This window comes from Clostridioides sp. ZZV14-6009 (assembly GCF_020658095.1).
GTDB lineage: Bacteria > Bacillota > Clostridia > Peptostreptococcales > Peptostreptococcaceae > Clostridioides.
In genome coordinates this window covers 115344-173014 of the sequence record NZ_JAGWDG010000006.1, presented here as the reverse complement: position 1 = coordinate 173014, position 57671 = coordinate 115344, and the positions used below count along the sequence as shown (strand labels likewise).

Below are 57671 nucleotides of genomic sequence, written 5' to 3'. Positions count from 1 at the left end.
TACTATAGAAAAGTTTAAGTTGGATGCAGAGCAGTATATTTATAAGTATAAAGATAAGAAATTTGCTATATTTTATATCGATTTTGAAAATTTTAAGTATATCAATGATATATTTGGATACGATTATGGTGACATGATATTAAAACGCTATTCTAATATCATGATGGATGATATTGGAAAATACGAAGTATTTGCAAGAGAGATTGCAGATAGATTTGTTGCATTAAGATGTTATGTAGATAAGGAGACTTTGCTAAGAAGACAACAAGTTGTAGATGATAAGTTGATTAACATTACAGATGAAATTAAAAATAAATATAGTATTACTATTGTTAGTGGAATTTGTTGTATTGAAGATGTGAATGAGAAATTAAATATAGATGATTTGATAAATCGTGCAAACTTTGCACAAAAGACTGTCAAAAATAAACCAGGTACTAAGTATGCTTTTTATAATGAAAATATTCGTAAAAAAATGATTGAAGAAAATACAATTAAGAGTAGAATACATGAAGCACTCAATAGAAGAGAATTTGTTGTTTATTTTCAACCTAAAGTTAACTTACATAATCAAAAAATAGATTGTGCAGAAGCCTTAGTACGTTGGATGACACCAGACAAATGTGTGATATCTCCAGCGATATTTATTCCAATACTGGAAAAGGAGTTTTTTATTAGTTTGGTAGACCAATATGTGTTTGAAGAGGTATGTAGATGGGTTAGAAAGAGATTAGATGAAAATAAAACAATTGTTCCTATCTCAGTTAATGTTTCTAAGATTCAATTTTATAATGCTAAGTTTGTAGAAACTTATTCGCACATACAAAATAAATATAATATACCTAAAAATACTATAGAAATTGAATTTACAGAAAGTGTTGCTTTTGAAAATCAAGAGCATCTTTTAGAAATTGTACATGACCTACATGAAAGTGGCTTTACTTGTTCTTTGGATGATTTTGGAAAGGGATACTCGTCTCTAAGTGTTTTGAAGGATTTACCATTTGATGTTTTAAAGCTTGACTCGATGTTTTTTAAAGAGAGTTTAAACAAAGAAAAAGAGAAGATAGTAATAAAAAATATTATACAGATGATAAAAGAGTTAAATATTATAACTGTTGCTGAGGGTATTGAATATAAAGAACAGGTTGAGTTTCTTAAAGAGATTGGGTGTGATTTGGTTCAAGGGTTTGTCTTTTATAAACCAATGCCAATGTTAGAGTTTGAAAAAATATTAGATAAAGAAATTGTTTATAGTTTATAATAGTTAAAGTATATTTTAATATATAATAATCTAATAAAGTACTTATATTATAAGTACTTTATTAGATTTTGTTAACTATTTAAAAACGTATAGTGGTATAAGTACTGAGAATAACATCAATATATATGATATACGATTTTAAATAAATAATTATATGAAAACTATAAATTCTTATAAAGTTTTATGTGAGGTGTAAATAATATGAAGTTATGTTTTGGATAAGATGAACCTTCTTAAACATTATTATTTTTTCCCTGCAACCCATTTTAAGCCCCAGTTAAACTCATTATCCATTTCTCTATGTCCTTTAAAGTATTTAACTACTTTTTCAACGCTAAATGTTTCATCATTTACATTTTCTATTAATGCTATTGAACACATATTATAGCCATTTTTATGCTCATCAAGCTTAACCACTAAATCAGAATCTTGTTTTTGTTTAATAGTTACAATTCCATCAGCTTCTGACCAATTAGCCACACCTTCATAAATAAAAGCATAAATCAATATTCTTTTTATTTCTTTTATCTTGTTACCGTTGATTCTTATATTTTCGCCTTGTGTATTGCTTCCTGTTCGGTCATCTCCATCTAGTTGAGCAAAAGGAGGATGTTCTAAATTACCAAAGGAATTGCCCAATGCTTGAACAGCACCTTTTGCACCATTTTTCATTTCAAACAAGCAGCCTAAATCTAAATCTATATTACTACTTCTTAGAGCTCCAAAAAAGCCCTTTTTTTGTACTTTTTGATTCCAATTTAAATTAACTAAAATCTCACCTAAATCGGTATTTTCTTTTTTTGTAAGATTTATTTTTTGTCCTTTTTTCAATTCTATAGCCATAGTAATCTTCCTCCACAAACATAGATTTATTTAAATGGTAGCACTTAATAAGTCAATATTCAACAAGATTACAATAATAATGTTCAAATTATACTAATTCTACTAAAAAACAGGAATTACAATTCCTTTATATTTTTCTTCAATTAAGTTTCTTGCTTTATCTGATGTAAGAACTTCTTGTAGAACTTTAATTTTTTCACTATCTTTATCTTCAGTTCTAAATGCTAAAAGATTAGCATACTCATCATTCACTGGTGCTGTGTAGATTCCATTTTTCTTAGCATTAAGACCAGCAGGTACTGCGTAAGTAGTGTCTATAAATGCAGCAGTTACATCTGGAAGAGAAGATGGTATTTGAGCAATATCTAATTCTTTGAATTGTATGCCCTTTGGATTTTCAATTATATCTTTAGGACTAACTAAATTATTTTCTTTAGGTAAAGTTAAAAGTCCCATACTTTCAAGATATCTAAGGTCTTTAGAACAAGAAGATGGATTGTTGCTTATTGCAATTGTATCTCCCTTTTTAAATTCATCAACAGATTTTATTTTGTAAGAGTAAAGTATGGCTGGGCATACATATAGTTTAGTTCCTGCCATTATTTTATAGCCTTTAGCTTTAACAGCTTCTTTTAGATAAGGTTCATGTTGAAATAGATTTGCATCAATTTCGCCATTATTTAAAGCTTCATTTGGAAGTATGTAATCGTCAAAGTTTTTAACTTCTAAAGTATAACCTTTTTCTTCAATAAGTGGTTTTAGTTCTTCTAACAACTCTCCACCTGGAACTAAAGTAGAACCAACAACAATTTTTTTATCGTCTTTAGATTTTGAACATCCAACTACAGATAAAGTAAATACTAGACATAATAACAAACTTAATAATTTTTTGAATTTCATAAAAATTCCCTCCTGAATATAATTGATTAGTTAAAAATAAAATACCCTCTTTTTATCACATTGTGAAAATAAAATAAGCCTGAGTATAAACTCAGGCTTTAAAAGCTAATTTAAACTCATCTTTCAGTACAATACTGCAGGATTTAGCACCAATGTATATTAAAATATACTGGTTGCTGGGTTTCATAGGGCCAGTCCCTTCACCACTCTGGATAAGAAGTATTAATTTTTAATTATGTTATACATATTAGCATGATTTCTTGTATCTGTAAACATAATTTTATAAATATTTTAAAATTTTTGTTATTTTTACTTAACACCTAAAATTCCAGAGACTAAAATATTAGTATCAGCACCCAAGAAATAGTCATTTATTTCAATAGTATCTAAAATAGTTCTCAATGAATTTTCCTCATGTTTTGTACCGATAAGTTTATCTTCTACAAAAGATACATCGCACTTCCCAAAGAAATCTCCAAAAAACTTTATACTAGTTATTATACCTTTATCAACATTTAAATTAAATTCTACATTTCCACCAACATATTTTAATTCATTTGAAAGAGAGTATTTCGGTGAATTACCAAAGTTCCAATCCCAAGTTTCATATTTTGATTTAGTAAGTTTTTCTATTTCCTCTATGTCATGTTTACTTAGAGAATAATTTGTATTATCAGCATTTGTCGCAGAAAGATAATTCATTATAGCATCTTTAAACTCAAGTATATCCATATCAGACTGTAAATGTTCACTTATATTGGTTACACGAGACTTTACAGATTTTATACCTTTACCCTCAAATTTTATGGGTTTTACTTTTAGTGCATTTGAAAGGTCATTTATCTCAGATGAAAATAAAAGTGTCCCATGATGCATTACTTTATTTTTATAGTTATGTTGAGCATTTCCAGAGAATTTTTTGCCATCTATAAGAAGGTCATTTCTTCCAGAAAACTCAGCACTGACATCTAAGGTTTTAAGTAAGTCTATTATTGGTTGAGTGAATCTTCTGAAATCACTAAAACTATTATTATTACAAGCTATAAATGTAAAGTTTATATTTCCTAAATCATGAAATACAGCTCCTCCACCAGATTGTCTTCTAACAACTGGGATTGAATGTTCTCTTATATATTCTAAGTTTATTTCAGAAAGTGTATTTTGATTTTTTCCAACAATTATAGATGGTTCATTCCTCCATAAAATAAATAAATCTTCGTCAAAATTTTTAAGTAGATATTCTTCCATTGCTAAATTGAAATAAGGGTTTGTTTTTTCATTGTAAATTAATAACATTAAAGTAATTCCTCCATATAATTGATAAAATTTTTTTAGCTGATTTTAGTACAATTAATTTTATAATTCGACAATGATATAAAAAATCCTTTAAAGTAAAATTTTTAAAACTTCCTTGCAAAGTTTAAATAAATAATATATACTCAAAATATATTTAATAAAAGTGAATAAAAGGGTAGAGGCGCAATAATCTATCAGTACTAATAAGGAGTTAAGCACAAAGAATTATTGGGAAAGGGGATATTGCCGAAGTTTTATAATCGATGCTTTAAGATTATATTGCTGGGGGTACATAAAATATATGTACAACTGTCACAGGTTTATTTGTGGTGAGCTATCATTTAAGGAATTATATTATATTTGTTTTTTAGTATTATCAATGTATGTAATGTTTAAGCCTTGAGTGTTTACCACTCAAGGCTTTTTTATTTTATCATAACCCATAATACCCTATATAATTCACAAAATTAAAAAGAGAGGGAGATTTATATGAGAAATAAAAAATTTAACATTATTTTTCTGACGACAATTATGTTTATAATGTCAACTGTAATGGTATTTGCAGAGGAAGATATAGATACTATTGCATTAGCTAACGCAGAAAAATTTGGAATCTTAACTTTAATACCACCATTAGTTGCTATAATACTTGCATTTATAACTAAAAATGTAATAATTTCTTTGTTGCTAGGAATTCTTTCTGGGAGTTTTATAATTCAAGTCAGTGGCGTTAATGTATTTGCTGCATTTATACAAGCATTTTTAGACTTAGTAGATAGAGCTTTAGTATCTCTATCAGACCCGTGGAATGCGGGGATAATACTACAAGTCTTAGCAATTGGGGGAGTAATAAATCTTGTTGCCAAGATGGGTGGTGCCAAGGCTATAGCTGAAGCACTTGCAAAGAGAGCAAAATCAGCTAAAGGGACACAGATTATAACTTGGTTTTTAGGTCTTTTAGTTTTCTTTGATGATTATGCTAATTCATTAATTGTAGGGCCTATGATGAGACCTGTTGCAGATAAAATGAAAATATCAAGAGAAAAATTAGCATTTATAATAGATGCTACAGCAGCACCAGTTGCTGGGCTTGCCATAATATCTACATGGATAGGTCTTGAAGTTGGTTTAATACATGATGCTTTTGAAAGTATAAGTGTAGATGTTGATGCGTTTGGCATATTTTTAAATACAATACCATTTAGATTTTATAACATATTAATATTAGCATTTATTGTAATTTCAGCGTTATTATTAAAAGAATTTGGACCAATGAGAAAAGCTGAAATAAAATCTAGAAGTAGAAAAATTGGCACAGACCTTGATGAAGGCGTTGAAGAATTGGATGATTTAGCTCCAAAAGATGGAGTAAAATTAAGTGTATGGAATGCTATAATTCCAATAGGTACATTGATAGTAGTTGCACTAGCATCATTCTATTATAGTGGATATACATCTATAATGGGAGGTGAAGATAAGACTTTAATACAATTATTTACAAATTCACCATATTCTTTTGAAGCAATAAAAGAAGCATTTAGTGCATCTGATGCATCTAGAGCATTATTCCAATCTGCATTAGTTGCAAGTTTAGTTGCTATTATAATGGCTGTAGTTAAAAAGATTTTTACAGTATCAGAAGCAATTGATGTTTGGATAGATGGAATGAAAAGTTTAGTAATCACTGGTGTAATATTAATACTTGCTTGGTCATTAAGTTCAGTAATAAAAGAGTTAGGTACAGCTAAATTCTTGATACATTTATTATCTGGTTCATTGCCTCCATTCTTGCTACCAAGCTTAATATTTGGATTAGGAGCAATAATATCTTTTGCTACTGGAACAGCTTATGGAACAATGGGTATACTTATGCCACTTGCAATACCACTTGCATATTCACTAAATCCTGATATGTCTTATGTAATAGTAAGTACAAGCGCAGTTTTAACAGGTGCAATATTTGGAGACCATTGTTCCCCAATTTCAGATACAACAATACTTTCTTCAATGGGAGCTGGATGTAATCATATAGACCATGTTAATACTCAAATGCCATATGCCATATTTACAGCAGTAATTACTATTGTATTTGGATATATACCAGCTGGATTTGGATTGCCAATATATATAGTATTGCCAGTTGCTATAGTAGCTGTATTTGTAGGTCTTCAAATTATAGGTAAGAAAGTAGATGAAGTAGAAGTAGAACTTGCAGAATAAGGCTGTAAATGAATTTCACCTTCTATTATCATTATTTTATTTATTTTTAGATAATTTAAAAAAATTATTGAAAATAATAGCGAAATATAGTAAAATAAAAGAGTGATATAAGCGGATGTGGCGGAATTGGCAGACGCACTAGACTTAGGATCTAGCGCCATTGGCGTGGGGGTTCGACTCCCTTCATCCGCACTTTACAGTACTTAGTTGTGCTGAAAAAAACTGGGGTTGCTGGCTTTCGGAGTGGGCTATCCCGTTTTTATTTTTTGATAAATAACTATCTTAAAACATAATGCAAACATTTCTACTTTGTTTTTTAATCGAAAAAATAACTAAAAGTTAGATTATCCACAGAAAAATTGAAATTATAAGCAGTTACAAAGGATTTAAGAAGTTATTTTACCATTAATTTACTACTTATGAATGAGTCTTGATACGATGAAAAATACTAGAAAAATCAATATATGATAGATTGGCACTTTAATATGAGGTGCTTTTTTTAAATGACTAAAATTTTAAAAATATTCAAATCACATAACCATTCAATAGTTGTAATTCTATTAAAAATATTCTATTTTAAAAATCTTATTTTTCACAAGTTTAAAATTGTAAACGATTTCATCAAGTGTATGAATATACTTTTAACATGTTATAGTAAATCTCAATACAAATTTACATTTGGTTATTTGTGTGTTATTTTAATAATAAATTAAGTGAAAATGTTATTTTGCATTAATATATAATATCTTTGCAGAAGAGTGAATAATATAAAAGAGAAATGATTGATAATAAAAACTTAACAAAAAAATTAATACATAAAAAAAAATAAATATAATGTGTTGACATTTGATTTAAATATTCATAAAATAAAATTGAAAATAAATATTTCCAAGTGAGATTAGCGAGAGAGACCTTTATACAAAAAGGCGCCGAAGAAGAAATTTAAGAAATGCCAATCCTTAGAGAAGCTTTCAGGCAAAAATATCGCTAATTGATGGGACTCTGGAGAGACTTAAGTTAAATACTATAAGTCACCGAAGAAGCAGAATAATATTAAATTATTAAATCTTTCAGGTATACAAACAGGGATATATAGGCTAGGATTATTTTCTATGCTTATATATTTTTTTTATGAGAAAATACAGGACATAGTGGTGAAGTTGCTTAAATATAATAGGTTTAATTTTATGGGGAGGGTTATATATGAATGAATTAAAAAGAGTGCCTTTGTATAATACACACAAAGAGCTTGGTGCAAAGCTTGTTGAATTTGCTGGCTGGGAGATGCCTTTGGAATATGAAGGAATAAACAAAGAGCATAAAATGGTTAGAAAAAGTGCAGGTATATTTGATGTATCTCACATGGGAGAAGTAGAAGTAAAAGGAGTAGAATCAGAAAAATTTATACAAAACCTAGTTACGAATGATATAAGTGGATTAAAAGTCAATGACATCATATATACACCTATGTGCTATGAAAATGGTGGAGTTGTTGATGATTTATTAATATATAAGTTTGGGGAAGAAGATTATTTGTTAGTAATAAATGCAGGAAATATAGACAAAGATGTTGCCTGGATAATCAAGCAAAGTGAAGGATATAAAGTAAATATAAAAAATATATCTAATGAAGTTTATCAATTAGCAGTTCAAGGACCTAAAGCAGAAAAAATTCTTCAAAAAATCACAGACATAAATTTAGAATCAATAAAATTTTATAAGTCAATGCCAGAAGTAAAAGTATCTGGATACTCTTGTTTAGTTTCAAGAACAGGATATACTGGAGAAGATGGTTTTGAAATATATTGCAAAAATGAACATGTAAAAGCAATTTGGGATGAAGTCCTAAAAGTTGGAGGAGAAGATATATGTCCAGCTGGTCTAGGTTGTAGAGATACTTTAAGATTTGAAGCAGCCTTACCTCTATATGGACATGAAATAAATGAACACATATCTCCACTTGAAGGAGGATTATCTATTTTTGTAAAAGTAAATAAGGAATCATTTATTGGCAAATCAATCTTAGCAGAAGAAAAAGAAAATGGGATTAAAAGAAAATTAGTAGGATTTGAAATGCAAGGCAAAGGGATGCCTAGAAATGGATATGATATAAAAGTTGGAGATAAAACAGTTGGTTTTGTAACTACTGGGTGTGCATCTCCAACAACAGGGAAAATCTTAGGTATGGGAATTATAGATGCTGAATATGCAAAAGCAGGAACTGAAATAGGTATAGCCATTAGAAAAAAAGTTGTTCCTGCTATAACAGTTAAGAAGCCTTTTTATAAAAAACAATATAAAAAAGATAATGTTGTAGTAAATAAAGAAAATAAATTTTCATATATACCTGCTACAAATGAAGATAAGATAAAAATGTTAAAAGTAGTTGGATTAAACTCAGTTGATGAATTATTTTCAGATGTACCAGATGAACTAAAATTAAAAAGAGATTTAAATCTAGACAGTGGAAAATCTGAATTAGAAGTTAGTAAAATAGTAAAAAGATTGTCAGAGGAAAATTTAAGTCTAGAAGATTTAACTTGTTTTCTTGGAGCTGGTGCGTATGACCATTATATTCCATCAATTATAAAACATATAACTTCAAGGTCAGAATTTTATACAGCATATACTCCATATCAAGCAGAAATAAGTCAAGGAACTTTGCAAGTAGTGTTTGAGTTTCAATCCATGATTGCAGAAATTACTGGTATGGAAATTGCAAATGCATCAATGTATGATGGAGCTACTGCTGCAATAGAAGCATGTATAATGGCAATGAATCAAACTAGAAAAAGTAAAATAGTAGTATCAAAGACTACACATCCAGAAACTTTATCAGTACTAAGAACTTATTTACAATATAAAGATTGTGAAATAGTAGAAATTGATTTTTGTAGTGAATATGGAACTACAGATATAGAAAAATTAAGAGCTTCTGTAGATAAAGATACAGCATGTGTCCTTATACAAACTCCTAATTTCTTTGGGATTATTGAAGAAATGGAAGAAATAGAAAAGATAACTCATGAAAATAAAGCCATGTTAATTATGAGTGTTGACCCAATATCATTAGGTGTTTTAAAAACACCAGGTGAAATAGGAGCAGATATTGTTGTTGGAGAAGCTCAATCACTAGGAAATCCTCTTAATTTTGGAGGTCCTTATGTAGGATTTTTGGCTAGTAAATCTAAATATACAAGAAAAATGCCAGGAAGAATAGTTGGGCAAAGTTTAGATACAGAAGGGAAAATTGCATATGTATTAACTTTACAAACTAGAGAGCAACATGTAAGAAGAGAAAAAGCAACTTCTAATATATGTTCCAATCAAGCTCTAAATGCTCTTGTAGCATCAATATACATGGCTACTATGGGTAAAGAAGGATTTAAAGAAGTTGGTATGCAATCAATGAAAAAAGCACACTATGCTTATAATAAACTTGTGCAAACAGGAAAATACAGACCTATATTTAAAGGCCGATTTTTTAAAGAATTTTCAGTACAAGGAAATCATAATATAGATACTATAAACGATAAACTTTTAGAAGAAAATATATTAGGTGGTTATAATTTAGAACACAATTATCCAGAATTAAAAAATTCAACTTTACTTTGTGTAACTGAAAAAAGAAGTAAAAATGAAATAGATAAGTTAGTTGGAATAATGGAGGGGTTATAATGAAAGAATATAATAGTTTGTTGATAGATATATCTAAAAAAGGCAGAAAAGCATACTCAATTCCAGAGTTAGATATAGATGATATAAAAATAGAAGATATGATTGACCCAAGTATGGCTAGACAAAATGAATTAAACTTACCAGAAGTTGGTGAATTAGAATTAGTTAGACATTATACTTTATTGTCAAATAAGAATTTTGGTGTTGATACTGGTTTTTATCCCTTAGGTTCTTGTACAATGAAATATAACCCTAAAATTAATGAAGATATGGCAGCACTTCCAAACTTTACTGGAATGCATCCATATCAATCTCCAGATACAGCACAAGGGTCTCTTGCTCTTATGTATGATTTATCAAATAAGCTTGCAGAAATTACAGGTATGGATGAAGTGACACTTCAACCTTCAGCAGGTTCACATGGTGAATTTACAGGTCTTATGCTGATAAAGGCGTATCATGAAAATAGAGGAGACTATAAAAGAACTAAAGTAATAATTCCAGATTCTGCACATGGAACAAATCCAGCAAGTGCAGCTATGGCGAATTTTGATGTAATTCAAATAACATCTGATAAAAATGGTGCTGTAGATATAGATGCGTTAAAAGAAGTTTTAAATGATGAAGTAGCAGCCCTTATGCTTACAAATCCAAGCACTCTTGGGCTATTTGAAAAAAATATAAAAGAAATAGCTGACCTTGTACATGAAGCAGGTGGTCTTTTGTATTATGATGGTGCAAACATGAATGCTATTATGGGAATAACAAGACCAGGAGATATGGGATTTGATGTAGTCCATCTTAATCTTCATAAGACATTTTCAACTCCTCATGGTGGCGGTGGTCCAGGGGCTGGACCTGTTGGAGCAAAAAAAGAGTTAGTGTCTTTTTTACCAATTCCAGTAATTGAAAAACAAGAAGATAAATATGTATTAAATTATGACAGACCAAAATCTATCGGAAAAATTAAAAATTTTTATGGAAACTTTGGTGTCCTTGTAAGAGCTTACACATATATATTAACAATGGGAAGAGATGGACTTAAAGAAACTAGTGAAATGGCAGTTCTAAATGCTAATTATATAAAAGAAAGTATAAAAGATGATTATATTTTACCAATAGATATTTTATGTAAACATGAGTTTGTATTAGGCGGATTACCAAGAGGAGAAGCAAATATAAAAACTATTGACATAGCAAAGCGATTGTTGGATTATGGATATCATCCTCCAACAATGTATTTCCCTCTTATTATAAATGAGGCGCTTATGATAGAGCCTACAGAAAGTGAGAGTATAGAAACATTAGATAGTTTTATTGAAGCTATGAAGAATGTCGCAAAAGAAGCTAAGGAAGAACCAGAATTACTAAAAACTGCTCCACATAATACTTTAGTTAAAAGAGTTGATGATGCAAGAGCAGTGAAAAAGCCTATATTAACATGGTCACAAAGATAAATAATAAAAATAATAAATAATTTAAATATACAAAAATTTTATATTTGTATTAAAAAGCTATCTAAACTATCTTAAATTAGATAGCTTTTTTGTGTATATGTTGACATACATGGTATGTACTGTTAAAGTTTTTTATATATTATTAGAAAATGTGAGGATGTTAAATTTATGAACAAGGTAAGTGATGTAACAAAAGGTTATACTTTAGGGGTATTGGCAAATATTCTATTTGGTTTTTCTTTTTATTTTACTAAGACAGTATTAAATTTGGTTGACAATAAGGTTTTTACAGTATTATCATTAAGATTTACAATTGGATTGATAGCAGTAATAGCATTATATAAGTTTAAATTTATAAGCTTAAACTTTAAAGGTAAAGATATTAAATCACTTTTGATTTTATGTATGTTTCAACCATTTCTATATTTTATGCTTGAGACACTTGGAGTTAAGTATACATCTACATCAGAAGTTGGTGTTATGATATCTATGATACCAGTAGTTACAGGAATTATGGGAATTATATTTTTAAATGAAAAAATGAACTTGAAACAAGTAGTGTGCATCGAAATTGCAGTTTTTGGAGTTATAATAGTAAACTTACAAAATACAGGGAATCAAACAAGTAGCATGCTTGGAAGAATAATGATACTTGGGGCAGTAATTTGTGCTGGTGCATATGGTGTATATGTAAGAAAATTATCTAAAAGCGAATTTACACCAATTGAAATAACAGCAGCAATGCAACTAATTGGAACAATATCATTTACATCAATATCTGTTGGTGGTGAATTGATATCAGGGAGTCTAATAGAATATGCAAAAGGATTATTTAATATGGAGATTGTATTTCCAATAGTTTATTTGGGTATGGGGTGTTCTTTGTTAGCTATGTTTTTAAATAACTACTCAAGGTCTAAACTAGAGGCTGTAAAATCATCAATATTATCAAACATAGCTACAGTGGTATCTATATTTGCAGGAGTATTTCTACTGAATGAAGAGTTCAATCTTTATAGTATTGTAGGAAGTGTGCTTATAATAATTTCAATTATAGGAATGGTTATATATGGTAAAGAAAAATGTGAAGATTTGGAAACTGAATATACAGAGTAGTTTTATTTTATAGGATATAATAAATCTACTTATTCTTTTAACTTAATTTAAACTTAATAAAAATATATCGAAATTCATAAAAAATTTAGGAAATCTTAAGAATTATGATATTTAAATCTTTAGATTTATGTTTTATTATATAAACTATAATAAGATATATTAAACTAAATTAGAATTTTACAATATATTTATAGATATTAATGTTAAAGAAAAAGTTAAGTTGAAAGGAGTATAATATGGATAAAGTTAACCTAAAAAGATATAATTGTGATATAAATGTTGGATTAAACAGTGAACAACTTCAAAGTAGAATAGATGATAATTTAATTAATGTATTTGACAATGGAAAAACTAAAACATACAAGCAAATTTTTAAAGATAATATATTTACACTTTTTAATCTTATAAATATTGTTTTAGTTTGTTTGCTAGTTTCAGTTGGCTCTTTTAAAAATACCTTATTTATATTTATTGCTGTAATTAATACTATTATTGGTGTTATTCAAGAAATAAGAGCAAAAAGATTGTTGGACAATCTATCTGTTATAGTATCAAGCAAAGTATCTGTTATAAGGGAAAAAGAGAAAAGAGAGATTGATGTTCAGGAATTAGTGCTAGATGATATTATGATTTTAAAAACAGGAAATCAAATCTGTGCAGATTCAAAAGTTTTAGAAGGAAAGTTAGAGATAAATGAATCTCTAATCACAGGAGAATCTGATATTATTGTAAAAAACAAAGGCGATTTTTTATATTCTGGTAGTTTTGTAGTTTCTGGAGAGGCATTTGTAAAAGTTGAAAACATAGGAAAAGATAACTATGCAAATAAGATAGCTAATGATGCTAAAATTTCCAAGAAACACAATTCTCAACTTAGAAATTCATTAAATGCAATATTAAAAGTTGTTGGTGTAATAATTATTCCTTTAGGAATTATATTGTTTGTAAAACAACATTTTGGAAATGGAGATTCTATAGCAACATCTGTAGTAGGTACTGTGGCAGCTGTAAATGGAATGATACCAGAAGGATTAACGCTACTTACAAGTATTGCTTTAGCTGTTGGGACAATAAAGCTTGCAAGTCACAAGACTTTAGTTCAAGAATTATATTGTGTAGAGACTCTTGCTAGAGTTGACACATTATGTCTTGATAAAACAGGTACAATTACAGAGGGTAAAATGCAAGTTGATGATGTAGTAATGCTTGAAAAAGTTGATATAAACGAGATAATGGGAAATTTGTGTAATTCTCTTAAAGATGACAATGCAACATTAAATGCTATAAGAGATAAATATGATATTTCAGATACATATAAAGTAAAAAATTTAATTCCATTCTCATCAGCAAGAAAATACAGTGGTGTTGTTTTTGAAAATGAAGGTACATACTTAATAGGAGCTTTTGAGTTTATTTTTAAAGATAGATATAAAGACTTAAAAATAGAGATTGAAAAATATTCTAAAGCAGGAAATAGAGTAATAGCTTTAGCTCATAGTAACTCTTATATGGAAGAGCATAATATACCTGAAGATATAAAACCGCTTGCTTTTATACTGATATTAGATAAAATTAGGGATGAGGCCAAGGAAACTTTAGAATTTTTTTATAATGAAGGTGTAGATATAAAAATTATATCTGGAGATAATCCTATAACAGTAAGTGAAGTAGCAAGAAAAGCAGGTCTTAAAACAGCTAATAGATTTATTGATGCAACAACATTTAAAAATGATAAAGACATATATGATGCTGTTGATAAATATAGTGTTTTTGGAAGAGTAAGCCCACAACAAAAGAAACAAATGATTATAGCATTAAAACAACAAAATCGTACAGTAGCAATGACAGGAGATGGTGTAAATGATGTGTTAGCACTTAAAGAAGCTGACTGTAGTATTGCTATGGCATCTGGAAGTGATGCTACCAAAAATGTTTCTAATTTAGTTTTATTAGATTCAAACTTTGCATCCATGCCAAAGGTTGTTATGGAAGGAAGAAAGGTAATCAATAATATTCAAAGAGCATCTTCTTTGTTTTTAGTAAAGACAATATTTTCATTCTTCTTGTCATTATTAACATTATTTTTCTTTAGTAGACAATATCCATTTGTACCAATTCAATTATCCTTGATTGGAGCTGTAACAGTAGGTATACCATCATTCTTTTTAGCTCTTGAGGCAAATAGAAGTAGAATTTCAGGAAATTTCTTGCTTAATATATTAAAAAATGCTTTACCAGGAGCACTATGTGTAACATTAAATGTAATTATTGTTTACAATATAGTCGAATATTTAGGTTATAGTTCAAGTGTATTTTCTACAATGTGTGCTATATTAACTGGTATATGTGGTCTTTTGATATTAAGACAGCAATGCTTGCCATTTAATAAAGAAAGATTATTTTTAATTGTAAGCATGACTATATCATTTGTTATTGGTATTCTATTTTTAGGTGGACTATTCTCCTTTGTAGCTCTAAGTAAAGAGCTAATCCTTATAACTATGGTATTAGCGGTATTAATGCCAATTATGATAAAAGTTATGTTATTTGTATTAGATGAGATACTAGACACAATAGCTCCAGATTTAAACTGACTTGAATAATATAAAAAAGAGCAACTTAATATTAAATAGAGTTGTTCTTTTTTTATTTACATTAAATTTTATATAAGAATATCATGTATATTTATTAATCAGCTATGTATGAACAGCAATAGTCAACAACTTCAGTTACTTTTAAATCAAAGCTTGAATCAGAAGGAACATTAAATTTTTGACCTTCTGTATATGTTACAAACTCATTGCTTCCAGGCAGTTTTACATCCATGCTTCCAGCAAGCATTTCCATTATTTCTTCTTCTCTAGTAGAAAAAGTGTACTCTCCAGGTAACATCAATCCTAAAGTTTTTCTTTCGCCATTAGGAAATATTAGTACTCTACTACTTACCTTACCATCAAAATAAACGTTTGCTTTTTTCACTGCATTAACATTTTTAAATTCACTCATTAGACAAGTCCTCCAAAATTATTTATTCATATATATTATATAAGAATAATGTAAAAATTACTATATATTTACAAATAAAATTTAGTATTTCTAAAAAAAATTAATAAAAATAAAATAAGGAAATATTTTTAAAATAATAAATGGTAAAAATTTCATAGAAATATTATATTGAACTGACAATTTTACCAATATATAATAGGAGAGGAGTTTATGAGAATTGCCTTATGCTACACATTAAAAACATAAAGATAATGTATAATCTAAATATATATAAATATACAACCTAAAGTTTATAGTTATAGAAAGAGGGGATAAACTTGTCAAAGAGAATATTGGTCATAGAAGACGATATAGATATCCAAAATATAATAAAAACATTTTTAGAAAATGCAGGTTATATCATTATAACAGCAAATGATGGTCTTGATGGGATTGAGAAGTTTAAAAGACAACAATTTGATTTGATTTTATTGGATATTTTGATGCCAAAGATAGACGGTTTTGTAGTTTGTGAAATGATAAGAAATGAATCTAATATTCCAATTATTATACTTACAGCATTGGATGAAGAAACAGACCAAGTAAAAGGATTTGAATTAAAAGTGGATGATTATATTACAAAGCCCTTTTCTACAATTGTTCTTCTAAAAAGAGTAGAGGCAGTATTAAGAAGAATCGGTGACAAAGAAGAAAATCATGAAGATAGGGAATTTTTATTATATAGAGATATCAATATTGATGTTGAAGGATATAAAGTTTTTGTTAATGGTAAAAAGATTGAATTGACTGCTAGAGAATTTGAAGTTCTAAAAGAATTAATAGAACACAAGGGTCGTGTACTTACTAGAGAAAATTTAATAAATAGTCTGTGGAAGTATGATTTTTTAGGAGATGAAAGGGTTGTAGATACACATATAAAAAATCTTAGAAAAAAACTTGATGTGGATTACATAGAAACAATAAGAGGGGTAGGATATAGGATTGATGTATTGGATTAAGAAAAGTCTAAATAGAAAAGTTTTTTTAAGTACAACCTTGATACTTATTTTGTCCTGTACGCTAATTTATATATTTATCATGATGTCAATGCCCAAAACATATAAATCATACCTAACCGATGATATCAAAAAAAATCTTGATGAATTTGTTAAAGTTATTGAGAATACTAAATATGAGGATTCAGCACCTAAATTTTATGATTTTATAATTGAAAATAATGTGTCTATTGATTTAGTGAAAAATGGAAAATTAGTAGAAATACCATCTAATATAAAGTATGGTAAATTAGGTGATGAAAATATTATATCAAATAAGAAGCAAAAAGCTATATTCAATGAAGATAATTTTTTATATAAGTACTTAAATAATAATCAAATTTCGGGAAGTAGCTATGTAAGTGCTATATCCACTGAGATTACATTTAAAGATAGTTCAGATAAATATATTCTCTCTGTTGTACCAAAATTGATGGTAGTTGATGAAGCTTCTATAATTTTATTAAAATTGATACCAGTAGTCGCAATAATGATTTTGATAATATCACTAGTTACTGCATTTATTTATTCCAGAGTAATTACAAAACCTGTTGTCAAGATAAGTAACACCTCAAAAAAAATTGCACAGATGAATTTAGATGTTAGATGTGATGTAGAAAGTCACGATGAAATAGGTTCTCTTGCTTTAAGTTTAAATGAACTTGCACATAATTTATCAATTACACTTAATAATCTTGAACATGCAAATTCAAAGCTTCAAGAAGATATTGAAAAGGAAAGAAAGAACGAAATAAGTAGAAGAGCTTTTTTTGCAGCGGTATCTCATGAGCTAAAAACGCCAATTACGATTATAAAAGGTCAACTTGAAGGCATGATATATAATATTGGCATGTATAAGGATAGAGATACTTATTTAAGACATTCACTTAAGGTAATGGAAAGCATGGAAGAAATGGTACGTGAAATTCTTGATATTTCTCGTATGGAGTCATCTGGATTTAAATTAAATACAGTAGAAATCAATATGAGTTCATTAATACAAAAATCAATACAAAATTACTTAATATTAGCAGAAAATAAGAATATAGATATTCTTAGTGATATAGAAAAAAATTTATACTCTTTTGTAGATATAAAATTGATGAAAAAAGCTATTTCTAATATTATTAACAATTCAATTAAGCACTCAAAAAACGGTGCTTTGGTAAATATAAAATTGTATAAGAATAATGAATGTGGAGTTTTTGAGGTTGAGAATTCAAATACATTTATAGAAGAATCTGAGATAGAAAATATTTTTAATCCTTTTTATCGTGTAGATAAGTCACGAAGTAGACAATCTGGCGGAAGTGGTTTAGGATTGTATATTATTAAAATTATATTTGATATGCACAAGGTTAAATATAAAATTGAAAATACATCAGTGGGTGTAAAATTTACAGCTATATTTCCTATCGCATTAAAAAATACATTGCAGTAAATATTTTATAAATAAAATAACCCTATACTAAAATTTTAAAGTTAAATTTTAGTATAGGGTTATTTTGAGTATAAACATGTATTTAAAAAGTATTTAGGTGCCATATAAAAAACAAGGTAAGAACATATTAACTACATACTTCATTTATATAATAAAAAATGTAATAAGAAACTAAAAATATGAAAGGTGAGTGAAATATGAAAATCGATGTTAAAAATTTAAATATGACTTATAAAGCAGGGAAGGAAGCGCTAAAAAATATAAATATGAGTCTTGAAAGTCCAAATTTTATAGGCTTATTGGGTCCAAATGGAGCAGGAAAAAGCACTTTAATGAAGCTACTAACTTCAAGAATATTACAAACTTCAGGTCAGATTTTAGTAAATGGGAAACCTCTTCAACAGTGTGAGACAGAGTTAAAAAGTAAATTAGGATATTTACCACAAGAATTTGGATTATATGATGAATTGACAGTGTATCAATTCCTCGAATATATGTCAATTTTAAAAGGTATTAATAAAAACACAAAAAAGATAATAGAAGAAGTTATTAATCAGACCAATTTATTAGAAAAAAGAAACTCAAAAATTAAAACCCTGTCAGGGGGACAAAAACAGAGAGTAGGTATAGCCCAAGCAATAATGGGAAATCCAGGACTATTAATACTGGATGAACCTACAGTTGGATTAGACCCTGAGGAGAGAATAAACTTCCGTAACTTATTTTCAAAAAATTCAAGAGATAAAATTGTAATATTGTCGACACATATTATAGAGGATGTTCAGTCAGTATGTAATAGACTAATCGTGATAAATAAAGGAAATGTACTGTTTGATGGAAGCTCAGAAGAGTTAATTAAAAAAGCACAAGGACATGTTGGTATTTATGAAGATAAAAATGGAGAAATACATAAAAATGGAAAAAGCAAATTTAAAGTTACATCAAGTATTCTTACCACAACAGGAACTTCATATCGTATTGTAAGTCATAAACTTCCAGATTTTGCAATATCTGTAGAACCATCCCTAGAGGATGCATATATGTTTTTAATATCTGAGGAGGAGATAAAGTAATGCAATCAATTAAATTTATCAAAGATGAGATAAAGAGGCTTTTTAGTTCAAAGATTACATGGACTTTCATATTAGTAATAGCATTGATACCAGGTTTATCAATAATAATGTATGAAATGCCTGAATTATTACTACAAAGTAATTTAGGACAAGAGCTTAGTTTGAGTGTACCTGTTTTACTTAATCCAGCAAAACTAGGGGCTTTAATAGGCACAGTCTTATTTTCGATGTTTACAATATATGAGATGGATAATGTCTACAGAAACAAAACTAATGGGATTATAGAAACTATCATGGATGCCAAAAGTTTAAATCTAGCTAAGGTAATTTCTATTCTTGTATCAGCTATAGTATCTGTAATAATTTCAATGATTATCTGTCTACCATACTCTATCATTAAGATGAGTGAGGATTTTAGTTTAAATATTTATCTGATAAATTACTTAGTTTTAATGTTACCAGCTATATTATTTGGTATTTTACTTTCAGCTGGATTTTACTCTATAACAAGACGCATTGATTTAAGTATAATTATGTTACTTATACTAATATTTTTATCTATAAATGTAAAAGATAGTTATCTTATTGATTGGGTACAGACAAAGGTAACTATTTACTCTTCTAGTTTTGGAAATGCCTTGCAATTAAGAGCTTTATATTGGAATAGACTGCTTTGGAGTTTCGTGTCAATATCAACTTATTTAATGGGTGTAATATGCACAAGAAAATATGAAAAAAATATCTTTTCATCTATGATGTTTAATATGAAGAAAGTATCAATATCAATTTTAACTGTAGTGTTAATTGCTAGTTCTTATAGTATATATGCATTAGAACCGTATTATGATGATAGTCCTCCAACTAAAATGGAGAATGTAGTAGATAAGAAATCTGGTTCAGGTGTAGTTATGGCTACTAAAGAGGATGAAAAGTTAAATAAGGATATAAAATTAATTGATTCAAATCTTGATATAAAAATAAATCCTAAGAAGGCAAGCTTGGATGGGAAAATAGAATATACTATGGAAAATAATAGTGGTAAAGAACAAAAATTGAAATTTGATTTAAATCCTGGATACAATGTTAAAGATATCAAGATAAATGGTAAAAAAGCTAAATTTGATATCTCTAAAAAGAAGCAACCAGAAGGACGAATTAGTTTAGATACAACTAAAGAAAAAAATCTTAAAATTGAAATTGAGTATGGAGGTAAATTAATAAATAATCAATTGCTAGAAGAAATTCTTTCAGGATATATAATAAGTGAAGAGAATATTAAGATAGTTGGTAGCTCAATATACCCAGAACCTAAAATTGATGTTATGAATACAATGGAATCAATGATTCACGGTAACATCACTTTACCTACAGGTATAACACCTGTAATAAGTGGAATAAGTACAGAAAAGCTAAAAGTTGATAAAAAGAATAATGAATGTACATGGAAATTCAATACACAAGGAACTAAATTAACTATAATAGCTGCGGACTATGTAAAAAAAGATATACAAGCAGGTGGGATTAAGGTACAGTTTTATTATAATAGAAAGAATGAAGACAAGATAAACAAAATGAATGCAGAGAAAATTATAAAAGATTCTATTGCTTTTTATATGAAGCAATATGGAGAATTAGAGCGTTATAAAGTTATTCCACTTAAGTTAGTAGAAGGAGGAGCTACATCAAGCATTGGGACTGGAGGAAAAGCATATGAGAATATAAGTTATATGGATGAAAGTATTTTCAACCCAGGTGTATTTGAAAATAGTATAGGAGAAGGTAGTAATGGGGCTGAAGTTTTGGCACATGAAATATGTCATCAATGGTGGGGAATTATAGTACAAGTTGATCCAATGGTATCACCTTGGTCAGCAGAAGGTATAACAAATTATGCGACTAATAAGTTTATGGAGTATGAATATGGAAAAGAGTATAGTAAAAAAACTATAGATAATTGGAAAAAAGAAAATGATAAACTTAATAGGAATTTCTATATGAATAATCCACAATATCTAGAAAAGTTACCTGAGAACTATGTATTCAATATTTTATCACCTAATTCTATGAGACTTCTTTACAACAAAATGCCACTACAACTTTTAAAGGCGGAAGAGATTTTAGGTCAAGATAAATTTGAAACTATTCTCAAAAGTTTATATGATAAATACAAGTACAATATATTAAAATATGATGATTTCTTAAAAGCTTGTAATCTTACAGGGGAGGAATTGAATCTTGAATAATTTAAAAATAATGAAATATGAAATGAAGAGACTATTATTTTCTAAGGTGTATTTAGTTTTACTATTAATAACAGGATGGTTCTCCTACAATGTTCTTAAGACAAAAACAATCTATGGTTTAAATGATACAGCACCATTTTCAGAGTGGAGCTATTCAAGTTTTTTACTTGATGTAAATCCATTTTTACTAGTTATAGTTCTTATGTTTTGTACATATATATTTTCAAAAAAAGAAGAAGCAGTAAGGACAATTACTATGACAACTAAGATAAAGCCTACAACATATTTTTGCTTAAAAAGTATTACAATAGCAGTTGGATATCTTCTAACAGTTGCAATTGTAATTGCGATAAGTTTTATTTTTTACAATAGAGTATTTCAATTCAATAACTTTGGTCAGTTTGTACAGCCTATATTTCTTATTTTAATACCATCTGTATTATTTGTATTAGGGATGGGTATGTTTATTGGTAATATAAATGGAAATTTACTATATATTTTTATTCCAATAATATTTCTTATAACAAATTCTGGTGCACTATCTATTATATCTGGTAAGAGTCTAGTAAACTCTATACTGGAGAGTAAAGTTGCAGATATGATGGGGAATCTTGCATTTAATATTCCACAGGGATTTGTAATCAGTAGAATATCACTTGGAGTTATAGGTATACTCTTAATAGTTAGTGTATGTAAAGCATACAACAAAAGTAAAAATAAAGTTTAAAAATGCTTACAAAGAAAAAATTGATTAGTTCTATAAAATCATAATTATTTTTTTAATATTTGGATGTATATAGATAATCTAAGATGTGAATAGGGGATTATATTAAGGGAAATATGATATAATTACTAAAGTTATAAATAGATTAAAGAAAAAGAGTATATTTTAACCTATAGTTTTTTAGGTTCAAAATATACTCTTTTACTAGTTATATAAATTAAACAAATTCTATATAATCAAAATTTTTATTATAATTCTATATTAGGTTCTTCAATTAATTTTCCACATACATATCTATGAATGATATTTCTGTCATCACCAACATATATAAATCTTTCAAGTCTTTCAGGTATAGAATAATTGTCATGATTTAAATCTGAATCATCAATAATTAATGCATCAAAATCGTAGTCTTCTTCAAAACTACCAACATTTCCAAAAAAACTTCCTCCACCTTTAGTTGCAATATAAAAGGCTTCAGATAAAGATAGAAAATTGCATTTCTTATTAGAATTTACCCAGTATAATTTTGATAACTGTATTGCAGATACTATTGCCTTAAATATTGATAGTGTATGGCCACCACTTATATCAGAACCAAGGGCTAGTTTAATATTATTATCAAGTAATTTTCTAATAGGCATAGCTCCACTACCAACATTAAAATTAGAAGCAGGACAATGAACAGCCATAACCTCATTTTCTTTCATTAAATCTATTTCTTCTTGAGAGCAGTGAATACAATGAGCCATTAATGTAGGGGTTTGACCAAATAAATTGTATCTATTATAGGCATCTCCATAAAATTTAGATTCAGGTTCTAAACTTTTAACCCATTCAATTTCATCATGATTTTCAGATAAATGTGATTGTATAGGAACATTATATTTTAAACATAAATCGCCTAATTCTTTTAAAAGTTTACTTGTACAACTAGGTATAAATCTAGGCGTTATAATTGGTTTTACAATAGAATTTATGTCATTGTATTTGCTTATTATTTCTTCTGTATCGTTGATAGAATCCTCCGTATTTTCTAGTAGAGTGTCAGGACAATTCATGTTCATATTTACTTTACCAACATATGCTCCAAGACCAACCTCTTTAAAAATATCCATAAGTTTCATAGAAGCTTTTTTATGTACTGTTGCAAATACAGCTATTCTAGTAGTACCTGCTTTCCAGACTTCTTTTACAAATTTTTTATACATCTTTGTAGCATATTCTATATCTATATACTTTGATTCTTCTGGGAATGTATAAGTTTCAAGCCATGGTATAAGTTCTTTATCCATAGCCATGCCTAAATTTCTAAATTGGGGTGCATGACAATGAAGGTCGTTCATACCAGGTATTATAAGTTTATCAGTGTAGTCTATGATTTCTAAATTTTTATATTCTTTAGGGATATCTTTAAAGACACCTTTTACTTTGCCCTTGTTTAGTATAATGTAGCTATTTTCAAATACTGTAAAAGTATCTGAGGTCTTTGTAAAAATTATATTTCCTTTTATTGCTTTTAACATATAGCTCTCCTTAGTTTTAAATTTGTTAACTTTAATATATAAGTAATATATAGGCTTTATTGATTAAAATTTTACCATATGTATTATATCAAATCTGAGTTATAAATACTATTAAATAATAGTAAATAGTAGTGAAATACAGTTATTTAGTAGTATTTAAGACCAGACATATAATTGACATTAAAGAAAAAAATGTCATCAATTAACATAAAACTGAGCTGTTATCTAAAGAGAGTATTGATTATATATTCAACCCAAAATAGTAACAATGTATTATGGTCTGCTTGGATAGGGTTCTATAATAACAATAGAAGCAGTAGTAAATTTTACAGAGAACCATTCTACTGTCTGCTGAAATATTTGTTCTTCATTTATTGTAGCATTAAGGTTATAAGGAATTTATTGATTAAGTAAATAATTGTGAGTGTTCTATGTAATGCATTAAAACATACAATATTGTAAATATTATCTATCTTATAGGTTTATATTCCATTTTAGATTCTTCATCAGTTCTCTCAATTTTAAAAATGACAGGACGAATTCCATCATTACAGGAGCATATAGCCACTCCTTCTTTATCTATCCAATCTCCATAGTAAAATTTTTCACTACCATGAGATAAAGCAAATACATATTGATACATTGCTTTCCATGCTTCATCACATAATTTTTCAGGTTTAGCAAAATCTCCAAAAAATACTTCCCCTACTTCATGCATAGGACATTTCCCAATACCTTTACATCCATACTCATCTGCTAAGTCTTTGTGGAATGTTGTTTTTATCACTTCTATTTTACATTTTTTCATGAAAGTCATCTCCTCATATTTTTTAACTTTTATTTATATAAGTATATGTACTATTTTATATTTAAACAAGTACTTACTTTTAAGTAAGGTACTAACGTTTAGGATAGTAGTTTTATTACATAATGGTGATTAAATGAGTATGAAAAACTACAATATATCTGATTTAACTAATATAACTTCTACACCATTTGGATATACTCTTTCAATTATTGGAGGGAAGTGGAAAATTATTATATATTCACTTTCAAAAAAGGGATTGTCATTAATTCCTATTTTAGAGGAAATGTTGCAAATGGGATGAAAATAAAAAAATAAAAAATATATAAATAAAATGATTGTTTTTCTTGAATTTTTTATATAAATATGGAAATTTGTCTAGTTATACGTTTTTATTGACCAGTTACGCAATTGATATTGAATATTCTAAATATTGATGTTACTTTATATATGATTTAAGTGTAATAGGGGGATATTTTATAAATATGATTTGCGTTATAGATAGATAAAATTTGAAGTAGTAAAAACTTAGATTCATATTTGATGAGATTGTAGAATCTGTGTATAGAATGATTCATGTGTTTCAAGAGAATATAAAAGGTGTAATTTGTATTAGTTGTTTTGTTTTATAGTATACACTTTTAAATTGTATAATGAAAAAGTAAAGATGTACTCCCAATACATCTTTACTTTAAAAGAAGTTATAGTTACTTACAAAGTATAAAAAATTATATAGTTATTTAAGGTAGAAAATCTAAAAAGGTTTTTCTAGAAAATGAAACTTAATTTTAATTATATCTACTTACTAACAATAAAACTTGATATAAACAAGATTCAACTACAGTTTCTCCATATTCTGATATAAAATCATCTAATTGTGTATCTATAAAATTACAATAATCATATGAACTACTGATATAAGCAGTTAATATATGTGTACATCTGTCTATTTCTCCAATAAACATATTATCCATCCCCCTAAAAACTTTAGTAAAAATAAAAAAATTATATATGTGCTAACTTGCTAACATAACTTACAAAGAATTTTTTAGTACTTATCACTATAACTTTTATTACTAAATTTTTCTAGTTTTACCAATTTAGTTTTTATTCTACAAGTTAATAATACTAGAATATGATTTATTATTCAACATGCTTGTTTTAGATTAAAAAATATTATAAAATTATATTTATTTTTTGAAGAATAAACTACAACAATAAACTGATAAGGTTTACATGGGTGCATTGACTTAAAGGCTTATATATTCGAATTAATTAAATTTAAAGTAGAGAATAAACATAAAAAAGTATTCAGTGATATATTATTAAAATGAATGTAAGAATAAATAAAGTGAGATGTTGGAATATTAAAATCAACAATAAGATAAAAAATAAAATTTACTGTTACTGTTAGTAAGAACTTTAAAAGAGATATTTTAAAGAGGATGTAAAAATTAATTGATTTACTTATAGATATTTAAAAGATATAAAGAACTTGTAGATAGTTCTTTATATCTTTTTTATTATGCTAAAAAATTTTAAGATACAACAAAAAAGATAAGACTATACCTATAGCATATATATATTCTTTTATAAAAATAAATAAAACAAATGCAATTAAATTCGGTTAAACCTTAATTATTTATATGTAATATCCTGATTATCAATAATAAAATTTCTTTATTAAATATAAAATGCAATTTAAATCACTATTTGATAATTTTTCCACAATATGGGCAATAAGTGATATCCTTTACAAGTTCCATTCTTGAATTTAAATAATGATTACAATTTGGGCAACGATAAAATTTCCAATCAATAAAAATACCAACAAGTACAAAAATAATTGATATTATATAATTTTCTATAAAAAAGATAAATGCTGCTCCAATAACAAACATAGCCATAGATGTTAAGAAGATTATTTTTAATTTGGTATAAATATTTATACTTTTCATACAATCACCAACTTATTTTAGATTTAATCTTATTAATAAAAGTATAGCAAGTTTATTAATAAGATTAAATCTAAAAAATTACAATAAAAATAAGTAGCGAATAAAACTAAACACATAATTTAAATAATTTAAGTTTTATTTAAGGTTAGAATTATATTGATATAAGATTTAAGTTTTATTATGTATATAGATAAAAAGCAATTAAAAATATTATCTCTATTTGCACACAATCAAAATCAAATTTTTAGTATAGTCATCTATACTTATTTAAGCTGTCTAATATTGAATAAGAGTGTTTATTTTGAGGGTTATATACGATGTTTGTATATAGCCCTTTTTATATTGTCATTTATTATTAAGTATTAAAACAATATAAATTATTTAAAGCGTAAGAGCAGGGGGGTTGTATTAAAGTACAATACTTACTGCTTTTTTTATTTTAATTATAAAAAGAGAGGAAAATTTATATCATGAAAAGAATAGAAGAAGATTTAACTACTGGTAATGTGTTTACAAAGTTAGTAAAACTTAGTATACCATTATTTTTCATAAATTTATTGCAATCATTTTATAATATTGTAGACATGATTGTTGTTGGTCAAATAGTAGGAAGTACTGTGTTTGTATTTGGATACAATTCAATTTGTTCTATTCTTAGGGGACTTGGAGAGACTAAACAAGCACATATTTCCAGCGATTATTGGGGTAGTCTATTTTTATAAAAGAAAATGGAAAGGTATAGCTGAGCATGTCAGAAATTAATCGTTTTAAACAGATGAAATAATAAACTAGTGGTTTTGATATAAATAAAATCAAAACCACTAGCTAGCTATTACACTGTTTTATATGAGCTATTCTATTTAGTAAGCATGACTTTAATCTTAAATTAACAATTAATAAAACTCAATTATTTATTGTATAAAGTTAGTCATAACTTTTTCTTCATATTGAGGGTCTTTGACTCCTGTTTTTTGCCCAGCTGAAATACACTTAAGGAGCCATGCCATGTTTTCACCTAAAGTTCTCATAGTTTGTAATCCCTCTTTATCTTTCATAACTTCCTCTGGTGTAAAACCATGCACCTGATTCCAGTATTGTGATGATACAATAGGCATATTACTAATTGAGAAATATTTATTTAGTTGGTCAAATGTTGCAGTTGCTCCACCACGTCGACATGATACAACTGATGCACCAAGTTTCTTTGCCATTTTACTTCCAGCTGAAAAAAATAAGCGGTCAAGAAATGAAGTTAGTTGTCCACTTGCACCAGAAAAATATACAGGAGAACCAACAATAATGCCATCAATATTATCTAGTTCTTTCGCTAACTCATTGACCTTATCATTCCAAGTACATTTGCCAGTTTGAAAGCAGGATGAGCAAGCGATACAACCTGGTATTGGCTTTTTATCTAAATACAATATTTCGGTTTCAATATCATGCTTATTTAATGTTTTAGCAACTTCATTTAATGCTGTATAAGTACATCCGTATTGGTTTGGGCTACCATTTATTAATAAAACTTTCATTAGAAATTCCTCCAGTAAACTTTATTTAATAGACATTCCAAGGGTCTTTGCTTTTTCTAAAATAGGTTTTCCATGAATATCTCCAATTTGCATGACACCACCAGCTAAGACCTCGCCTAAATTTTCCCATCCTAAATGTTTGATTAATCCGTTATAATACTGTATAGTTTCATCAAAATCATGTCCTTCTGCTACCATTAGCAAAATACAGTCTTTTTTGGGATTGTTGTAGTTGGGGTCAATTTCTGCTACAGCAAATAAACGGTCAAATGCGCACTTAAGTTGTCCACTGATACTCCAGTAATAGAGTGGAGACGCAAGTACAACGATGTCTGCTTCTTTATAGTATGGATAGATTTTATCCATATCATCTTTTTGAACGCATGGACTTTCAGTATCTTTGCCACCACCGAAACAGCCCATACAAGGGTGTATATTCATTTGTTGAAGATTAAAACTTTTAACTGTATTTTCAGATTCTTCAGCACCTGACACAAATGAATCTATAAGTACAGATGTATTTCCATTTGTTCTTGGACTTCCATTTAAAACAATAATTTTTTTGCCCATTTAAAACACCTCCTATTATTAAATTTATCAGTGATATGAAACTACATTTGTTATAAGTTTTTTATAACTTGAATTGAAGAGTAATTGAATTAAAAATTTGACAATATGCTAAAGTACTAGTATTTAAGCAAGATTTATATGTATTATAGCAAATTGACTTTTAATTGTTCTTACACTATAATTTTATTATAAATTAGTTAAAAGACAAGTACGCACATTTTTGTTCAATACTAACCTAAAGGAGAGTGTAGCACATGGGTATGGATTGTATCTCACAGGCAGATTTAAGTGAAACAGGGTTTAGTTATACACTTTCACTGATTAATGGAAAATACAAGATGGTAATTCTTTATTGCCTTGCTGAATTTAAAGTTGTTAGATATAATGAACTAAAACGTTATATAAAGACTATTTCTTATAAGACTCTGAGCTTATCATTAAAGGAATTGGAAGCAGATGATTTGATTATTCGTACTGAATATCCTCAAATACCACCTAAAGTAGAATACAGTTTATCAAAGAGAGGGAAGTCTCTGATTAAGATTTTAGATGCAATGTGTGAGTGGGGAGAACAGAATAGAATTTAATTTTATATTTGAAGATTGTACATATTATAAAAAGACTGTAGGTAAGTTTGAATTTAAACAAATATACTTACAGTCTATATTTAAAAAAATATATATTTTCATTTATAATTTAAAAAGTTTATTTTAGATATTTATTATGAAATTTCACCACCAATTTCTTTTATATCATCTTTGTGGATTATACAAGCTTCTATGGCTAATTCCAAACCTTTAACTATTTCTTCTAAAGACATAAATGGTGTATTCTTTTTATCTATTATTTGTGAAGTCACATATGGTATGTGTATGAAGCCTCCTCTTATATTAGGATATTTTTTATCTATCATGTAGAGAATTCCATACATTACATGATTACAAACAAATGTACCTGCAGTATTTGAGACACTAGCTGGAATTTTATTTTCATTCATATGTTTTGCCATGGCTTTTACAGGTAATTTTGAAAAATATGCAGGTTGACCATCTTCCTTTATAACAGTGTCTATAACTTGATTTCCTTCATTATCTTTTATTCTAAAATCATCTACATTTATAGCAACTCTCTCAGGTGTAATATCAAATCTACCTCCTGCTTGTCCGACTGATATTACTATATCAGGGTTGTGTTTTTGAATAGCTTTATCTATTGCTTCAACAGATTTTGTCATAACTGTTGGTATAGTTATTTTTATAATTTCTGAGCCCTTTATATTATCTTTGACCCTTTCAACAGCTTCTTGAGCTGGATTTATTGGTTCTCCACCAAATGGGTCAAATCCTGTTAATAAAACTTTCATTATTTTACCTCCTATTCATATTAAAATCCTAAAAAATACATTACTAATATGTGTGCTACAATTAATATTAAAGCAACTGGTGCTTGATACTTTATAACAACATAATCATTTTTACATTCAAGTAAAGCTGCTGGAACTATATTAAAATTAGCAGCCATTGGAGTAAGTAGAGTTCCACAATACCCTGCTGTTAATGCTAATGCTCCAATTATAGCAGGATTTCCACCTTGAGACAATACAAAAGGAATTCCAATTCCTGCTGTTATGACTGAAAATGCAGCAAATGCGTTTCCCATTATCATAGTAAATATAACCATACCTAATACATAAGCTATAACACCAAATAATCTATTGTCAGTAGGAACTACTCCTGATATCATACCTGAGATAACTTCGCCAACTCCAGCTTGAGTAAACAAAGCACCTAATGCAACTAAAAGTTGTGGTAGCATACTAGCTGGTCCCATTTGTTGAAGTAATCTTGAACCATCGTGAACTGAGGTAGATGATTTTGATTTGGTTATTATAAGAGCAGATATTAATGCGATTATTGAACCTACACCTATTGCAAACTGTGAAGAGTTATCAAAATTAGAAAGACTCATAGCTACAATTACTGCTGCAAAAGCTAATATTAATGATGGTATGAATATTTTATTTTTAAGTTTGTCTGCCTGTTCTTTCCCAAAATTTTCATTTGGTTCTTCGTATCTTGCAAATACGACTTGTTTAGTAAGTGTTAATAAACTAGACAATATTAGTATGATTCCTATTATATTAGCTGGAATTAATCTTCCAAATATAAATGGTAGTGATATTAGTATCCAAAATAATGATGTACCATATTTTTTATTATTGTCTATTGTAGTAAAAGACCTGTATGCTATGACAATCATTAAAAGCCCCATTAATGCATAAAAAATTTCCAACGATATGTTTATAAAATTTTGCATTTTTATACCTCCTAAATAAATCTATCTCTTATGACTTTTATTTAATTTTTTATCATATAGAGTAAATTGGATTGTGGCAGCTATAAATGCTATTACGGCCATAATAATATTAGCTTTTACAATCTCAATTCCAGTTACATTATATCCAAATTGAGTAAGAGTAGATGCTATAAGTAAAACTCCACTACTACCTGCAAACAAGTTTTGACCATAGAAGTTACCATAGTTTTCTGATGCAGCAGATAATGCTTTTATGGCTTCTTCGTCTGATTCTTTTAATTCATCACTGTTGCTTAATCCAGCAGCTTGTGCCATAGGATTAACAAGTGGTCTTACAAATTGAGGATGTCCACTCATTCTTATTGATAATGCTCCAGCTATTTGTCTAGCAAACATATATATACTCAGTACTTTTCCTGTTGTGAGTCTTTGTAATTTTTCTATTAGAGAAACTGCTCTTTGTTTTAATCCATATCTTTCCAAAACACCAATTACGGGTAGTGTTAGTATAAACAATGACACACCTCTATTTGAGACAAAAGAATCTCCTAGTATTGTAAAGATTTGATTAAAATCTAATCCTGCTACAAGTCCTGTTGCTATTCCTGCTAATAATACAGTAAATAATGTATCAATTTTAAGTATAAATCCAATCACAACTATTAATATACCAATTAGTTTTATCATCAATTATTCTCCTTCCATTTTTTCTATTTTGATTTGATTTTACTAAATAAATAAAGTTAAACTCTTTTTATAGTATTTACGTTAATATGACTATTATTATAAAATTTAATAAAAAATAAGAAAGTAACTTTAAAATACTTATTTTAAAGTTACTTTCTTATTTTTATTTTAGTTTATTTAAAGTTTGTGTTTTAAAGTAATTTAACAAGAAGACTGCTTTTTTCTAAAATAGTAGCGATTTCTTTTGTATCAATTTGTTTAATTGTTTTTATGTAGTTTGGTTTTATAGGATGAGTACCTATGTATTTTTCAAATAACATAACATCATGCCAACTACCAAACTTGTATCCTGTATTATGATAAATACCACATAGTTTGAAACCAAAGTGTTGATGAAGTCTTTCGCTTTTAATATTAGGTGATGTAATGCTAACATATAAGTTTTGAATATTTTGTAATTTTAATATATCTATTATTGAATTATAAAGAGCTATGCCTATTTTACAACTGACAAACTTTTCGTCAACATAAATTGATAATCCAGCATTCCATTGATAAGCAGTTCTTTCATTATGTTCATGAGCATAAGCATATCCAACAATTTTTTCGTCAATTAAACATACTAGATATGGATATTTTGAACAAATTGTTTTTATTCTATTTTTAAAATCACTAATATTTGGTACATCGTATTCAAAAGTAATTGCTGTATTAGTGATATATGGTGTATATATTGCTAATATTTCTTCAGCATCTGTTTCCTTTGCCAATCTGATTTTAACTTTTCCCATAAATATCATCTCCAATGTAGTAAATATAATAGTTTTTATTTTATAATGTTCAAGTTTAAATGTGAAAACATATTATGTACTTTATTATATTTTATATCAAAAGCTATATAAGGGAAAGTTATGTAACCAAATGTACAAAAATATATGGCAAAACGTTCTATGACTTTTGAACTCTTTGAAACAAAGCAGGGGTAGATGAATTTATCAACGAAGAGTATAGCTTATTTTAGTCATTAAAATTTCTTAAAAAATTATCTATATTATCCTGTGATATTTTCAAACTATTGTAATCATTTTTTGTAACTGATTTCATAATCAATTTGTCAAAAAATTTCATTTTCTCTAATCTAGCTTCACCACCAAATACACTTATTGATTTTGCACTCTTTAATAATGATGATGGGAAATTGCTTGATAGATATTTATCCGTTTGCTCAGAGAATGCGCAACAAAGAAAGATTCCAACTTTCTTTTGGTTTAACAATTCTATATTATCATTACAGAATGTACGAATTTCTTTTGAAACTGAACCCACATATATTGAACTTCCAATAATAATGGTATCAAATTTTAATAATTCAATTTTACTGTTTTTATCTTTAATATCAACAATAGTAACATTATTTGATAGTCTACTTTTTAATATATTTGCACAGTCTGCGGTACAACCATATTTACTTGAATATATAATAATAGTATTCATATTTTACTCTCCTTTTTGTAAAGCATTTTCTACAGCTTTTCGTATAGTATCACTGCTGTAAGTTGCAGAAGTTATAGCATCTACTTCTAAAGACTGTTGCTTAATAATATTATTTACAATCTTTTCAGCTGGCTTGCCTAAAAGAGTGTCATGTTTCAATATATCAATATCTTTTATTACTCCATTGTTAACTTCGACAGATACAGTAGCTTTTACTAAACCATTATCAGCACTTCCAAGATAAGTACCATTTTTTATTTTAGTAGGATTTATATTTTGTACTACTAATTTTTCTGGTTTCAAATTAACTACAGCTACAATAATAATACATATAAATATAAAAAATAAAACTGTTAATACTTTTAGAATTCTTAAAAATTTATTTTTCTTATTAAGATTTTTGCTGTGAATGCTCATTGTAAATTCCTCCAAGTAAAATATCCATGAAATTGTCTATAAATTGTGGGAAGTTATGTAAAGAATACAATTGATTTTCAACAGCACATAAAACAAAGCCTAATAATGCACTTATAAGCATCCAAGAAGCATTATCTATATTTGGTTTAAATATTTTTTGCTTAATTCCAGTAGCAATAAGTTCATCAAACACCTCTATACCATTATTAGTAGGGGTACTAGCAGTACTTTGAGATGCAAATATAATATTCATTCCACTATACATTATGGCTTTTGTCATTTCTGGATTGCTAGAAAGAATTTTGATAAAAGTAAGCATAATTTCTCTGATTTGTTTATCTACTGAAAATGATGAGTATTTATCAATAATAGCAATAGAATTATTTTCTATTTTATTATAAAGTTCATTAGCCATATCACTAATAATCTGTGCCTTATCTTTGTAATAAAGATAAATAGTGGTTGGAGAATATTCTATTTTTGTAGCAATCTTTCTAATTGATAAACTTTCATATCCATCCTGGTTGATAATTTCAATGGCAGCATCCATAATTTTTTTTTTCATTTCTATTTTTTCATTTTTACGTCTTTCTTTGATACCCATATAATCACCTCTTTAACTTAACAGTGTTAATTTAATTTATAATGTTATTGTATCTTTTTTTTTTAAGTCTGTCAACAATCTAGTAATAATATAGATTTCTATACTTTCTATATTGGTACAATGTTTACAAATTTAATTAAGTTATTCTTAAATCAGTTTAATTTGGTCTTGTAAAATAATTTAGGATATTAAAATTGATTAGAATCTTTTTAGGCGAATACTTACTATTTTGATAAATGATATTAAAGAAAAAGATTTTTATGTTAAAAAGATATATTGGATTTATCTTGTGTTGATTTAGATAATATTAAGATAAAAAAAATATTATTTATCTAATAATTGATTCTTATATAGGATTGAAAAATGAAGATTTATTACATGGTATCTGAATGTTTTACATAATTATAAAAAACAAAAAAGAGTGCTATAGCACTCCTATTGTGAGAAATATATATGAAATTCATTTTTGCGTTAATGCAAAATGTACATATAACAAAGTTTATTTTTTATATTTACTTTATATAATAGTATATTAATATTAACTGAATATTTATTATAATTAGTAAAAAAGAAAAAGGAGTGATTTTACACTCCGGTTGTCAAAAATCTAAAACTGTCATCGCAATGTTCTTATTATAACATAATTTATGAGAATGTGTGAATATATTTAAGATTAAAAAGATATTTTTGATATAACTAAAATTATATTAAAAAATGTAATGAAGAGATATTAATATAAAAAAATTAAGACAGAGTATTTATAAATTATATAAATGAGAAAAGTGTTATAGTTAAAAAAAGTATTATCAATTAATAATTTTACGAATTTTTAAATAAAAATAGACAATAAAGATTATATGGTAGAATCACATAAAAATAAATATGTTTTTGTCTAGTTGTGCATTTTAGATTGCCAGTTATGTATTATACATTGAATATTAAGAATATTTGTGATATTTTTATAAAAAAAATAAAATAATGATTATTTTTTTTTTATGAAGATGAATGATTTATATGCATTTAGATTTTCATTATTATGGGACATATACACGAGATAAAATCTAATTAAGGGAGTGAAATGTTATGAAAATATGTATTACAGTAGGACATAGTATTCTAAAAAATGGGGCATGTACTTCTGCTGATGGATTAGTTAACGAATATCAGTATAACAAGTTATTGGCGCCAATAGTAGCAGATATATTTAGAAAAAAAGGGCATACAGTAAGTGTAATAATATGCCCTGAAAAACAGTTTAGTTCTAAAAATGAAGAAAAGTCTTATAAAATACCTAGAGTTAATGATGGAGAATATGATTTACTTATAGAGTTACATTTAAATGCAAGTGATGGTCAAGGAAAAGGCTCAGAAGTGTTATATTATAGCAATAAAGGCTTAGAATATGCAACTAGAATATGTAATAAATTAGGTATGGTATTCAAAAATAGGGGAGCTAAATTAGATAAAGGATTGTATATTTTAAATAGTTCAAAACCTACAGCTATATTAATAGAAAGTTTTTTTTGTGATAATAAAGAGGATTATGAGAAAGCAGAAAAACTTGGATATGAGGGCTTGGCTAAGCTAATCGTAGAAGGTATATTAAATAATAATATAAAAAGTGAAGATATCAAGAAGATTAAACATACAATAGTTTATAGTGGAGATGATAGAGTTTCAGCAGAAATAATAGGATTATATTATAAAAGAAAAGACGAAAGTTATTTAGTAATAGATATAAAAGATTATAAGCCATATAAAACAGAGAATCTGTATGTTATTGGCGGAGGTGCCTGTAGCAAGATGAAAGAAATGAGTAAGACCACAGGAGAAAAATTTACACAAATATATGATAGTGATGTGTGGTCAACAATGGATAAAGCAAGAGCATTTATAAAAGAAAAAGCGTAATTTAAAATTTTTATTAAATTAAATATTTAGATAAGAAGAATTTTATATAAAATTCTTCTTATTATTTTTGATAATTTAAATTTTATGCCAAACCACATTCACATAATAAAATCATAATTCTATGAAGACAAGACTCCACAATATCTTCTCCATATTTTTTAATAAAATCATCAATCTGAGTTTCTATAAATGAATAGTATTCTTTCAAACTAACAATGTATGCAGTCATTATATGAACACATTCATCAACTTTGTCTTTAAACACAATACATCCCCCTAAAAAATAAAAATATTCAGTAAATAAAATAAATTATTTTATTTGAAAATATATATGTATAATACTTCGCTTTAATATATTTTACAAGTGTATATGTAAAACTGGATATTACAATTGTAAAACTGGTTGAATTATTATCCAATTCATTTTTTATTTACAATTATCAGTAAGCACTTGGATGTCATACTAAATAATTATTGGTTTTCGTAAACATCAATATTGAAGTATTGCAAATCTTATCATCATCTTTTTTTATTAAATAGATAAATTAATAAAAATCCAATTCCAGTTCCAATTATTATTCCTATCATAGTATCTATCGCTAATTTTTTTAATATAAAAGCTACTAAAAATACTATGAATAAACCAAATATATATCCCCAAAAGTGTGTTGAAAGTTTTCTTTTCATATAATCACCAACTTATATTAGTTTTAATCTACTTAATAAAAGTATAGCAAAAATTTTAAGAAGAGAATAGTTGCTAATTTTTTATATATTCAAAAATTTCCTCTATACTTACATTGAATACGTTAGCAATGTCAAATGCTAATTTTAATGAAGGGTTATATTTTCCGTTTTCAAGATTTCCTATAGTTTCTCTTCTTACTCCTACTAATGATGCCAGTTCATCCTGTTTCATATTATGTTTTGCTCTATATTCTTTAGTTCTTGAACGAAACATCATTATTCTAGTCCTTTTCCTTCTTTGTATTGTAAATATGCAAAAATTGCAACAAAGCTAATCATTGCTATAGAAAAACTTATTCCTAGACCATTTTCAATAGTAGAAATATTATCTGAAATGATGGATAAAACCATAGCTATTGACAGTGATGAAAGTGTAAAGAAAAATGCTGACACAGCTACTTTTCTTAAGTTTTCTCTAAATAATTCATCTGGCATAATATTAAAATATCTAAAAAAAACAATGAGATATGATTTTTATAGAAATAAATAAAAAACGCAAAAACTTAAATAAAGATTTATATAGAATAAAAATATAAACCCTTAAAAATAGGCTATATGTTAGGTATAATACTATTTGAGTATTTCAATGTTTTGATAGTTTTATATGTAAAGTTAATTAAAGGTATTAATTGTAATATTTATGATATTGTTGTATAATAATAATCGGTTTAAACGTGCCACATTTTATTAAAGTTTGTTTATTATTTGAGCATGCTTTAATGAGACACATAAAAATATAATAAATTCTTTTAAACTACAAACAGAGTTTTTGTAGTTAGTAAATCAGGTGTTTGAAAGGTTCTAGTTGATTGACATGTTATAATAAATAACTTAAAATCATAACTAAACTTAACATCTGTACTTGTTCGAGAACTCCAAGTATAAAAAACTAAGGAATTATATAGTGGCAGTATATAATTAATACCCTTAGACACACCTTTTTGAAAGTGGAAAAAAGATGTGTAGTTCTCCTCGACCACAAATCAAGGAGGATAGTAATATGGAAAAAAGAAAAGTAATAATTGATTGTGACCCAGGAATTGATGATTCTTTGGCAATCCTTCTGGCTTTAAACTCACCAGAGCTAGAAGTACTTGGAATTACCACATGCTGTGGTAACGTACCAGCAAATGTAGGTGCAGAAAATGCACTAAAAACACTTCAAATGTGTTCTTCACTAAATATTCCAGTATATATAGGAGAAGAAGCACCACTAAAAAGAACACTTGTAACAGCTCAAGATACACATGGAGAAGATGGTATAGGAGAAAATTTTTATCAAAAAGTGACAGAGGTTAAAGCAAGAAATGGAGCAGTAGATTTTATAATAAATACTTTACATAATCATGAAAAAGTATCTATAATAGCACTTGCACCACTTACAAACATAGCTAAAGCACTTATGAAAGATAAAAAAGCCTTTGAAAATCTTGATGAATTTGTATCTATGGGAGGAGCATTTAAAATTCATGGAAACTGTTCTCCAGTAGCAGAGTTTAACTATTGGGTAGACCCACATGGAGCGGATTATGTTTACAAGAATTTATCTAAAAAAATTCACATGGTATGTTTGGATGTAACTAGAAAAATTGTACTTACTCCTAATATTATTGAGTTTATAAATAGACTTGATGAAAAAATGGCTAAGTATATAACTGAAATCACTAGATTTTATATTGATTTTCATTGGGAACAAGAAGGAATAATAGGTTGTGTAATAAATGACCCTCTAGCAGTAGCATATTTTATAGATAGAAGTATATGTAAGGGATTTGAATCATATGTAGAAATTGTGGAAGATGGAATAGCTATGGGGCAATCTATAGTAGATTCATTTGATTTCTACAAAAAACATGCTAATGCGATTATTCTAAATGAGGTTGATGAAAAGAAATTTATGTACATGTTTTTAAAAAGACTTTTTAAAGGATATGAAAACATTATAGACTCTGTGGAAGGAGTGATATAGTGTGAAAAGAAAAATATGTGTCAAAACTATTACACTTATAGCCTTTGGTATTTCTATAAATATAGTAGGTGCATTTATAGCTATGGGACTAAGATTACCTATATATTTAGATTCAATAGGAACTATAATGATAGCTTCACTTTTGGGACCTAAATATGCTGTTATTACAGGCGTGTTTGGAAGTTTAATAAGTGGGGTTACATTTGATGTATATTCTCTTTATTTTGCACCAGTCCAGATATCAACAGGATTACTTGCTGGTATTGCTTTTAAAAAGAAATTCTTAACTGGTCTAAAAACTCCATTAGGAGTATTGTTATTTGCCATACCAACATCTATAGTAAGTTCAGTAATTTCAGCTTTTTTGTTTGGAGGTGTTACATCATCTGGTTCTTCTTATATAGTTCAAATTTTAAAAGTACTAGGGTTTGGAGATGTATTTAGTGTGTTTATAACTCAAGTGTTCACAGATTATACAGATAAATTAATTGCGGTTGTTTTGGTAAATTTAGGACTAAATGCAGTTCCAAAGACTTTAAAAGTATCATTAACTGGAGAAAGATAGGAGAGAATATGGATAGATATAGTGAGATAATAAATAAAAATCAAAGAGAAATAGTTTTACTAAAAAGCTTTCCATGTATATGGGGAAGATGTTCTTTTTGTGATTATATAGATGATAATTCTAATTTGGAAGAAGAAATGAACAAATTAAATTTTGAAGTTTTAAAAAATATAACTGGAACATATGGAGTTCTTGAAGTCATAAATTCCGGTAGCTGTTTTGAAATACCTAAAGATACTTTAGAGAGAATAAAGAAGATTATAAAAGAAAAAAATATAAAAAAACTATTCTTAGAAAGTCATTGGTCCTACAAAAATAGACTAAAGGAAATGAGAGATTATTTTGAAATACCTATAATATTTAAAATTGGGGTTGAAACATTTGATTATGATTTTAGAAATAATTTTTTAAATAAAAATGCAAGATTTAAAACTCCAGAAGAGGTAAAAGAATATTTTGATTCACCTTGTATTATGGTTGGAATTAAAGGACAGACTAAAGAAATGATAGATAATGATATAGATATTATTTTAAATACTTTTGAAAAAGCAACTGTGAATGTTTTTATAAACAATTCTTCTAAAATAAAAAGAGATGAAGAGCTGGTTAAATGGTTTATTAATAAGTATGAATTCTTAAATGAAAATCCAAATATAGAAGTTTTGTACAATAATACAGACTTCGGTGTAGGAGATTAGTAAGGTTTTCTAAAGAGATATTATGTTGTAGTAAATCTTAATTTAATTTAAATTTTAAATTGAAAAATTTAGTATATTTTTGAAAAAGCTTCTGATAGTTAGAAGCTTTTTTTTATATAATTTTATGTTACAATAAGAAAAAAGGAACTAAGGAGTAAATAAATGATGCTTAGTAGGGAAAAATGGGATAAATTGGAATATACCGAATTTTTAGAGTATATGAAATCTATGCAAGATATTAAGTATAGAGATTTTAATAAGAAACTTATACCAGGGACAGAAAATATAATAGGTATTAGAATTCCCAATTTAAGAAAGTTGTCAAAAGAAATAAGTAAAGGTAACTGGAAAGAATTTTTAGAAGTAGCAGAAGATACTTATTATGAAGAAGTTATGTTACAAGGTATGGTGATTGGTAATATAAATAGTAATTTTGAAGAAATTTCATATTATATAAAAAAGTTTGTACCTAAAATAAGTAATTGGGCAATTTGTGATGGATTTTGTTCTGGACTAAAGAGTACAAATAATTATAAAGAATACATGTATGATATACTAAAAAAATATGTTTGTTCAGAAAATCTGTGGGAGATTAGATTTGCATTAGTTATGTTTTTAATATATTATGTTGATGATGAATATATTAAAGATATCTTTGAATACTGTAACAATATACAAAGTGAAGAATATTATGTTAAAATGGGTATGGCATGGCTATTATCAATTTGTTTTGTTAAGTATGAAGAAGAAACACTTCTTTATATAAAAAACAACAATTTAGATGATTTTACTTATAATAAAATGTTACAAAAGATAATTGAATCAAACAGAGTAGATTTAGAAAAGAAGAATATAATAAGAAATATGAAAAGAAAGACAAGAAGATATTGACGGAGGAGTATTAATGAATAATGAAGAAAGAATTGATAAATTTTTAGAGCTTCAAAATAAAGGAATAAAATTTACAGAGATAGCTCAAAATTTAAAAATTAGTCAAAGTACTTTAAGAACTTTTTTAAATAAAAAAGGATATAAGTCAGAAAAAGGTAAATACATATTAAAAGACGAATTAAAGTATAAAGAAGATTTAGATAAAGAAAAAACTAAGGAAGATAACATTAATAATATAAAAAAGGTAAGCACCAAAAAGAAGAAATCTAATGAAAAGGTTTTAGATAAGAGTATTGAACAAATTGAGTTTAACGACACAGATTTAAAAAATACAAAGGTAAGAAAAAATATTAAACCTAAAAAAGACAGAAAAATAAATATAACTCAAGAAGATTTAGATAAGCTTTGTGAAGTGTATGATTGGTATTTAGAAGTGAAGGATTATAATATAAAACCTAAAAAAATATCTAATAAAAAAGATGTACATATAGATAATGAATCTTTAAGTGAATTAAAAACAACAAGAATACGTATAGATAAAGAAACTTGGAGTGACTTTGAAAGATTATGTAGCAACTCAAATTTTGAAAAACACCAAATACTTACACAAGCATTGAAGGAATTCATGAAAAAATATAAAAATCTACTATAAAATACTACTATATGAGGTGCTTAATATGAATAAAATAGTAAAAAAATTAATTTTTTTAATGATTATATTAACAATATTTATTTTTACACTGACTGCATGTAAAAGGGAAAAAGAACATTCTGATTCAGTTGAGATTCAAGCAGAAGACAACAATGAAGTGACAATAGATAAGGACAATGCAAAAGTATTGAATATAGGAGCAACAGATATTATAAATATAGCTGAAGATGGAAAAATAGATACATCCACAAAGATAGAAAATAATTCAACATTTAATATATCAAATGTTGAACTAATATATAATGAATACGATGCAAATAAAAAAATTACTTCATCTGATAGTAAATCTCTGTTAGATATGACTTTAATGCCTGGAAAAGTAGCTTATGTAGAATGTGGACATAAAACTTTTGCTAAAAGTGTAGAAGTCTATGCATATGAATATGAAGCAGAGGGTAAAATTGTATATGTTAATTTAAAAAAAAATACTATTGATATAAGAAATAATAAGATTAAGCTAGAAAATAGTAGTCAGTATGAAGTATTATCTACTTCAGAACTTAAAAAAGTAAATGAGTCAAAAGAGGGAATCACATATCAAATAAAAGTAAAGAATTCATCATCAAAAGATTTGGGGAATATTATCCTTAAGACAGCGGAAGTTAATGATAATGGAGAATACTTAACAGTAAGTCGTGTACCATCATACAAAGTTTTAAAGGCTTCAGAAGAAACAGATATAGATATAACATGTTCAACAAAAGCAAAGAATGTTGAAATAGTAGGATATACTTATGATGATATAAAAGAAAAGGCAAATGTAGATATTGATTTGAAATCTCATAAAGTCAAGATAGACAAATAAAGGTAGGGGATATTTATGAAGGTTTTGATAGTTGAAGATAATAGGGTGCTTTTAGAAAGTGTAGTAGAAGAACTTAGTACTCATTTTGAAACTGAAAAATGTGAAGATGGAGAAGAAGCATTATATTTAATAAATCAAAATATATATGATTTAGTTATCTTAGATTTAATGCTTCCTAATATAAATGGAATTGATATTTTGAAGAAAATGAGAATCAATAATATAGATACACCTGTACTTATATTGACCGCCAAAGAAGCATTAGACGATAAAGTAGAAGCATTTACTATAGGAGCCAATGATTATTTGACAAAACCTTTTTATATGGAGGAACTAGTAGCAAGAGTATATGCCATATTGAGGACTAATGGAAAAATAAAAGAAAGAAATGGATTAGAATTTAAATCTTTATATCTGGATACATTAGAAAAAAGAGTGTATATTGAAAAAGAAGAAATAAAACTTCAAAACAAACAGTTTAACTTATTGGAATATTTTGTTTTAAATAAAGGTTCGATTCTATTAAAAGAACAGATTTATGATAGAATATGGGGAATTGATTCAGATGCAACTATTGAAATAGTAGAGGTATATGTAAGCAATCTGAGAAAAAAACTAAGTAAATATGGATATGATAAATATATTAAAACTAAGCGTAAAGTAGGATACATATTCGATGATAAATAAGAATGTATTCACCAGCACTAAAAACCATTTAATAAAAATGTACATTGTTGTAGTGGGTAGTTTTTTAATAATATTTTCTATATTTATATATTCATATTTTAGAGGTCTTACATATAGTGGAATTGATAGTGAAATCAATGATGAACTGGAGTATATAGTTTCTCAATTTAAGAAAACCTCATTTTTAAACCCAATAAGACTTAAAGACCCTAAAGATATGGTATATGTCTATGAAGATGACAGAATAAGTTACTATACTCAAAATGAATATTTTGATGAATTACTTCCAGACAGAAGACTAGATAAGAAAAATACATTTTTTAAATATACAGAAAATGGTTATACATTTAGAGAATTAAATGTGGATATGGGCAGATATCAGATACAAATAATCAGAAACATTGACTCAGAGATGAATTCTTTAAAACAGTTGACATCTGTACTTATAATTGGAATACTAATTTCTGTTATAATCACGTACTTTGTAGCTGTATATCTTACTCGCAAAGCATTAATTCCAATAGAGACTGCTTGGAGGAACCAAGCTAAATTTATACAAGATGCTTCACATGAGTTAAGGACTCCAATAACAATAGTTTCATCAAAATTAGAAAGTATGTTAAAATCTCCAGAAAATACAGTAAATGATGAAGTTGAAACAATAGCTACTGCAATGAAAGAAACTAGAAGACTTAAAAAGATGATAACAGATTTACTATCTCTTACTAAGGAAGATTCTATTGTTAAAGTTAATTTGGAGGAAATTGATTTAGAAAAATTACTAGAAGAAATATCAGAGGATTATGTAGATATTGCTGAATTTCAAGAAAAAAAATTTACATTTCACTCTGAATTAAAGAATAAAGTTATAATAACAGATAAAAATAAATTGAGACAACTTATATTAATTTTTATTGATAATGCTTTTAAATATACTAAACTAGGTGATGAGATAGTATTAGAATTAAAAGAAGATGTGGAAGATGAAGTAACATTAATTATAAGAGATACTGGTATAGGTATAAAAAAAGAAGAAATACCTTTTATATTTGACAGATTTTTTAGAAGTGAAAATGTGAGAAATAAAGATTTAGAAGGTTCTGGAATAGGCCTTTCAATAGCGCATATGATTAGCTTGAATTTGTCTATTGAAATAGATGTAACTTCTGATATAGGCATTGGAACTACATTTGAAATATCAATACCAAAAAAATTAAAATAATAAAAATATAAAAAATCTGTTTTTACAAATAAAGAATGGGTATACTAATTAGTATAAAATAAAATATAAAAGAATTTATAAAAGTAAAATTATATTTATAAATTTCATAGTATAATTATAAGGATAATAAATTTTTAGGAGGATTAAAAAAATGGCAAAAGTTATAAATACATCTGAATTTAGAAGTAGTGTTGAAGGTAGTAAAGGAGTAGTTGTAGTAGATTTCTTTGCAACTTGGTGTGGACCTTGTAATATGTTAGGACCTGTATTTGTAGAATTAGGTGAAGAGATGAAAGACAAAGCTAGATTTGTAAAAGTTGATATAGATGAAAGCCTAGAAATAGCTCAACAATTTAGTGTATCTACAGTACCAACTATGATTATATTTAAAGATGGAGAGCCAGTTGAAACTCTAATTGGATTTATGCCTAAGAACAAAATTGAAATGAAAGTAAAATCATATTTATAAAAAATAGGTGAATATTATGAGATATGACATAGCTATAATAGGTAGTGGTCCAGCAGGATTATCTGCTGCTATAAATGCAAAAATAAGAAATAAAACAATGATTATGTTTGGCAATGATAATTTAAGCAATAAGCTTGTTAAAGCTCCTTCAATAGATAATTATTTAGGTTTTTATGATATAAGTGGAGATGAATTAAAAGACAAATTTAAATCGCATATAGATAATATGGATATTTCAATTGAAAATAAAAGAATAAATAATATTTATGCTATGGGAGAATACTTTGCAATAATGTCTGGAAATGATATATATGAAGCTACTACTGTAATCCTTGCGACTGGTGTAGAATATACTAGACCAATAAAAGGTGAAGAAGAATTTCTAGGAAGAGGAGTAGGGTATTGTGCTACATGCGATGCACCACTTTATAGAAATAAAAAAGTAGCAGTCATAGGATATAATGAAGAATCTAAAGAAGAGGCGAATTTTTTAAGTGAACTTACTTCAAAAACTTATTTTATACCTATGTATAAAAAGGAAAACCTTATGAGAAGTTCAGATAATTTAGATGATTCTATTGAGATTATACACGATAGACCAGTGCAAATAGATGGAGATAAACTTGTAAATAAGATATCTTTTAAAGAAAATCACATTGAAGTTGATGGAGTATTCGTTATAAAAGATAGTACAGCTCCAAGTACGTTGATTCCTGGAATAGAAATTGATGGTATCCATATCAAGGTTGACAATAATATGAAAACTAATATAGAAGGATGTTTTGCTGCAGGAGACTGTGTAGGTAAACCATATTCTTATATCAAAGCAGCTGGGCAAGGACAAATAGCAGCATTAAATGCTGTTTATTATCTGGATAAATTAAAAAGAGCTTAATATAACTAGTAAGTAAATTTTTAAATATACAAATAAAAAACTGTCTAAAATAATTATATTATTTTAGACAGTTTTTTATTTGTATATTATTATTTCCTTTCGAGATATCTTAGAAATGTATCTCTAGGTGTGTTTATTTTGATAGATTTAAACTAACAATTGAAATATATATAGAAATAATTAGAATTATTTATAATAAGTTCCAAAATTTAAAAATAATAGTTGAAAAATCTAATTAAGAGTACTATAATTTAATTAAGTAATTACTTAATCAAAAAGAGGTATTTATGGAAAATTTGGTTAAAATATTTAAAGCATTGAGTGATGAAACTAGACTTAACATACTTATATTAGTATCTAAAAGAAATATCTGCCAAAAAGGAATTTCTAAATATTTAGGAATTTCGGATTCTGCTGTTTCACAACATATAAAAATATTAAAAGAAGTTGGCATAATAACAGGATATAAAGAAGGATACTATGTCTTATATCATATTAACAAAGAAGTGTTTAACATATGTATGGATTTTATAAATTCTATGTTAAGTAATTCTAGTGAAAGCTTTATAGATGTATTTGATGTAAATACAATACATCTAGGATGCAGTAAAGAATGTAAATCTATGAAAAAATGTTGTAAGAGAAGGGAGAAATAATAATGAAAGTATGTATACCAGTAGAAGAAAATAAAGGATTAGATAGTAAACCATATGGTCATTTTGGTTCTGCACCAATCTTTGTTGTGTGTGATTTAGAAAGTGGAGAAGTTAAATCTTTAGACAATGGAGATTTAGGTCATGAACATGGAAAGTGTCAACCAATAAAAGCATTATCAGGTACAATTGTAGATGCAGTGGTAGTTGGAGGAATAGGGCAAGGTGCCATAGTTAAATTAAATAGTATGGGAATAAAAGTTTATAGAGCTGAATCTGATACTATCAGTGGTAATTTGGACTTACTTAAAGATGGGAAATTAGTAGAATTTCCATCAAATCATACTTGTTCACATGATGGATGTGGACATCATTAAAAACAAGATAGCTGATGAAACATATGCTTCATCAGCTATTTTATCATTTTAACAAATAAGATTCTTCATCTTTCGTATTAAATTTTGAAGTTGTACAAAGTTTTTTATATAATCTTAAATTTATAAGTATCTTACTTTAGATTTTCTTTGTATGCTTTTCTATATAGTTAATATCATTTAATATATCATTAAGTTCTTTATTGAGTGTTTTTAAATCATCTCCATCTACATTATAGTTTAAAAATAATTCTTCTACATTATCAATAATAGAATTGACTTTTCTAGTAACTTCAACAAACGTTTTAAAGTTACTACTATTTTTAGCATTTAGAAATTTGTTTAAATCCTTTGATATAAATGATATTATTTCATATTCATCATTAAACAGACCTCTACCAATAGGATATGGTTCAATTCTTTGTAAAAAATATTGATCTTTAGCATTAATATTATAAGTATAAGATATTTCCCAGTTGTCTCCTAAATCAAACTTGATAAAATATAATGTACTACTTACTTTTGATATTTTTGTAGCTCCAAGTTGTCTTAAAAGAACTTCAATTGAATCTCCTTGAACAGTATTAATATTCATATATACACATCCCCTTTAATACTATTATACTATATTTTCTAAAATTTTATAATTAAATAAACAGTAGATATAATAATAGATATAATCATAAGTGGAAAACCTATCTTAAAATACTCTTTAAAAGATATAGGATGACCATGCTTATTACCTATACCTGCTAGTACAACATTGGCAGAGGCTCCAATAAGTGTCCCATTACCTCCAAGACAAGCTCCAAGAGATGTTGCCCACCATAGTGGCATTACATCAATTCCTTCAGCCTGCATAGTCAAAATAAGTGGAATTAATGTTGCAACAAAAGGAATATTATCTAAGAATGAAGAAACTATTGCTGATAACCATAATATTAATAACATCGTAAATACAATATGGCCCTCTGTAAGTCCAATTAATGCTTGAGCTAATTTATTTATTATACCCACTTCTACTAATCCACCAACTACTACAAATAATCCCATAAAGAATAATATTGTGGACCATTCAATACCTGCCATAATTTCATCTACATCTTGTTTTCCTATAAGAAGCATTATAGATGCACCAGTTAATGCTACAACAGAAGAATCTATATGGATTGTGCTATGAAACATAAAACCAAAGAGTATAAATGCTATTAAAAGAAGACTTTTTATAAGTAAGGGTTTATCTTTAATAGATTTTTTTTCATCAAGTTTTAATATTACTTCTTTGGCTTTATCATCCACAACAAGTTCTTTTCCATAAATAAATTTAAAACATATTATTGTTATAATAAGTATTACTATAACAGCAGGTCCTAAATTTATCACAAAATCCATGAAACTAAGATTGGCAGCACTACCAATCATAATATTTGGAGGGTCACCTATAAGAGTAGATGTACCTCCGATATTTGAAGCTAAAATTTGTGTTATTAAAAATGGAACTGGATTAAGTCCCAAAATTTGTGTAATAACTATAGTCATTGGCCCTATAAGTAAAACAGTAGTAACATTATCTAATACAGCAGATAAAATGGCTGTTATAATAGCAAAACAAATCATTATTCTCCATGGATCACCTTTAGCTTTTTTTGCAGTCCAAATAGCTATATATTCAAATAGCCCTGAGTTTTTAACAACAGCAACAAATAGCATCATACCAACTAATACTCCAATAGTATTGAAGTCTATATGGCTTAATCCTTCATCAAGTGTAAGTATATTGAAGATTATCATTAATAGTGCACCACCAACAGCTGCTACAGATCTGTTTACCTTTTCTGTAATAATAGCTGCCATAACTATTAAAAATATACATATAGCTATTATTTGTTGAAATTCCATAATATAAGTACCTCCATTTGTATTCTTTTGTGTCTAATGCTAGTACTATATATAGTATTACTTTTTTCTAGTTTTTTCAATGGATGTATAAAAGTATATTATTTAACAAAGTTTTCGAAAAATTAACAGAATTTAAAGAAAATTTTTGTTATTTAAATAAATTTTAAAATCATATCATTACTTATAATATTAAACGACAAACGAAAAAATATACTCCAAAAGTATAATTTATTGTATTTGATAAGCAATATAAAATATTAATTATATCTAAATTATAAAATTAATAGAATAAAGTTGAATTTAAAGATAAAACTGCAATTTATCAAACAAATTATTCACTTTAAACCTTGTAATTTAAATTTATAAATATTATAATTAAATTAATGAATTTTTCACAAGGAATTATGCATTTTTTTGATTTTAAGATTTATTGAGAAAACAATATTAACAGGGGGTAATTAATAAAATGGATTTTTTAAATGGTATTTTAACGGGCATTAATAATGCGGTAGTATTTGTAAACAATTACTTATGGTCTTATATTCTAATTATAATGTTAGTTGTAATTGGTATTTACTTTACTATTAAAACAAATTTTGTACAATTCAGATATTTTATAGAAATGTTTAGGCTTTTAGGTGATGGTGCAGCAAATAAAAATGCAAAAAAAGAAGGAAAAATATCTTCATTTCAAGCCTTTTGTATAAGTACATCTTCAAGAGTTGGTACTGGAAATATAGCAGGAATAGCAATTGCAGTAGTAGCAGGAGGTCCTGGTGCTGTATTTTGGATGTGGCTTATAGCATTAATTGGTTCTGCTTCAAGTTTTGTGGAGAGTACATTAGCTCAAATTTATAAAGTTAAGAATGGACCAGCTTTTAGAGGTGGACCAGCTTATTATATGGAACAAGGTTTAAATAAAAGATGGATGGGTGTTTTATTTTCAATACTTATAACTATCTGTTATGGATTTGTATTTAATGCAGTTCAAGCAAATACTGTTTCATTGGCATTTAATAATGCATTTGGTATAAGTAAAATGGCTATGGGAATAGGTCTTGGAATTTTAACAGCAATAGTTATTTTTGGTGGTGTTCATAGAATAGCAAAAGTTTCAGAAATAATAGTTCCTGTATTTGCAGGATTATACATATTAGTTGCTTTAGCTATAGTTGTAATGAATATAACAGAAATACCAGGAATTATATCATTAATAGTAGAAAGCGCATTTGATTTTAGAGGAATGGCAATTGGTACATTTATGGGAGTTGTAATGACTGGAGTAAAAAGAGGCTTATTTTCTAATGAAGCAGGTATGGGTAGTGCGCCTAATGCTGCTGCAACAGCACATGTAACTCATCCTGTAAAACAAGGTTTAATCCAATCTCTAGGTGTTTTTACAGATACTATAATTATATGTAGTTGTACAGCATTCATGGTATTATTATATTCAGATTATGCTAGTAGTGGAGCAACAGGAATTGAATTAGCTCAAGAAGCTTTAACTCACCATATAGGACCAATAGGAAATATTTTTATAGCAGTTTGTATATTCTTATTTGCATTTAGTTCTATAGTAGGAAATTATTACTATGGAGAATCAAATATGGAGTTTATGAGTGGAAGTAAAACTAAACTTAATGTATTTAGAGTTTTTGTTGTAGGTATGGTTTTATTTGGTTCTCTTACTCAAGTAGAGGTAGTTTGGAATTTAGCAGATTTATTTATGGCACTGATGGCTATAATAAACTTAATAGCAATAACTCTTTTAGGTAAGTACGCATTTATTGCTTTAAAAGATTATACAAGTCAAAAAAAATCTGGAATAAAAGATCCTGTATTTATTGCAGATGAAATAGAAGGATTAGAAAATGTATCAGAGTGGCACAATGAATTATCTGATGAACGTTTAGGATAAAAAGTATTATAAAAATTATAAAGTAATTTTGATAGATTAGAGTGTATTTAATTTATATGAATATAGTATTTTAGTTAACTTATATTACTGGAATTTTTAATTCCAGTAATATTTTTTTATCTCAAGTACTTTATATTTTATTAAAAGTTTTTAGTATTTAAATACAATTTAATTATTATAAATCCTATATTAAAACTTATATTTTTAAATACTACACAATCAAATCTTGTAAGTTATCTTCAAAACTTTCTAAGTAATCACAAAATAATCTAAACTCTTCTATATTTTTGATTTCTTGTAAATTTCTTAAGTCTATCATCATATTGCTATATTTATGCAGCATAAAACTCATATCATATATTTCACATTTAACAAATCCTTCTTGATAACTGTATTTATAAGGTTCATATTTTGAAAAATTTGATTCAAAGTATTTTATTTTAGCATAACATAATCTGTGTATGTTGAATAAAAGAGCAAGCACAGATTCTTTAACTGCAAACTTGTGTGTGAAGTATTTTATAGTGTGGTATTTATCGTGTTTAAATTCCCAAATTAAATCTTCATTCAAAGTAAGAGAATATTTTTTTATAAGGTTACGTTTTTCTAGTGTTAAATTTTGTATTGAACTTGTTTTCATAATTCAGTCCCCCATAAATATTCAATAAACAACCATTAAATTATGGTGTTCATTTATAGTTTATTATTGCTTACTTAATTATATTGTATAATTAATCGAGAAAATAATAAAATAGATAATTAATATAACATTAATATATGCTATAAATAAAAACGATAGCTTTGATAGTAATATATGCGAATTTATGGTATTTTATATTCAGAGTTATATTTGTAGTTATTTTAGGCTTTTAAAAGTATTTCTAATTATTAACTTATATTTTAGGGGAGAGGGAGATAAATTGTTCAGTAAGAATGAGTATATTGTTGTAGTATGCCGTGCTTGTTTTATGTTTTATCATAAAGATAATGATTTAAAGGAGAGAATATCCTTTTCAATACAGCCTATACCAAATGTACCATTTTATCACTATCTATTTGAAGGTGATGTTGAAAACTATATTAGAAATGTACAAACCAAAGTTTCTATTAAGAAAGCAACTTTGTATGTATTAATCTCAGATGACGCATTAAGTATAGACATAAGAATATTACAAGAGTTTTTCACTCAATTAGGATGTAGAAAACTAATTTTTTCTAAACAAAATATTCTTTTAAGTAACTATGTAGAAAACTATGTTTCAATATCCTTTACTAATAGAGTTATTGCAGTTTCATATATAATCATGTTTAAAATTATTAAGTACCAAAAGACAAATATGCTTTGCCATCTTGGTACTTAATAGTATTTTATAGTCTCTATGTTAATTTCCACTATTTAATCAATAATAGTATTTAATCTAGAACCTTAAATAGGTTTGCCATTTCTAGTGCATTCATAGCACAATCATATCCTTTATTTCCGGCTTTTGTGCCAGCTCTTTCAATAGCTTGTTCAATATTTTCTGTTGTTACTATTCCAAATATAACAGGTAATTCATTATCCAAAGATACTTTTGCAATGCCTTTAGATACTTCACTACATACATAATCATAATGAGAAGTAGCACCTCTTATAACACATCCTAAACATATTATAGCATCATACTTACCATTCTTAGACATTTTTTGAGCAACAAGAGGAATCTCAAAAGCTCCAGGTACCCAAACTACTTCTATATTTTCCTGAGTAACATCATGTCTTAAAAGGCAATCTTGAGCACCAGATAAAAGTTTTGATGTTATAAATTCATTAAAACGAGAGTTTATTATACCTATTTTTAAGTCTTTTCCAATAAGTTTTCCTTCATATATCATTTTTATTTCCTCCAATTTTATTTAGGTTATAAATTTATATTTTTAGTATGTATACATATTATTGTAATAAAAATTACTTAGTAGAATAAAAATTAAATACCATTAGCTATATAATATCTAATAGATGTCCCATTTTATCCTTCTTAGTTTTTAGATATAATTTATTAAAATCATTGATTTCTTCATTAATAGGAACTCTATGTTCAATCTTTATTCCATATTTTTCTAACTGGTTTATTTTGTCAGGGTTATTACTTAAAAGATTTATACTTTTTATATGTAAGTTTTTTAATATCTGAGCAGCTATATAAAAATCCCTCATATCTTCTTCAAATCCAAGCATTAAATTTGCTTCAACAGTATCATAACCTTCTTCTTGAAGCTTATAAGCTTTAATTTTATTTAAAAGGCCAATACCTCTACCTTCCTGTTTCATATAAATTAAAACACCACTCCCATTTTCTACAATTTTTTTCATAGAAGTTTCTAATTGTAGGCCACAATCACATTTTAAAGAATGAAATACATCACCTGTTAAACATTCAGAATGAAGTCTAACTAGTGTATTTTCTTCATTTACATTTCCGTAAGTAAGTGCAATGTGTTCTTCATTTGAATAAATATCTTTATATCCTATGATTTCAAAATTTCCATATTTTGTTGGAAGAAAAGCACTAGAAATTTTTTCTATAGTGGTTTCATTTCTTTTACGATATTCTATCAAGTCTTTTATAGTAATTATTTTTAAATTATGTTTTTCTTTAAATATCATTAAATCATCAACTCTTGCCATTGTACCATCATCTTTCATTATTTCGCAGATAAGACCAATTTCTTTAAATCCTGCAAGTCTAGCAAGGTCTACAGAAGCTTCTGTATGACCATCTCTAACTAGGACACCTCCAGTTTTTGCGATTAATGGGAATACATGTCCAGGCGTTTTAAAATCTTTACTTGTGGAACTTTCATTACAGAATAGTTTGACAGTCTCAGCTCTCTCATATGCAGATATACCTGTTAAAGTGTCTATGCCATCTATAGTGACAGTAAATGCCGTTTGAAATGTGTCTGTATTTTCTTTAACCATAAGAGGTATATTTAAACTTTTAAATTTTTCTTCAGTAGCAGGTAGACAAATAAGTCCTCTACCATATGTAGCCATAAAGTTTATTGTCTCAGCTGTAGCCATTTCAGCTGCCATCAATAAATCTCCTTCATTTTCTCTACTTTCATCATCAACTACGATTACCATTTTTCCATTTTTGATATCATTAATAGCTTCTTCAATAGTATTAAACATGTAATTCACTCCTTTATTATTTTTAAAAACCATTTTTAAATAAAAATTCTTTATCTATATTTGATTTATAGTTATTACTATTAGAATTTAATTCCTTATAGTTTTTTACAAGAAAATTATTAACATACTTTCCAATTACATCACTTTCTAAATTGACAAAATCTCCAACATTCTTAGTTAAGAGAGTAGTGTTAAATTTAGTATGAGGTATAACAGAAACCTTAAATATTTCATCATCTAGATAAGCTATAGTTAGGCTTACACCATCAATAGCCACAGAGCCTTTGTGTATTATTGTTGATAAAAGTTCTTTGGATGATTGTATGCTTATTAAAACTGCATTTTCATCTTTTTCAAATTTACAAATAGTACCTTTACTATCAACATGACCTGTTACTATGTGTCCACCAAATCTAGAAGAAAGACTCATAGCTCTTTCGAGATTTACTTTATCATTTGGATTTAATGAACTTAAATTTGTGGAACGAACTGTTTCCATCATGACATCAGCAGTAAATTCATTTTTACCTAAACTTGAAACAGTTAAGCAAACTCCATTTACAGCAATACTATCTCCAAGATTTGTGCCATCTAGTATTTTATTTGATTGTATGGTGACTTTTCCACTTTTGCCATTAGCTGTGATTTTTCTAAGTATTCCAACTTCTTCTACTATGCCAGTAAACATTTTGACCTCCTAGACATGTATATTTATAAATTTAATTTAAAACATCAGACTCCACCAAAATATCTCCATCTATTAAAGTTACATTCTTAATTTCTAATTGTATAGCATCTGATAAGTAATTTATTCCCTCTCCAGAAACGAAAGTAGGAGCATCTTTTCCACCTATAATTTTAGGTGATAAAAATAATTTGACTTTATCAACTAAATTGTTTCTAAATAGACTGTCATTAAGTGTAGCACCACCTTCAACTAAAACAGAATCAATTTTTAATTCGCCTAATTTATACATTACAAATTCTAAATCTACCATATTATTTTTTTTAGGAGAAAGTACTACGTCAATATTATTTTTTATTAGAACTGATGATTTTTCACTATCTTCACAACATGTAAAAACTATAGTTTTACTGTTTTTATCTTTAACTAATTTGCTATCAACTGGCAATTTTAAATTTGTGTCTATTATTATTCTTACAGGGTGAGATACATTTTCCTGGTTAAGTCTGCAAGTTAGCAGCGGATTATCATTTAAAACTGTATTTATCCCAACCATTATACATTGATATTTATTTCTATACTTATGACTTAGATATCTTGATGATTCATTAGATATCCATTTTGATTCTAGCGATTTTGTGGCAATCTTGCCATCTAAACTTATTGCTGATTTTACAATACAAAGAGGTTTTTTTGTTTTTATGTAGTAAAAAAATATTTCATTTAATTGTTTTGCTTCTTTTTCTAATACACCTACAGTAACATCAATGTTATTGTCCCTTAGTTTTTTTACTCCATTACCACAAACGATTGGATTTGGGTCTAATGTAGATATTACGACTCTCTTAATCTTATTTTGAATAATTTTATCTACACAAGGAGGTGTTTTGCCATAATGAGAACATGGTTCTAAATTTACATAAAGAGTAGTGTCTTTTAAACTTTGATTAGCACTATTTATAGCATTTATTTCAGCGTGATTAGAGCCAAATTTCTCATGATATCCTTTACCTATTATGTCGTTATCCTTAACAATTACACATCCCACTAATGGATTTGGATTTACAAAACCTTCTCCATTTTTGGCCAATTCAATAGCTTTTTTCATATAATAAATATCTTTTTCTTTTTGACTTATAAATTTCACAATATTTACACCTCCTATTTAAACTTAGATAATTTTCAAACAAAAAACCCTGAGAATTAACTCAGGGTCTAGAATAATCTACAATAAATATTGCATAAATGCTCTACAAAAACACTTATTTAGCATATATCTTCTTCCATCCAGACTTTACTGTCGGCTTTGGAATTTAACCAAATCAACCAAGTTTTAACTCAGCTCGCGGGCTATACCGCCGATTGGGAATTTCACCCTACCCCGAAGATTAAGTATTAATTTTATATTTAGAATGTATCATAAATTATTTTACTTTGCAAACTATTTTTTAAAAAATATATGTTAATATATAATATATAACAGCTAGAAACTTTGGAATAATGCGATTGTGAATATAAAAATAAAAATTTGAACATAATCAGAAAAGAAGTTTAATTAATTTGAATTGGGAGAGAAATATATGAACAAAAAACCTTTAGAAATATTATCAAAATACTATGGATATACAAGTTTTAGAAAAGGCCAAGAGTCCATAATAAATTCTATTTTGAATAAAAAAGATGTATTAGCTATAATGCCAACTGGAGGAGGAAAATCTATATGTTATCAACTTCCAGCATTGATATTAGATGGAATGACAGTAGTGATTTCACCACTTATATCTCTTATGAAAGACCAAGTAGACGCTTTAAAAGCCATGGGAATCAATGCTGCTTTTATAAATAGTTCATTGGGAAACAAAGAATTTAATGAAATATTAAGTAATATTAGAAAAAATACTTATAAAATACTTTATATTGCTCCAGAAAGATTAGATACTCAAGAATTTCTTGAACTAATAAATAATAATGACATAAGCCAAATTGCAATAGATGAAGCACATTGTGTATCTCAATGGGGACATGATTTTAGACTGAGCTATAGAAGGATTTCTACGTTTATCAATAGTTTGTCTAAAAGACCCATAGTCACAGCTTTTACAGCTACTGCATCAGAAGAGGTAAGAGCTGATATAATAAATTTATTGTGTTTAGAGAGTCCAGATTGTTACATAACAGGGTTTGATAGAGAAAACCTAGCAATAAATATAGTAAAATCATCTAGTAAAAATAAATATATTTTAGATTATATTCAAAATCATAAAAATGAGTCTGGAATTATATATACAGCTACTAGAAAAGAAGTTGAAAATATCTATAATGGCTTAGCAAAGAGAAATATATCTGTATCAAAATACCATGCAGGTTTATCTAAAAATGAAAGAAATAAGAATCAAGAAGATTTTATAAATGATAATATAGATATAATGATAGCAACAAATGCATTTGGAATGGGTATTGATAAGCCCAATATAAGATGGGTTATACACTATAATATGCCTCAAAGTGTAGAAAATTACTACCAAGAAATAGGGAGAGCTGGTAGGGATGGAGAAAAAAGTGAATGTATACTTTTATTTTCTCCAGGAGATGTACATATACAAAAATATTTAATAGATATTGGTGTTGAAAATCCTGAAAGAAAATTATTTCAACATAAAAAACTTCAGAATATGATTGATTTAGTCTATAGTAATTCTTGTTATAGAAAGACAATATTAAATTATTTTGGGGAAAATCATGTAGAAAATTGTAATAACTGTAGTAATTGTCTAGTGGAGGGGGAAATAGTAGATAAAACCATAGATGCTCAAAAAGTTATTTCATGTGTAGCTAGAATGAAAAGAAGCTATGGTGTTACTACTATTGTAGATGTACTTAGAGGGTCTAAAAACAAAAAAATTTTACAACTTGGTTTAGATACTTTGTCTACATATAATATTATGAGAGATTATTCAAGTGAAGACTTGAAGAATTTTATAAATACATTAGTTTCTCATGGGTTTTTAGATTTAGTCGAAACTTTAGGTAGCGGAAACAGAGGAAGTTACCCAACTATAAGATTAAATGATATGTCTATGAAAGTTTTGAAGGGTGAGGCAAAGGTAGAATTTAAGGAAATTGTAATGACAAAATCCCTAGAAGTAGAAGATGAATTATATAATGCTTTAAGAGAGTTAAGACACTTAATTG

58 protein-coding genes, 1 tRNA gene and 5 riboswitches (2 of these 64 cut by a window edge) are annotated in these 57671 nt (G+C 27.1%); of the genes, 31 read left to right on the top strand and 28 right to left on the bottom strand.

Annotation, left to right across the window (positions count from 1 at the left end):
* A protein-coding gene (locus KGF36_RS10550) for a GGDEF domain-containing phosphodiesterase (RefSeq protein WP_227829718.1) crosses the window boundary here: on the top strand, nucleotides 1-1264 show its 3' portion. Its footprint begins 578 nt before the window's first position; the window shows 1264 of its 1842 coding nt (coding positions 579-1842); its start codon lies beyond the left edge, outside the window; the stop codon is at nucleotides 1262-1264.
* Between the two features lie 243 nt (nucleotides 1265-1507).
* Here the strand turns inward: KGF36_RS10550 and KGF36_RS10545 are convergent, their stop codons facing one another.
* The 3 genes from KGF36_RS10545 to KGF36_RS10535 form a co-directional block, all read right to left on the bottom strand.
* Nucleotides 1508-2107: a TerD family protein gene (locus KGF36_RS10545; RefSeq protein WP_227829717.1), complete on the bottom strand. Its 600-nt coding sequence runs from the start codon at nucleotides 2105-2107 to the stop codon at nucleotides 1508-1510.
* 102 nt (nucleotides 2108-2209) lie between these two features.
* Nucleotides 2210-3007 carry a MetQ/NlpA family ABC transporter substrate-binding protein gene (locus tag KGF36_RS10540; RefSeq protein WP_227829716.1) on the bottom strand — a complete coding sequence of 266 codons (798 nt, stop codon included), beginning with the start codon at nucleotides 3005-3007 and terminating at the stop codon, nucleotides 2210-2212.
* 113 nt (nucleotides 3008-3120) lie between these two features.
* A riboswitch (SAM riboswitch) is annotated at nucleotides 3121-3226 on the bottom strand.
* Nucleotides 3227-3316: 90 nt separating this feature from the next.
* Nucleotides 3317-4303, bottom strand: a complete 987-nt coding sequence (locus KGF36_RS10535) for a lipoate--protein ligase (protein ID WP_227829715.1) — start codon at nucleotides 4301-4303, stop codon at nucleotides 3317-3319.
* A gap of 168 nt (nucleotides 4304-4471) precedes the next feature.
* A riboswitch (Lysine riboswitch) is annotated at nucleotides 4472-4648 on the top strand.
* 144 nt (nucleotides 4649-4792) lie between these two features.
* Here KGF36_RS10535 and KGF36_RS10530 point away from each other — a divergent pair.
* The 6 genes from KGF36_RS10530 to KGF36_RS10500 all read left to right on the top strand — a co-directional run bounded on the left by KGF36_RS10530 (nucleotide 4793) and on the right by KGF36_RS10500 (nucleotide 15368).
* Nucleotides 4793-6523 (top strand): Na+/H+ antiporter NhaC family protein, encoded by a 1731-nt coding sequence (locus KGF36_RS10530; RefSeq protein ID WP_227829714.1) that lies wholly within the window; start codon nucleotides 4793-4795, stop codon nucleotides 6521-6523.
* 111 nt (nucleotides 6524-6634) lie between these two features.
* Nucleotides 6635-6715, top strand: a tRNA-Leu gene (locus KGF36_RS10525).
* A gap of 700 nt (nucleotides 6716-7415) precedes the next feature.
* A riboswitch (glycine riboswitch) is annotated at nucleotides 7416-7520 on the top strand.
* Between the two features lie 206 nt (nucleotides 7521-7726).
* Nucleotides 7727-10201: an aminomethyl-transferring glycine dehydrogenase subunit GcvPA gene (gene gcvPA / locus KGF36_RS20210; RefSeq protein WP_255614901.1), complete on the top strand. Its 2475-nt coding sequence runs from the start codon at nucleotides 7727-7729 to the stop codon at nucleotides 10199-10201.
* On the top strand, nucleotides 10201-11658 hold the full coding sequence (gene gcvPB, locus KGF36_RS10510; RefSeq protein ID WP_227829713.1) for an aminomethyl-transferring glycine dehydrogenase subunit GcvPB: 1458 nt from the start codon (nucleotides 10201-10203) through the stop codon (nucleotides 11656-11658). The genes gcvPA and gcvPB overlap by 1 nt, the downstream gene beginning before the upstream one ends.
* A gap of 168 nt (nucleotides 11659-11826) precedes the next feature.
* The gene (locus KGF36_RS10505; protein WP_227829712.1) at nucleotides 11827-12774 is read left to right on the top strand and encodes a DMT family transporter; all 948 of its coding nucleotides are present in this window, start codon (nucleotides 11827-11829) and stop codon (nucleotides 12772-12774) included.
* A gap of 236 nt (nucleotides 12775-13010) precedes the next feature.
* Nucleotides 13011-15368: an HAD-IC family P-type ATPase gene (locus KGF36_RS10500; protein WP_227829711.1), complete on the top strand. Its 2358-nt coding sequence runs from the start codon at nucleotides 13011-13013 to the stop codon at nucleotides 15366-15368.
* 94 nt (nucleotides 15369-15462) lie between these two features.
* Here the strand turns inward: KGF36_RS10500 and KGF36_RS10495 are convergent, their stop codons facing one another.
* The gene (locus KGF36_RS10495; protein ID WP_227829710.1) at nucleotides 15463-15780 is read right to left on the bottom strand and encodes a pyrimidine/purine nucleoside phosphorylase; all 318 of its coding nucleotides are present in this window, start codon (nucleotides 15778-15780) and stop codon (nucleotides 15463-15465) included.
* Between the two features lie 317 nt (nucleotides 15781-16097).
* Between KGF36_RS10495 and KGF36_RS10490 the strand changes: the two genes are divergently transcribed.
* From KGF36_RS10490 to KGF36_RS10470, 5 genes are all read left to right on the top strand, one after another.
* A complete protein-coding gene (locus tag KGF36_RS10490; RefSeq protein WP_227829709.1) occupies nucleotides 16098-16778 on the top strand; it encodes a response regulator transcription factor in 681 nt (226 codons plus the stop codon).
* Between the two features lie 88 nt (nucleotides 16779-16866).
* Nucleotides 16867-18255, top strand: a complete 1389-nt coding sequence (locus KGF36_RS10485) for a sensor histidine kinase (RefSeq protein WP_227854697.1) — start codon at nucleotides 16867-16869, stop codon at nucleotides 18253-18255.
* Between the two features lie 197 nt (nucleotides 18256-18452).
* Entirely contained in the window at nucleotides 18453-19328 is an 876-nt protein-coding gene (locus tag KGF36_RS10480) for an ATP-binding cassette domain-containing protein (protein ID WP_227829707.1), read from the top strand.
* Nucleotides 19328-21571 carry a M1 family aminopeptidase gene (locus KGF36_RS10475; RefSeq protein ID WP_227829706.1) on the top strand — a complete coding sequence of 748 codons (2244 nt, stop codon included), beginning with the start codon at nucleotides 19328-19330 and terminating at the stop codon, nucleotides 21569-21571. The genes KGF36_RS10480 and KGF36_RS10475 overlap by 1 nt, the downstream gene beginning before the upstream one ends.
* Entirely contained in the window at nucleotides 21564-22298 is a 735-nt protein-coding gene (locus KGF36_RS10470) for a hypothetical protein (protein WP_227829705.1), read from the top strand. Before KGF36_RS10475 ends, KGF36_RS10470 begins: the two co-directional genes overlap by 8 nt.
* Before the next feature lie 245 nt (nucleotides 22299-22543).
* Here the strand turns inward: KGF36_RS10470 and KGF36_RS10465 are convergent, their stop codons facing one another.
* Both KGF36_RS10465 and KGF36_RS10460 read right to left on the bottom strand, forming a co-directional pair.
* A complete protein-coding gene (locus KGF36_RS10465; protein WP_227829704.1) occupies nucleotides 22544-23821 on the bottom strand; it encodes an amidohydrolase family protein in 1278 nt (425 codons plus the stop codon).
* A 469-nt stretch (nucleotides 23822-24290) separates the two neighbouring features.
* Nucleotides 24291-24629 (bottom strand): TIGR04076 family protein, encoded by a 339-nt coding sequence (locus tag KGF36_RS10460; protein ID WP_227829703.1) that lies wholly within the window; start codon nucleotides 24627-24629, stop codon nucleotides 24291-24293.
* 139 nt (nucleotides 24630-24768) lie between these two features.
* Between KGF36_RS10460 and KGF36_RS10455 the strand changes: the two genes are divergently transcribed.
* Entirely contained in the window at nucleotides 24769-24930 is a 162-nt protein-coding gene (locus KGF36_RS10455) for a hypothetical protein (RefSeq protein ID WP_227829702.1), read from the top strand.
* 484 nt (nucleotides 24931-25414) lie between these two features.
* Here KGF36_RS10455 and KGF36_RS10450 read toward each other — a convergent pair whose 3' ends face one another.
* Both KGF36_RS10450 and KGF36_RS10445 read right to left on the bottom strand, forming a co-directional pair.
* Entirely contained in the window at nucleotides 25415-25591 is a 177-nt protein-coding gene (locus KGF36_RS10450) for a hypothetical protein (protein WP_227433148.1), read from the bottom strand.
* Between the two features lie 744 nt (nucleotides 25592-26335).
* Nucleotides 26336-26584 carry a hypothetical protein gene (locus KGF36_RS10445; RefSeq protein WP_227829701.1) on the bottom strand — a complete coding sequence of 83 codons (249 nt, stop codon included), beginning with the start codon at nucleotides 26582-26584 and terminating at the stop codon, nucleotides 26336-26338.
* A 470-nt stretch (nucleotides 26585-27054) separates the two neighbouring features.
* Between KGF36_RS10445 and KGF36_RS10440 the strand changes: the two genes are divergently transcribed.
* The gene (locus KGF36_RS10440) at nucleotides 27055-27306 is read left to right on the top strand and encodes a hypothetical protein (RefSeq protein WP_227829700.1); all 252 of its coding nucleotides are present in this window, start codon (nucleotides 27055-27057) and stop codon (nucleotides 27304-27306) included.
* A gap of 189 nt (nucleotides 27307-27495) precedes the next feature.
* Here KGF36_RS10440 and KGF36_RS10435 read toward each other — a convergent pair whose 3' ends face one another.
* The gene (locus tag KGF36_RS10435) at nucleotides 27496-28116 is read right to left on the bottom strand and encodes a flavodoxin family protein (RefSeq protein WP_227829699.1); all 621 of its coding nucleotides are present in this window, start codon (nucleotides 28114-28116) and stop codon (nucleotides 27496-27498) included.
* A gap of 21 nt (nucleotides 28117-28137) precedes the next feature.
* Nucleotides 28138-28686 carry a flavodoxin family protein gene (locus KGF36_RS10430; RefSeq protein ID WP_227829698.1) on the bottom strand — a complete coding sequence of 183 codons (549 nt, stop codon included), beginning with the start codon at nucleotides 28684-28686 and terminating at the stop codon, nucleotides 28138-28140.
* A gap of 254 nt (nucleotides 28687-28940) precedes the next feature.
* On the opposite strand from KGF36_RS10430, the gene KGF36_RS10425 reads away from it, so the two are divergent.
* A complete protein-coding gene (locus KGF36_RS10425; RefSeq protein ID WP_227829697.1) occupies nucleotides 28941-29273 on the top strand; it encodes a winged helix-turn-helix transcriptional regulator in 333 nt (110 codons plus the stop codon).
* A gap of 134 nt (nucleotides 29274-29407) precedes the next feature.
* On the opposite strand, the gene pcp is transcribed toward KGF36_RS10425, so the two are convergent.
* From pcp to KGF36_RS10390, 7 genes are all read right to left on the bottom strand, one after another.
* Nucleotides 29408-30049 (bottom strand): pyroglutamyl-peptidase I, encoded by a 642-nt coding sequence (gene pcp / locus KGF36_RS10420; RefSeq protein ID WP_227829696.1) that lies wholly within the window; start codon nucleotides 30047-30049, stop codon nucleotides 29408-29410.
* Nucleotides 30050-30069: 20 nt separating this feature from the next.
* Nucleotides 30070-31002, bottom strand: coding sequence for a DUF979 domain-containing protein (locus KGF36_RS10415; RefSeq protein ID WP_227829695.1), 933 nt, complete (start codon nucleotides 31000-31002; stop codon nucleotides 30070-30072).
* A gap of 21 nt (nucleotides 31003-31023) precedes the next feature.
* Nucleotides 31024-31689, bottom strand: coding sequence for a DUF969 domain-containing protein (locus KGF36_RS10410; protein WP_227829694.1), 666 nt, complete (start codon nucleotides 31687-31689; stop codon nucleotides 31024-31026).
* 191 nt (nucleotides 31690-31880) lie between these two features.
* Nucleotides 31881-32480 (bottom strand): GNAT family N-acetyltransferase, encoded by a 600-nt coding sequence (locus KGF36_RS10405; protein ID WP_227829693.1) that lies wholly within the window; start codon nucleotides 32478-32480, stop codon nucleotides 31881-31883.
* Between the two features lie 226 nt (nucleotides 32481-32706).
* Complete coding sequence (locus KGF36_RS10400; RefSeq protein ID WP_227829692.1) at nucleotides 32707-33183, bottom strand: flavodoxin domain-containing protein; 477 nt, start codon at nucleotides 33181-33183, stop codon at nucleotides 32707-32709.
* Nucleotides 33184-33186: 3 nt separating this feature from the next.
* A complete protein-coding gene (locus KGF36_RS10395; RefSeq protein ID WP_227829691.1) occupies nucleotides 33187-33600 on the bottom strand; it encodes an FMN-binding protein in 414 nt (137 codons plus the stop codon).
* Complete coding sequence (locus KGF36_RS10390) at nucleotides 33575-34204, bottom strand: TetR/AcrR family transcriptional regulator (protein ID WP_227829690.1); 630 nt, start codon at nucleotides 34202-34204, stop codon at nucleotides 33575-33577. Before KGF36_RS10390 ends, KGF36_RS10395 begins: the two co-directional genes overlap by 26 nt.
* A gap of 1083 nt (nucleotides 34205-35287) precedes the next feature.
* Between KGF36_RS10390 and KGF36_RS10385 the strand changes: the two genes are divergently transcribed.
* Nucleotides 35288-36115 (top strand): N-acetylmuramoyl-L-alanine amidase, encoded by an 828-nt coding sequence (locus tag KGF36_RS10385; protein ID WP_227828397.1) that lies wholly within the window; start codon nucleotides 35288-35290, stop codon nucleotides 36113-36115.
* An 82-nt stretch (nucleotides 36116-36197) separates the two neighbouring features.
* On the opposite strand, the gene KGF36_RS10380 is transcribed toward KGF36_RS10385, so the two are convergent.
* From KGF36_RS10380 to KGF36_RS10365, 4 genes are all read right to left on the bottom strand, one after another.
* Nucleotides 36198-36380 (bottom strand): hypothetical protein, encoded by a 183-nt coding sequence (locus KGF36_RS10380; protein ID WP_227828398.1) that lies wholly within the window; start codon nucleotides 36378-36380, stop codon nucleotides 36198-36200.
* Nucleotides 36381-36634: 254 nt separating this feature from the next.
* Complete coding sequence (locus tag KGF36_RS10375) at nucleotides 36635-36802, bottom strand: succinate dehydrogenase (RefSeq protein ID WP_227828399.1); 168 nt, start codon at nucleotides 36800-36802, stop codon at nucleotides 36635-36637.
* A gap of 73 nt (nucleotides 36803-36875) precedes the next feature.
* Nucleotides 36876-37076 carry a helix-turn-helix transcriptional regulator gene (locus KGF36_RS10370; protein WP_227828555.1) on the bottom strand — a complete coding sequence of 67 codons (201 nt, stop codon included), beginning with the start codon at nucleotides 37074-37076 and terminating at the stop codon, nucleotides 36876-36878.
* A 2-nt stretch (nucleotides 37077-37078) separates the two neighbouring features.
* Complete coding sequence (locus tag KGF36_RS10365) at nucleotides 37079-37324, bottom strand: DUF3796 domain-containing protein (protein WP_227828556.1); 246 nt, start codon at nucleotides 37322-37324, stop codon at nucleotides 37079-37081.
* A 393-nt stretch (nucleotides 37325-37717) separates the two neighbouring features.
* Nucleotides 37718-37761, top strand: a riboswitch (PreQ1 riboswitch).
* 101 nt (nucleotides 37762-37862) lie between these two features.
* Here KGF36_RS10365 and KGF36_RS10360 point away from each other — a divergent pair.
* From KGF36_RS10360 to KGF36_RS10305, 12 genes are all read left to right on the top strand, one after another.
* The gene (locus KGF36_RS10360) at nucleotides 37863-38831 is read left to right on the top strand and encodes a nucleoside hydrolase (protein ID WP_227828400.1); all 969 of its coding nucleotides are present in this window, start codon (nucleotides 37863-37865) and stop codon (nucleotides 38829-38831) included.
* A gap of 1 nt (nucleotide 38832) precedes the next feature.
* Nucleotides 38833-39396, top strand: coding sequence for an ECF transporter S component (locus KGF36_RS10355; protein ID WP_227828401.1), 564 nt, complete (start codon nucleotides 38833-38835; stop codon nucleotides 39394-39396).
* A gap of 8 nt (nucleotides 39397-39404) precedes the next feature.
* A complete protein-coding gene (locus KGF36_RS10350) occupies nucleotides 39405-40094 on the top strand; it encodes a radical SAM protein (RefSeq protein WP_227828402.1) in 690 nt (229 codons plus the stop codon).
* Between the two features lie 162 nt (nucleotides 40095-40256).
* Complete coding sequence (locus KGF36_RS10345) at nucleotides 40257-40985, top strand: DNA alkylation repair protein (RefSeq protein WP_227828403.1); 729 nt, start codon at nucleotides 40257-40259, stop codon at nucleotides 40983-40985.
* 13 nt (nucleotides 40986-40998) lie between these two features.
* Nucleotides 40999-41637 (top strand): DNA-binding protein, encoded by a 639-nt coding sequence (locus KGF36_RS10340; protein WP_227828404.1) that lies wholly within the window; start codon nucleotides 40999-41001, stop codon nucleotides 41635-41637.
* 25 nt (nucleotides 41638-41662) lie between these two features.
* Nucleotides 41663-42502, top strand: coding sequence for a hypothetical protein (locus KGF36_RS10335; protein ID WP_227828405.1), 840 nt, complete (start codon nucleotides 41663-41665; stop codon nucleotides 42500-42502).
* Nucleotides 42503-42517: 15 nt separating this feature from the next.
* The gene (locus KGF36_RS10330; protein WP_227828406.1) at nucleotides 42518-43189 is read left to right on the top strand and encodes a response regulator transcription factor; all 672 of its coding nucleotides are present in this window, start codon (nucleotides 42518-42520) and stop codon (nucleotides 43187-43189) included.
* The gene (locus KGF36_RS10325; RefSeq protein WP_227828407.1) at nucleotides 43179-44411 is read left to right on the top strand and encodes a sensor histidine kinase; all 1233 of its coding nucleotides are present in this window, start codon (nucleotides 43179-43181) and stop codon (nucleotides 44409-44411) included. Before KGF36_RS10330 ends, KGF36_RS10325 begins: the two co-directional genes overlap by 11 nt.
* 151 nt (nucleotides 44412-44562) lie before the next feature.
* Nucleotides 44563-44880: a thioredoxin gene (gene trxA / locus KGF36_RS10320; RefSeq protein ID WP_227828408.1), complete on the top strand. Its 318-nt coding sequence runs from the start codon at nucleotides 44563-44565 to the stop codon at nucleotides 44878-44880.
* Nucleotides 44881-44896: 16 nt separating this feature from the next.
* Nucleotides 44897-45775, top strand: coding sequence for an NAD(P)/FAD-dependent oxidoreductase (locus KGF36_RS10315; protein WP_227828409.1), 879 nt, complete (start codon nucleotides 44897-44899; stop codon nucleotides 45773-45775).
* A 287-nt stretch (nucleotides 45776-46062) separates the two neighbouring features.
* The gene (locus KGF36_RS10310; RefSeq protein ID WP_227828410.1) at nucleotides 46063-46431 is read left to right on the top strand and encodes an ArsR/SmtB family transcription factor; all 369 of its coding nucleotides are present in this window, start codon (nucleotides 46063-46065) and stop codon (nucleotides 46429-46431) included.
* Between the two features lie 2 nt (nucleotides 46432-46433).
* Entirely contained in the window at nucleotides 46434-46805 is a 372-nt protein-coding gene (locus KGF36_RS10305; protein WP_227828411.1) for a NifB/NifX family molybdenum-iron cluster-binding protein, read from the top strand.
* Nucleotides 46806-46941: 136 nt separating this feature from the next.
* Here the strand turns inward: KGF36_RS10305 and KGF36_RS10300 are convergent, their stop codons facing one another.
* Both KGF36_RS10300 and KGF36_RS10295 read right to left on the bottom strand, forming a co-directional pair.
* Nucleotides 46942-47397 (bottom strand): hypothetical protein, encoded by a 456-nt coding sequence (locus tag KGF36_RS10300; protein ID WP_227433186.1) that lies wholly within the window; start codon nucleotides 47395-47397, stop codon nucleotides 46942-46944.
* Nucleotides 47398-47435: 38 nt separating this feature from the next.
* Nucleotides 47436-48701, bottom strand: a complete 1266-nt coding sequence (locus KGF36_RS10295; RefSeq protein WP_227433187.1) for an ArsB/NhaD family transporter — start codon at nucleotides 48699-48701, stop codon at nucleotides 47436-47438.
* A gap of 466 nt (nucleotides 48702-49167) precedes the next feature.
* Between KGF36_RS10295 and KGF36_RS10290 the strand changes: the two genes are divergently transcribed.
* Complete coding sequence (locus KGF36_RS10290; protein ID WP_227828412.1) at nucleotides 49168-50619, top strand: alanine/glycine:cation symporter family protein; 1452 nt, start codon at nucleotides 49168-49170, stop codon at nucleotides 50617-50619.
* Between the two features lie 211 nt (nucleotides 50620-50830).
* On the opposite strand, the gene KGF36_RS10285 is transcribed toward KGF36_RS10290, so the two are convergent.
* Complete coding sequence (locus tag KGF36_RS10285; protein WP_227828413.1) at nucleotides 50831-51259, bottom strand: hypothetical protein; 429 nt, start codon at nucleotides 51257-51259, stop codon at nucleotides 50831-50833.
* 280 nt (nucleotides 51260-51539) lie between these two features.
* On the opposite strand from KGF36_RS10285, the gene KGF36_RS10280 reads away from it, so the two are divergent.
* Nucleotides 51540-51980, top strand: coding sequence for a hypothetical protein (locus KGF36_RS10280; RefSeq protein WP_227828414.1), 441 nt, complete (start codon nucleotides 51540-51542; stop codon nucleotides 51978-51980).
* A gap of 52 nt (nucleotides 51981-52032) precedes the next feature.
* Here KGF36_RS10280 and ribE read toward each other — a convergent pair whose 3' ends face one another.
* The 4 genes from ribE to ribD form a co-directional block, all read right to left on the bottom strand.
* Nucleotides 52033-52494: a 6,7-dimethyl-8-ribityllumazine synthase gene (gene ribE, locus KGF36_RS10275; protein ID WP_227483246.1), complete on the bottom strand. Its 462-nt coding sequence runs from the start codon at nucleotides 52492-52494 to the stop codon at nucleotides 52033-52035.
* Between the two features lie 106 nt (nucleotides 52495-52600).
* Nucleotides 52601-53794 carry a bifunctional 3,4-dihydroxy-2-butanone-4-phosphate synthase/GTP cyclohydrolase II gene (locus KGF36_RS10270; protein ID WP_227828415.1) on the bottom strand — a complete coding sequence of 398 codons (1194 nt, stop codon included), beginning with the start codon at nucleotides 53792-53794 and terminating at the stop codon, nucleotides 52601-52603.
* A gap of 22 nt (nucleotides 53795-53816) precedes the next feature.
* Nucleotides 53817-54482 carry a riboflavin synthase gene (locus tag KGF36_RS10265; protein WP_227828416.1) on the bottom strand — a complete coding sequence of 222 codons (666 nt, stop codon included), beginning with the start codon at nucleotides 54480-54482 and terminating at the stop codon, nucleotides 53817-53819.
* 31 nt (nucleotides 54483-54513) lie between these two features.
* Nucleotides 54514-55626, bottom strand: a complete 1113-nt coding sequence (ribD, locus tag KGF36_RS10260) for a bifunctional diaminohydroxyphosphoribosylaminopyrimidine deaminase/5-amino-6-(5-phosphoribosylamino)uracil reductase RibD (protein ID WP_227828417.1) — start codon at nucleotides 55624-55626, stop codon at nucleotides 54514-54516.
* Nucleotides 55627-55750: 124 nt separating this feature from the next.
* Nucleotides 55751-55872, bottom strand: a riboswitch (FMN riboswitch).
* Between the two features lie 187 nt (nucleotides 55873-56059).
* On the opposite strand from ribD, the gene recQ reads away from it, so the two are divergent.
* On the top strand, nucleotides 56060-57671 hold the 5' portion of the coding sequence (recQ, locus tag KGF36_RS10255) for a DNA helicase RecQ (RefSeq protein ID WP_227828418.1). Its footprint extends 872 nt past the window's final position; the window shows 1612 of its 2484 coding nt (coding positions 1-1612); the start codon lies at nucleotides 56060-56062; the stop codon falls past the right edge of the window.

Excerpts from the sequence above, each read along its gene's own strand:
- KGF36_RS10545 (WP_227829717.1), bottom strand. The coding sequence starts at position 2,107 with ATGGCTATAGAATTGAAAAAAGGACAAAAAATAAATCTTACAAAAAAA.
- KGF36_RS10540 (WP_227829716.1), bottom strand. The coding sequence starts at position 3,007 with ATGAAATTCAAAAAATTATTAAGTTTGTTATTATGTCTAGTATTTACT.
- KGF36_RS10535 (WP_227829715.1), bottom strand. The coding sequence starts at position 4,303 with ATGTTATTAATTTACAATGAAAAAACAAACCCTTATTTCAATTTAGCA.
- KGF36_RS10530 (WP_227829714.1), top strand. The coding sequence starts at position 4,793 with ATGAGAAATAAAAAATTTAACATTATTTTTCTGACGACAATTATGTTT.
- gcvPA (WP_255614901.1), top strand. The coding sequence starts at position 7,727 with ATGAATGAATTAAAAAGAGTGCCTTTGTATAATACACACAAAGAGCTT.
- gcvPB (WP_227829713.1), top strand. The coding sequence starts at position 10,201 with ATGAAAGAATATAATAGTTTGTTGATAGATATATCTAAAAAAGGCAGA.
- KGF36_RS10505 (WP_227829712.1), top strand. The coding sequence starts at position 11,827 with ATGAACAAGGTAAGTGATGTAACAAAAGGTTATACTTTAGGGGTATTG.
- KGF36_RS10500 (WP_227829711.1), top strand. The coding sequence starts at position 13,011 with ATGGATAAAGTTAACCTAAAAAGATATAATTGTGATATAAATGTTGGA.
- KGF36_RS10495 (WP_227829710.1), bottom strand. The coding sequence starts at position 15,780 with ATGAGTGAATTTAAAAATGTTAATGCAGTGAAAAAAGCAAACGTTTAT.
- KGF36_RS10485 (WP_227854697.1), top strand. The coding sequence starts at position 16,867 with ATGCCCAAAACATATAAATCATACCTAACCGATGATATCAAAAAAAAT.
- KGF36_RS10480 (WP_227829707.1), top strand. The coding sequence starts at position 18,453 with ATGAAAATCGATGTTAAAAATTTAAATATGACTTATAAAGCAGGGAAG.
- KGF36_RS10475 (WP_227829706.1), top strand. The coding sequence starts at position 19,328 with ATGCAATCAATTAAATTTATCAAAGATGAGATAAAGAGGCTTTTTAGT.
- KGF36_RS10465 (WP_227829704.1), bottom strand. The coding sequence starts at position 23,821 with ATGTTAAAAGCAATAAAAGGAAATATAATTTTTACAAAGACCTCAGAT.
- KGF36_RS10460 (WP_227829703.1), bottom strand. The coding sequence starts at position 24,629 with ATGAAAAAATGTAAAATAGAAGTGATAAAAACAACATTCCACAAAGAC.
- KGF36_RS10455 (WP_227829702.1), top strand. The coding sequence starts at position 24,769 with ATGAAAAACTACAATATATCTGATTTAACTAATATAACTTCTACACCA.
- KGF36_RS10450 (WP_227433148.1), bottom strand. The coding sequence starts at position 25,591 with ATGTTTATTGGAGAAATAGACAGATGTACACATATATTAACTGCTTAT.
- KGF36_RS10445 (WP_227829701.1), bottom strand. The coding sequence starts at position 26,584 with ATGAAAAGTATAAATATTTATACCAAATTAAAAATAATCTTCTTAACA.
- KGF36_RS10440 (WP_227829700.1), top strand. The coding sequence starts at position 27,055 with ATGAAAAGAATAGAAGAAGATTTAACTACTGGTAATGTGTTTACAAAG.
- KGF36_RS10435 (WP_227829699.1), bottom strand. The coding sequence starts at position 28,116 with ATGAAAGTTTTATTAATAAATGGTAGCCCAAACCAATACGGATGTACT.
- KGF36_RS10430 (WP_227829698.1), bottom strand. The coding sequence starts at position 28,686 with ATGGGCAAAAAAATTATTGTTTTAAATGGAAGTCCAAGAACAAATGGA.
- KGF36_RS10425 (WP_227829697.1), top strand. The coding sequence starts at position 28,941 with ATGGGTATGGATTGTATCTCACAGGCAGATTTAAGTGAAACAGGGTTT.
- pcp (WP_227829696.1), bottom strand. The coding sequence starts at position 30,049 with ATGAAAGTTTTATTAACAGGATTTGACCCATTTGGTGGAGAACCAATA.
- KGF36_RS10415 (WP_227829695.1), bottom strand. The coding sequence starts at position 31,002 with ATGCAAAATTTTATAAACATATCGTTGGAAATTTTTTATGCATTAATG.
- KGF36_RS10410 (WP_227829694.1), bottom strand. The coding sequence starts at position 31,689 with ATGATAAAACTAATTGGTATATTAATAGTTGTGATTGGATTTATACTT.
- KGF36_RS10405 (WP_227829693.1), bottom strand. The coding sequence starts at position 32,480 with ATGGGAAAAGTTAAAATCAGATTGGCAAAGGAAACAGATGCTGAAGAA.
- KGF36_RS10400 (WP_227829692.1), bottom strand. The coding sequence starts at position 33,183 with ATGAATACTATTATTATATATTCAAGTAAATATGGTTGTACCGCAGAC.
- KGF36_RS10395 (WP_227829691.1), bottom strand. The coding sequence starts at position 33,600 with ATGAGCATTCACAGCAAAAATCTTAATAAGAAAAATAAATTTTTAAGA.
- KGF36_RS10390 (WP_227829690.1), bottom strand. The coding sequence starts at position 34,204 with ATGGGTATCAAAGAAAGACGTAAAAATGAAAAAATAGAAATGAAAAAA.
- KGF36_RS10385 (WP_227828397.1), top strand. The coding sequence starts at position 35,288 with ATGAAAATATGTATTACAGTAGGACATAGTATTCTAAAAAATGGGGCA.
- KGF36_RS10375 (WP_227828399.1), bottom strand. The coding sequence starts at position 36,802 with ATGAAAAGAAAACTTTCAACACACTTTTGGGGATATATATTTGGTTTA.
- KGF36_RS10370 (WP_227828555.1), bottom strand. The coding sequence starts at position 37,076 with ATGTTTCGTTCAAGAACTAAAGAATATAGAGCAAAACATAATATGAAA.
- KGF36_RS10360 (WP_227828400.1), top strand. The coding sequence starts at position 37,863 with ATGGAAAAAAGAAAAGTAATAATTGATTGTGACCCAGGAATTGATGAT.
- KGF36_RS10350 (WP_227828402.1), top strand. The coding sequence starts at position 39,405 with ATGGATAGATATAGTGAGATAATAAATAAAAATCAAAGAGAAATAGTT.
- KGF36_RS10345 (WP_227828403.1), top strand. The coding sequence starts at position 40,257 with ATGATGCTTAGTAGGGAAAAATGGGATAAATTGGAATATACCGAATTT.
- KGF36_RS10340 (WP_227828404.1), top strand. The coding sequence starts at position 40,999 with ATGAATAATGAAGAAAGAATTGATAAATTTTTAGAGCTTCAAAATAAA.
- KGF36_RS10335 (WP_227828405.1), top strand. The coding sequence starts at position 41,663 with ATGAATAAAATAGTAAAAAAATTAATTTTTTTAATGATTATATTAACA.
- KGF36_RS10330 (WP_227828406.1), top strand. The coding sequence starts at position 42,518 with ATGAAGGTTTTGATAGTTGAAGATAATAGGGTGCTTTTAGAAAGTGTA.
- KGF36_RS10325 (WP_227828407.1), top strand. The coding sequence starts at position 43,179 with ATGATAAATAAGAATGTATTCACCAGCACTAAAAACCATTTAATAAAA.
- trxA (WP_227828408.1), top strand. The coding sequence starts at position 44,563 with ATGGCAAAAGTTATAAATACATCTGAATTTAGAAGTAGTGTTGAAGGT.
- KGF36_RS10315 (WP_227828409.1), top strand. The coding sequence starts at position 44,897 with ATGAGATATGACATAGCTATAATAGGTAGTGGTCCAGCAGGATTATCT.
- KGF36_RS10310 (WP_227828410.1), top strand. The coding sequence starts at position 46,063 with ATGGAAAATTTGGTTAAAATATTTAAAGCATTGAGTGATGAAACTAGA.
- KGF36_RS10305 (WP_227828411.1), top strand. The coding sequence starts at position 46,434 with ATGAAAGTATGTATACCAGTAGAAGAAAATAAAGGATTAGATAGTAAA.
- KGF36_RS10300 (WP_227433186.1), bottom strand. The coding sequence starts at position 47,397 with ATGAATATTAATACTGTTCAAGGAGATTCAATTGAAGTTCTTTTAAGA.
- KGF36_RS10295 (WP_227433187.1), bottom strand. The coding sequence starts at position 48,701 with ATGGAATTTCAACAAATAATAGCTATATGTATATTTTTAATAGTTATG.
- KGF36_RS10290 (WP_227828412.1), top strand. The coding sequence starts at position 49,168 with ATGGATTTTTTAAATGGTATTTTAACGGGCATTAATAATGCGGTAGTA.
- KGF36_RS10285 (WP_227828413.1), bottom strand. The coding sequence starts at position 51,259 with ATGAAAACAAGTTCAATACAAAATTTAACACTAGAAAAACGTAACCTT.
- ribE (WP_227483246.1), bottom strand. The coding sequence starts at position 52,494 with ATGATATATGAAGGAAAACTTATTGGAAAAGACTTAAAAATAGGTATA.
- KGF36_RS10270 (WP_227828415.1), bottom strand. The coding sequence starts at position 53,794 with ATGTTTAATACTATTGAAGAAGCTATTAATGATATCAAAAATGGAAAA.
- KGF36_RS10265 (WP_227828416.1), bottom strand. The coding sequence starts at position 54,482 with ATGTTTACTGGCATAGTAGAAGAAGTTGGAATACTTAGAAAAATCACA.